This is a genomic window from Frigoribacterium sp. Leaf44 (assembly GCF_001421865.1).
In the GTDB taxonomy this organism is placed as follows: domain Bacteria; phylum Actinomycetota; class Actinomycetes; order Actinomycetales; family Microbacteriaceae; genus Frigoribacterium.
On the sequence record NZ_LMLG01000001.1, the window covers coordinates 1 to 53,703 of the forward strand.

Here is a 53,703-nt window from a genome sequence, read left to right on the forward strand (position 1 = left end):
GACCGACGCCGTCCAGGACGAGATGCTCGTCGGCGTCGCGAAGATCACCGCCGCCACGGAGTAACACCCGAACTACGGCGTGATCCGGTACGTACTGGATCAGCCTCGAACCCCGTTCCGAACCATGCACCCCGTTTCTTCTGGGTTCATGGTTCGGAACGGGGTTCTTCGTGCTCCGGCGTGCGGCGGGGAGGCGCGAGGCGCGGAGGCGCGGGCCGGCAGGACCGCGCCGTCGGTGCTCAGCGGCTGGCCGCTACTCGGCTTTCTCGGTCTGCCACTTCTCGGGCGCCCGGTCACCGTTCGGCCGGACCGGCCGGACGTCGCCCACGATGGGGATGGCCCGCTTGCGGAGTGCCCAGAGGTAGCGCACGAAGAAGTGCGTCAGGGTCGAGAGTCGGTTGCCGTTCCCGAGCAGGCTCGTGATGTGGACGAACACCCACAGCAGCCAGGCGACCGGGCCGGTCAGCGTGAAGCCGTTGGGCAACTGCACCACGGCGGCGTTCGTGCCCACCGTGGCCATGGTGCCCTTGTCGTGGTACTTGAACGGCACGAGCTTCTTGCCGGCGAGCAGGCGGACGATCTGTTCGCCGATGTGCTCGCCGCCCTGGATCGCCGGCTGGGCGAGCTGAGCGAGGGCGTCGTCGGTGGCGGCGATGTCACCCGCGGCGAAGATGCAGTCGAAGCCCTTGACCGTGAGGTCGTCGTCGACCTGGATGCGTCCGCCGTGGGTCTGCGGCACGCCCCATGAGGCGACCTCGGCGTGGGCCGCGACGCCGGTGGCCCAGATGACGAGCTCGGCCGGGATGAACTCGCCGTCGGCGGCGACGACGCCGTCGGGACGGACCTCTTCGACACCCGTGTCGAGCCGCAGGTCGACGCCGCGCTTGCGCAGCACCTTGGCGGCGTACTTGCGCAGACGGGGGGAGAAGGGCTTGAGCAGTTCGCCGCTGCGGTGCACGAGGGTGATCGTGATGCTCGACGCGTCGATCTCGGGGTAGGCGTCCTTCAAGGCCTGGTCGCGCAGTTCGGCCAGCGCGCCGGCCATCTCGACGCCCGTGGCGCCGCCACCGACGATGACGACGCGCACCTCGCCGCTGCCCACCGAGGCCGCGGCGTTCTCGAGCTGCGTGAAGAGCTCGTCGCGGATGCGCAGCGCCTGTGACCGGGAGTACATCGAGTAGGCGTATTCGTAGGCGCCCTTGGTGCCGAAGTAGCTGGTGTTGACGCCGTTGGCGAGGACCAGGGCGTCGTAGGCGATCTCCTCGCCGTCGCGCAGGGTGATGATGCGCTCGTCGGCGCGGATCGTGGTGAGCAGCCCGTGGCGGAACTCGGCGTTCGACTGCTTGGACCTCAGGCTGCGGAGGAAGTAGGTGACGTCGCCCGCGTTGAGGCCACCGGTGGCGACCTGGTACATGAGCGGCTGGAACATGTTGTAGACGTGGCGGTCGATCAGGGTGATGCGGACGTCGGCGTCTCGCAGGGACCTCATCGCCGCGATGCCGGCGAAGCCGCCGCCGACGATGACGACGTGGGGGCGGGGGTCTGCGGTCATGGGGTTGCTCCTGCGGTGTCGATCGTGTCGTCGGATCGTCGTCGACCCCGGTTGGCCGGACCCTGGCGCCGAGTCCGCCGCGAGTTTACTCGCCTCACGAGACGGATCGTGCACCGGATGCATCGACGAACGACCCGCGAGCGGGGGCCTTCCGGGGCCCGTACACGGATGGTACGATCATCTAACTACTTGGTGATCGAGTTGCTTGCCCGATAAGCGACATGTGTCGTGCAGTCGTCGGACGAGACCCGAACCCCGGGCCGAGAGACGAGCGCCGCGCCCGATCCGATCCCTCCCGGAGACCCGATGACCCCCGCCCCCGATGCGCAGACGACCGTCGCGCCCCGTGCCGACACCCGTGCCGACACCCGTCCCGAGCCACGGACCGACGACGTGACGGCCGTGCTCGTCGCGCTGCAACACCTGCAGTCCCGGATCGCCTCCGTCAACGACCGGATGGCCAAGGGCATGGGCGTGGGGGCGACGGACTACCTCGCCCTGGTGCACCTCTCGGTGCACGGCGACACCCCGCCCAAGAAGGTCGGTGAAGCCCTGGGGCTCTCGTCGGGTGCCATGACGGCCCTCGCCGACCGTCTCGAGGCCGCCGGTCTCGTCGTCCGACTCCAGCACCCGACCGACCGCCGCAGCTTCGTCCTGGCGCTCACCGCCCAGGGGTCGAGCGGCGTGGACGAGGCCGGCATCCTCTACGGGCGAGTCGTGCGGGAGGCGCTGTCCGCGTCCCGCCGGCCCGTCGCCGAGGCGGTCTTCCGCGACCTGGGGGACGCCCTCGGGGTCGCGACGCCGTGAGGACGACCGACGTCGCGCCTCCTGGGGGGACGCTGGTGGACGACGCTCCGGCCCTCGCGGCCCGGCGACCCGCTAGGGTCGGCTCGTGAGACTCTCGGTGACCTGGACGGCAGGCGGTGCGCAGCACGGCATGCAGGTGCACGACGACCGTCTCGTCTACTTCCTCCGCGACACCGCCGGCCGCCCCACCACGCACGAGATCCCCGCCGGTTCCCTCGAGACCGTCGACTACTCGACGGTCGCGGATCGGCCGGTCATCACGCTCAACGAGCGAGACGGCACGCAGACGTCGTTCCCGTGCCCCCGCAAGATCGCCCGGGTGCTCTACCCGGCGATCAAGTGGCTGACCGTCTGACGGCGACCGCTACGAGGTGCGCTCGAGGTCGGTGACGTGGGAGCGCCGACGCGTCGCGACCTCGCGCCTCCGCGCCTTGACCGCTCCGCGGAAGCCGACCTCGGCGACGATCGCACCCGCGACCATCAGCGAGAAGCCGGCGAGTCCGGCGGGCAGGCCGAACATCGTGGGGGCGTCCCAGTCGAAGGTGAACGCCAAGACGGCCAGGCCGATCGCCACGAGGGCGAAACCGGCGACCGACAGGCAGACGCGGCGGGCTCTCGGTGCACTCATCTGCTCAGCGTAGGCAACACCTGACGTCCGACGGCGGCGTTCTCAGGGGACGCGGATGCTTCTGCCGCGTAGCCCCCAGCCGGCTCGCCGGGCAGGGGGGTTCACAGGATGCGCGATTGCACTCCCGGCGTGAAAGTGCAATCATCGTCTTCGGCCGCGAGGCCCCGGCGACGTCGCCGATCACGAGAGCGACGAGACCAGGAGGCGCGCGATGGCCACGACCGCCGGCAAGACGGCCCAGCGTCGACTGCGCACCCGCTTCGAGTTGACCGCCGCCGCCCGGCGGTTGACGGCCGAGCACGGACTGGCCGGCTTCACCATCGAGGAGCTCTGCGCCTCGGTCGGCATCTCGCGTCGCACGTTCTTCAACCACTTCGCGTCGAAGGACGACGTCGTCGTCGGCGTCGCGCTCGACGACGACGACGAGGCCCTCGACGGGTACTCGTCCTCGCGACGCGACCCGCGCCTCCCGCCCTTGTCCACCGTCTTCGACGACCTGGGCGCGCTCGTCGTCGAGCGTGTCGAGAACGTCGGCCTCACCCGCGGGCAGGCCGCGCACTTCAAGGCCGCACTCGACCGCGAGCCCCGCCTGTTCGGCGCCATGATGCGGCAGGGCGACGAGCAGCGGCGACGCGTCGTCTCGGCCGTCGCCGCACACGAGGGGCTCGACGTGGGCGATCCCCGCATCGACGTCGCGGTGACCCTGCTCACCGGGCTCGTCCAGCGGGCCTTCGAACGGTTCTTCTCCGCCGAGGGGCGGGACGACGAGCGCTTCGACGCCGTCCTCGCCGACCAGCTCGTGATCGCCCGCGAGCTCCTCGGCGCCGCCGCGCCTCGTGGCCCCGTCTCTCCGCCCGCCCCGACCCACCCTGCCGACCACGACCGAAAGGCGCTGTGACCCAGCCATGACGACCACCACCGCAGCGAAGGCCGACGCGCCCTTCCTCTTGACGAAGAGACGCATCTGGATCATCTTCGGCGCCCTCATCTCGGGCATGCTGCTGTCGAGCCTCGACCAGACGATCGTGTCGACGGCCATGCCGACGATCGTCGGCGAGCTCGGCGGCGTCGAGCACCAGGCCTGGATCACCACGGCGTACCTGCTCGCCACGACCATCGTCATGCCGATCTACGGCAAGTTCGGCGACGTCCTGGGTCGTCGCAACCTCTTCCTCGTCGCGATCGCGATCTTCACCCTCGCGAGCATCGGCTGCGCCTTCGCCACCGACTTCTGGATGTTCGTGGTGTTCCGCGCGATCCAGGGCCTCGGCGGCGGCGGTCTGATGATCCTGTCGCAGGCGATCATCGCCGACATCGTGCCGGCCTCCGAGCGCGGCAAGTACCTCGGCCCGCTCGGCGCGGTCTTTGGCCTGTCGGCCATCGGCGGGCCGCTGCTCGGCGGCTTCTTCGTCGACCACCTCACCTGGCAGTGGGCGTTCTACATCAACATCCCCGTCGGCATCGCGGCGTTCGCCATCACCTGGGCCGCCCTGACGCTGCCGAGCAAGAAGGCCACCAAGCGCATCGACGTGCTCGGCGTGGTGCTGCTGTCGGCGGCGACCACCTGCCTGATCTTCTTCACCGAGTTCGGCGGTCAGGACGACCACGGCTGGGGTGCGCCCGAGACCTGGCTCTGGGGCGCCGGCGTCGTGATCGCGGCGTCGCTGTTCGTGCTCGTCGAGTCGCGCGCGGACGACCCGATCATCCCTCTGTCGTTCTTCCGCAACAAGGTGTTCGTGCTCGCCACCGCCGTCGGCTTCGTGCTCGGCATCGGCATGTTCTCGGCCATCGCGTTCGTGCCGACCTTCCTGCAGATGTCGTCGGGCGCCTCGGCCGCGGTCTCGGGCCTGTTGCTGCTGCCCATGATGGTCGGCCTGATCGGCACCTCGATCCTGTCGGGCAACCTGATCACGAAGACCGGCAAGTACAAGGTCTTCCCGGTCGTCGGCACGATCCTGACCGGCATCGCCATGGCCCTGTTCACGACCCTGACCGCCGACACCCCGCTCTGGCTGATCTGCGTGTTCCTCTTCCTCTTCGGCGCGGGCCTCGGTCTGATCATGCAGGTCGTCGTGCTCGTGGTGCAGAACTCGGTCGACGCCCAGAACGTGGGTACGGCGACGAGCACGAACAACTACTTCCGCGAGGTGGGCGCCGCGCTCGGCGTCGCGATCTTCGGCGCGTTGTTCACGAGCCGGCTCACCTCGAACCTGACGGACGTGTTCACGGGTGCCGGGGCCTCGGCGGGCGACGCCTCACAGGCCACGGCCACGCTCGACCCCGCGACGCTGAACCAGCTGCCCGAACAGATCCGCCGCCTGGTCGTCGAGGCCTACGCCGACTCGCTGGCACCGGTCTTCGCCTACCTCATCCCGTTCATCGCGGTGGCGTTCGTGCTGTCGCTCTTCCTGCCGCAGATCAAGCTCTCCGACGTGGCCGGCATGGTGTCCCGCGGCGAAGCGCTGTCGGGCGACGAGGCCGAGCAGCTCGAGGCGGCCGAGCGGGCCGCGCAGGGGCGTGGCACGGGGCGTGCCGCGAAGCGCGGTGCCGGGACGGCGTCGGAGGCCGCGACCGCCGGTGCGGTGGCGACCGGGGCTCCGGTCGCGCCGCTCGACGGGGTCGACGAGCGGGACGACGCCGACCGCCCGTAGTCGGTCGGATCGCGCGGGCGCCGGGTCAGAGGGCGGCGGGGCCCTGGGCGGGCAGGGTCGCGGCCGCGGTCGAGGTGCGGGCGGGGGCGGACGCGAGTCGCGCCTCCTGGGCGGTGTCCCAGACGACGCCGTCGACGTCGTCCTCGTGCAGGCGGGTGGGGGTGCTGTGGGTGCTCATGGGTGTCTCCTCGGGCGGGCCCGTCGGGTCGGACGCGTCAGACGATGGTGCGGCACGGTGGGGTCGTGCCGCGGCCCCCAGTTCGTGGGCTGTGATCGATCACCGTAGCGGATGCGCGCGGGGCGTCGGGACCGGTGTCGGGGGACCGGCGCCGCGCCTCCTCGTCCACGGTCCCTAGGATCGTGCGCATGAGCACGCGAGGTGAGGGCCGATGATCCACGACGTCGCGCTGGTGGGGCACGGCGTGCGGCTCGAACCGCTCGGGGTCGAGGACGCGGCCGCTCTCTGGCCGCTGACCGACGACGGGCTGTGGGCGGGCATGGTGACGTCGCGTCCGGCGAGCGTCGCGGCCTACGCGGAGCACGTGGAGGCGCAGGTCGCGAACCCGACGACCCTCGCGTTCACGGTGCGCGGCGAGGCCGACGGCGAGGTGCGGGGCACGACGACGTTGTACGACCTCGCGGTGGCGCAGGGGCGGGTCGAGATCGGCAGCACCTGGTACGGCCGCGCCTTCTGGGGAGGACGGACGAACCCCGCCACCAAGCTGCTGCTGCTCACGCACGCGTTCGACACCCTCGGGCTCAACCGGGTCGCGCTGCGATGCGACGCCCGCAACCTGCGGAGCGCTGCGGCGATCCGCCGGCTGGGGGCCGTGCCCGAGGGCGTGCTCCGGTCGCACCGCATCGCCGCCGACGGCACCGTGGGCGACACGGCCTACTTCTCGATCGTGCGCGGCGAGTGGCCCGACGTGCGCGCCGGTCTGGAGGCGCGGCTCGCCTAGTCGCGCGACCGGTACGGTGACGACATGTCCGACGAGACCTGGGTCGTGTTCGACGACGAGCCGAAGCAGCGGGTGCTGGTGCGGGCGATGCGGGTCTTCCTGCCGGCGATCGTGATCTTCGGGACGGCCGGAGCCTTCTTCTCTCGAGGCGGCGAGTCGCTGGTCGATCTGTTCGGCCCGATCGCCGTGCCGATCTCGTTCGTGTTCTGGGCGACCGCCGCCGCGATCGGGTGGAACGTCGTGCTGTGGCTGAATGCCCCCTTCGCCATCGACCTCGAGGGGCGTCGACTGCGCATCCGCCATCGCGTCGTGCCGTTCGACCAGGTCGAACGGGCCGAGCTCGTGGGGCTGAGCGACGGCGACAGGGCCGGCCTGTTGCTCAAGATCGGCCGACGTCGGGGGCCGACGGCGTCCGTGCTGCTCAGGGAGCGGTCGACGCCCGCGCTCGACGACGCCCGACGTGACCTGCTGATCGAGGTGATCCGCGCCTCCTCGATCGCCCGCCCGGTGAGCCCGCACGACCCCACCGGGACGTTCGGGCGGTTCAACTTCCCGGGGACGCTGGACAAGGCCGGAGCCGAGCAGGTCGTCCGCGACCCGCCCGCAGCGGGCGAGCCCGCGCCCTGAGGCTCCGGCGCCCTGGCGCACGTGCGCACGACCTGGCCGCCACGACCTGGCCGCCACGACCTGGCCGCCACGACCCACCCGCCACGAAGTGAACAGCCCGCCACGAGATGTCGTGGCGGGCTGTGTACTTCGTGGCGGCGTGACGGCCGCGGATCAGTCGGGCCCGGCTCAGCGGCGGCGCAGGCGCAAGCGCCCGGCGACGAGGGCACCCGCACCGGCGAGGACCGCACCGAGGGCCCAGGTCAGCGCGCCCGCGGGCTCCGACCCGGTGTAGGCGAGCGACGTCGCGCGGGCGGGCGTCGCGGCGGCGACGGGACGCACCGGCAGTGCGGCCGGGGCGACCGTGCCCGGGTTCGTCGCGGCGGGGACGGTCACGGCCGGGGCGACCGAGAACACGACCGTGTTCGAGAAGTCGCTGAACGTCGTCTGGTCGGCGTCGAAGGTCAGGGCGTCGGCCGCGAAGTCGCCCGCGGGCAGGACGAACCGCGCTGAGAACCGGCCCGTCGCGTCGACGGGGACGACGGTCACGGCTCCGCCGGTCGTCTCGTAGGGCACGGGGTCGACGTCGACGAGGACGGGCTCGACCTCGTCGCCCGGCTCGTCGGCCGCGGCGGCGAACTGCGTCGGTTCGTCGTCGATCGGAGCGTCCTCGGCGTCGTAGAGCTCGACGAGGGCGTAGCCACCGGGGACGGCGTTCTCGCCGCTCACCGTCACGACGCCCGCGGTCGCGTCGACCGGGGGCTCGAGGTGGGGGGCCGCGGCGAACGGCGTCACGTCGAAGTCGGCCGAGGCCGTCAGCTCATGGGCGTCCGAGAAGGTGACCGTGACGACACCCCCGACGGGGAAGTCCGCGGGGATGCTCACGAAGGTGCTCGCGCTGCCGTCGTCGAGGCCGTAGACCAGGAACCGGGGGACGGAGGCCCAGTCGGCGTCGCTCGGCACGCCGTCACCGGTGACGGTCACGGTGACGGGGTCCGCCGGCGTGAAGCCCACGGCACGGACCGTGAGGACGGTACCGGGGTGTGCCTCGAAGTCGTCGCCGAAGACGACCGGCTCCGAAGCGATCGGGGCCTCGTCCGCAGGAGCCACCTCGGCCGGAGCGGCGGTCTCCACCGGCGCGGCGTCGGCCGGCGCCGGGTCGTCGACGGGTGCGTCGGTGTCGACGGGGGCCGTCTCGGACCCGGAGGCGCTGGTCGCGTCCTGGTCGGAGGGGACGCTCGCGTCGGTGCCGGTCGACGGGACGGAGGCATCCGTCGTGGCCGGCGTCACCGCGGCCTCCGTGGGCGCGACGGTCGGGGTCGCGCCCGAGCCGGTCGTGGCGCCGACCTCCACGGGGTCGCCCTCGGCGGCGAAGGCCGTGGCGGGCGCGAGGACGAGGACCGCGGCCAAGGCGACGGCGGGCAGGGCGGTGGCGGCGCCGAGGCGGCGTGATCTGGACATGGTTCCCCCGGGACGAGTGGTGCCGCGCGTCGGGTGAGCGCGGTCGGTCGACTGTAGACAGCACGGTCGGGCCGGGTGGGGGATCGGATCGTCCGCGGGGTCCGCCGTGATGAGACCGTGATGCACTTGTCCCCCGTCCTGCGGTAATCGGGTACGAACGATGCGCGATCGAGGCGGCCCTCGCCTGGCTCACGGTCGACCGCGCCACGGTGCCCGACACAGAGGCCGCCAGCGAGCGGCTCGTCGAGGGCTACGTCGCGCGGGCGGGGGCCTCCGTCTGACGGTGAGTGCCCTCCGTCGAAACGCGTGATCGTCGGAGGGCACTCACTGCCGATGGTCTTCGGGAACCGATCGGCCACCCCTCGCGAGCCGGGTTCAGGCCGGCCCGCGAAGGGTTCGGTGAACAGAATCGCAGTCGCGTGGCACCCTGAAAAGGGGCTGGACACAGTTGGTCGTCCTCGTTTACGCAGGTCCGGCGGCCATGGCCGGTTCGCGCTCGAGTTCAGAGTTCGAGGCGGCGCTCGACGACGTCCCGAGCGACGTCGGCCAGGCGGGCGTTGTGGTCACGAGCATGGCGCCGGAGGACGTCGAAGGCGGCGTCGGTGCTGACGCGCCGGGTCTCGGACACGACGCCCTTGGCCTGCTCGATGACAACGCGCGTGCCGAGGGCGGTCTGCAACTGTTTCTGCACGACGTCGCCCTCGCGCACCGTGCGCTCGTGCAGGATGCCGATCGTAGCGACGTCCGCCAGCGCCTGCGCGGCGCGGATGTCACGGGGGTTCAGATCGCCGGTCTCTCGACGCAGGAGGTTGAGCGTGCCGATCGTCTCGGCCCTGAGTCGGAGGGGGATGGCGAACACCGAGGCGAAGCCGTGCTCGGAGGCGGCCCGGGCGAACGGCAGCCACCGGTCGGGCACGGTGCCGAGGTCGGGCACGCTGACGGAGGCGCCGGTGACGTAGCAGTCGAGGCAGGGGCCCTCTTCCGAGTCCAGCTGCATGACCTCGATCAGGTACGACGCCTCGCTGGTCGAGGCCACGACGTCGAGCGCCCCGTCTTCCTGGGCCAGCAGGATGCCCGCGGCGCTCACGTCCAACAGGTCGACCGTGGTGTCGACCAGGGTCTGCAGCAGTTCGACGACGTCGTAGTCGGCGACGAGGGTGTCGGCCAGGGTGGTGAAGACGTCGACGAGATGGGTCTCCCGGTCGGGGTTGCTCACCGAGGTGTTCGAGGTCGGCGAGTCGGGAAGGAGGCTGCGCAAGCGCGTCGACCGGTCTCGATCAACTCTGGGTGAGGTCGGGTTCGGAGTACGTGCTGTCGACGTTCGTCTCCGGGTCCAGAGGGTTGGCCGACGGTGCGTGGCGCAACGCGTCGAGGCGTCGCTTCATGTAGGCGAGGGCGTCGGCGTTGTCGGGCTCGGGCAACTCGGTGTGGGCGCTCTCGGCCATCAGCGGTGCACCCCCGCCGAGCAACAGGATGGCTCGCACCTCGTCGCCGTCCGAGCTGATGGCCTCGAGCTCGATGTCGTCCGCGTCGTGGTGGTGGGCCAACGCCGCGGCGTACTCGAGCACCGTGACGGCGGTCTCGTCGCCGAGCAGGAACGACTTGTCGGCGAAGGTCATGTGCTTCACCAGGTGCCTCCTCTCGACGACATGCCGTCGTGGGAGGGGCGGGGCAGGAAGAAGTCCTCGTAGGCGGGCAGCCGGTACGCACTGCTGCTCCGGTCGATGCCGGTCGGGCCGACGCTCACTCGATGCGCTCGAGCGTTGCCGGGCTTGGGGTACGTGTGGATCACCGCGGGACGAGCGAACGGATTGGTTTCGTAGGTGCTCATGACCGACCTTCCTCCCGGGGTGACCGATCTCCGCTGGCCCGGGGATCGGTCTCCAATCTATGAAGACCCCCCGTTCTGGTGAAGAGGGTTGACCTGACGTCAGTTGTGTGAGAAAGGATTGTCGGGGCAGAAGGGTCCGTGTCGGGGGACAGCTGTCGTGTAGCGTCTGGTCGCATCGGTCGTCCATCGACCAGTGCGTCGAGCGGCCGTCTGGGCCCTGGTCGCTCCGCTCTCGCAGAAGGCCAGACATGGGAAAACTCGCTTACGACCGCTCGTTGACCATCGATTTCGACGACCGGACCCTCGCCCATCTCCAGATCGTCATCGGCATGAAGATGCGTCGCGGTGAGTCGTTCTACTTCTCGTGGAAGGACGACCAGCAGGTCGGAGACGGCCGCACGAGCATCTGGCTGCACCCGACCATCCCGCTGGTGTACAAGTACTATGGCTCGCGCAGCCCGGCCATCAACCCTGCGTGGCTCCACGCTCTCGAGGTCAGTGCCAACACGAACGCGGGTCTGCAGATCGTGCCCGAGCCCTCCGTGCCCACCAATAAGGCCACCTGATGAACCGCATCGACATCGTCTACGACGGCCATGCGTACACCCTGTCGAACACGTCGTTCGAGGACCTCAAGGCCCGCGTCCTGGCGACCGCGACCGGCGGTGAGCCGTTCTGGCTGACCGTCAACGAGGGGGCCGGCACCTTGAAGGCCGTCGAGGTGTTGATCACTGCGTCGTCGCAGCTCAGCCTGGCCGAGATCCGACGAGAGCCGGACGACTACGCCGACTCGGCGGCGTAGTAGTCGAAGTCGGGGAGCTCCGCGACGGACGCTGCCGACGGCTCGTCGACACGGTCGACCGTCTCGAACCAGATCTCGGTCCGACCGGTGACCAGGACGGACACGTGGCTGCCCGACGCGGTCTCGACGTCGACGAATTCCGGCGCTCCGCCGCATGCGGCGACGATCCGACCCTTCAGGGCGTCGACGTCGCTCTCGGGCGACAGGCGGATGGCTTGTTGACGTGTGTACAGCGTCGTCACGGGCATGGGATGGACCTCTGATCTCTCGGTAGCGGTTGTCCGCCCGGTCTCGTCGTGTCCGAGGTCTGGAGACACGATGGTCGGACGGGGCGCGCACTGGTCGTCACACTAGGCCGCAGGCCTGTGAGGGGCCGCGACCCCTAGGGCGGGTCGCGGCCCCGCGACGCGACGTTCGTCGCACCGTTCTCCGCCGACACGCCCGTGTGACGAGACCGTGCCGCCCGTGAAGCACTGGCAGGAGATGCTCCATCCTCTCCGGCCCGGGGAGGATGCGCACCGGGCTTGACACGGGACGCGACGTGCCCCAAGTCGTGCTCGCGTCGTCGGCTCAACCGCCGATCAACTCGAGGGTGATGCGCCCGGCCCGCAGGTCGCGGTCGCGCATCACGGTGAGCTCGGTCCGGATCTGCGCCGTGAAGGCTGTCGTCATGGGGTTCGGTCGACCGGAGAGCCAGAGCATCGACAGGGCCGTCCGCGCCCAGTCTTCGGCGATCGTGACGAAACGGACGCCGGGGATCGGGATGTACGACGAGAGGTAGGGCATGAGCGAGACGCCGAGGCCGCAGGCGACCGTGCTCAGCATCGAGAGGTCGTTGACCGCGTGGATGGGGATGCGGGGGTTGAACCCGGCGCGGACGCACGACATGACGATGCGGTCGTAGGCCTGGGGTGCGTCCTCGCGGTTGAACATGATGAAGTCGTCCTCGGACAGTTCGCCGAGGGGCACCGAGGTCTCGCCGGCCAGACGGTGGGTGTCGGGCAGGGCCACGACCAGCGGCTCGAGAGCCAGCTGCTCGACCTCGAACCGGTCGTCGATCGACCGGACGCGCGTGAAGCCCAGGTCGACCGACCCGCGGACGAGGTCGGACAGGATCGCCTGTTCCTCGCTCTCCTCGACCAGCACCCGGGCCCCCGGGTGCGACGCCGAGAACGCCCGGACCACGGTCGGCAGCAGGCCGGCGAGCACCGAGCTGATGCTGCCCACCCGCAGCGGTTGGACGTCGGCCACGACCGAGTCGAGCAGCGACTCGGTCTGCTCGATCTGGTGCAGGATGCGCTTGCCCTCACGCTTCAGGAGCTCGCCCGCCGGGGTCAGTCGGGGGGCCGTCCGCGCCTGCCGCTCGAACAACCGCGTGCCGAGCTTCGCCTCGAGTCGCGAGATGGCCTGGCTGAGCGGCGGCTGGCTCATCTGCAACCGCGCGGCGGCCTTCGTGAACGAGAGGTCGTCGGCGACCGCCATGAAGTAGGTGAGCTCTCGGATCTCCATGACGGGCCTCTCGTCGGTCGCGCCTCATACGCAGCGGGTATCAGATCATCCCTTTTTGGTATTTGAGGGCGCAAGTGCCGACGCAATAGACAGGGGCCATGAACGACGCCACCACCGCCTCCTCGGTACCAGGACCCACCGACCCGTCCCTCGACGCCGACGTCATCGTCGTCGGGCTCGGCGCCTGGGGGGCACAGGCGCTCTGGCGCCTCGCCGAGCGGGGACGGCGCGTGATCGGCGTCGAGCGCTTCGGCATCGGCCACCCGATGGGCTCGACCCACGGCGCGACCCGGCTGTTCCGCATCGCCTGCATGGAGCACCCGGGGCTCGCCCCGATCGCGACCCGCGCCCGCGACCTCTGGTACGACCTCGGCGAGCGCACCGGTCAGACCCTCCTGCGTCAGACCGGCGGCGTCATGGTCGGCCCCCGAGACGGCCACGTCGTCGCCGGCACCCTGCGTGCCGTCCACGAGGCCGGGCTCGAGTCGACGGTCTTCGAGCACGACGAACTCGTCGCGCGGTTCCCGCAGTACGCCGGCTTCGGCCCCGACGACATCGGCGTGTGGGACCCCGCCGCCGGCATCAGCTACCCCGAGAAGGGCGTGCGGGCCGCCGTCGAGGTGGCCCGGTCGCTCGGCGCGACCGTGCTGACCGACACCCGGGTGACGGCGATCGACCCGGTCGACGGGGGAGTCGAGGTCACGGCCGGGGGACGCGTGCTGCGGGCCGCCCGCGTGGTCGTGACGCTCGGTGCCTGGACCCCGCAGTTCGTCGACCATCCCCTCGTCGCCCGCCGCACCCCGCTCTTCTGGTTCGAGGGCACGACCCCCGAGGCGACGGCACCGGGCGGCGACTTCGACCTCGCGGCCTTCCCGGTGTTCATCCGCCAGCTGCCCGACGGCACCACCCTCTGGGGGCACGGCGCCGACCGGGCCGACGGGGACGGCTACGCCGTCAAGATCGGCCTGGAGGACTCGGGCGGCGCCTTCGAGGACGCCGAGGCCGACACCGTGGACCGGTACATCCATCCGGCGGCGGACTACGGCTTGCTCTCGGCAGCCGTGGCCCGGGCCTTCCCGGGGCTCGACCCGACCCCTGCCAAGGCGATCGCCTGCATGGTGACGAACTCGCCCGACCGGCAGTTCGTCATCGGCCACCCCGGTGGCGACACCCGCGTCGTGGTCGCCGGCGGCGACAGCGGCCACGGCTTCAAGCACGCCCCGGCGATCGGGGAGCTGCTCGCGCAGCTGGCCGTCGACGAGGAACCGTTCACCGACATCGACTTCATGAGCCCCGACCGCGGCTACGACGGCACGTCCTGGCTCGACGAGGACGACCACCCGACCGCGGCCACGACCGACGCGACCGACACGGTCGACCGCCTGGCCGTGCCGTCCTGATCCACCCGGCCCGCGCCTCCCGAACCCACCCCGCACTCCCCTCGCACCGCCCTGACAGGAGAGAACCATGACCAGACGAACGACCACCCGCCTCACGGCCGCCCTCGCCGCGGTCGCCGCCCTCGGCCTCGCCCTGACCGCCTGCTCGTCGGGCGGCTCCGAGGCCGGCGCCTCGAACGAGCTGGGCACCGTCTCGGCCGGCACGTTGCGGATCGGCACGACCGGCGACACCAAGCCGTACGCCTACACCGAGGACGGCGAGCTGCAGGGCTTCGACGTCGAGATGGCGAAGGAGGTCGCGAAGCGCCTCGGGCTCGAGACCGAGTTCGTCACGCAGGAGTTCTCGGCCCTGCTGCCCGCCGTCGCCAACGGGCAGCTCGACATGGCGGCCGCGTCCATCAGCGACACCGAGGAACGCGAGAAGACCGTCGACTTCAGCGACCACTACTTCATCGGGTACATCTCGGTGCTGGCCGCCGACGGCTCGGGCATCACCGACGACGAGTCCTCGCTCGACGGCAAGCGCCTCGGCATAGTCCAGGGCACGATCCAGGACAGCTACGCGCAGGAGAACTTCACCGGTGCCGAGCTCGTGCGCTTCCCCGACAACAACAGCGCCGTCGCCGCGCTGGGCTCGGGCACGATCGACGCGCACTTCCTCGACTTCCCCGTGGCCGAGGAGTACGCGGCGGCGTCGAACGGCTCGCAGACCATCGCGATCAACGTCGCCGTGCCCGAGTTCCCGGTGGGCTTCCCGATCGCGAAGGGCAACGACGCGCTGAAGACGGCCGTGGACGGGGCCGTCGCCGACATCGTCGCCGACGGCACCTGGCTCGAGATCGACCAGAAATTCTTCCCGGACCAGCCCGTGCCCGACGAGTTCCAGCCGAGCGAGTGAGCAGGGGGCGACCGTGAACTTCTCCGACGCGCTGGCCAACATCGGCCGCAGCTTCTTCGACGGCGAGGCGATGCTCCGCACGCTGCCCGACATGCTCGCCTACGGGGTGTGGAACACGCTGCTGCTGGCCCTCTGCGCCACGGCGATCGGCATCGTCGTCGGGCTGCTGCTCGCGGTGATGGGCACGAGCCGCCATCGCCTGCCGCGCGTGCTCAGTCGCATCTACACCGACGTGTTCCGCGGGCTCCCCGCCATCCTCACCATCCTGCTGATCGGGACGGGCCTGTCGCCGCTGTTCAACCTGTTCACGCGGGGGAACCCGTACCCGCTGGGCATCCTGGCCCTCAGCCTGATCGCCAGCGCCTACATCGGCGAGATCTTCCGGGCCGGCATCCTCGCGGTCGACCGCGGCCAGCTCGAGGCGTCCCGGGCGCTCGGCATGAGCCACGGCGACTCCATGCGGCTCGTCGTGATCCCGCAGGGCATCCGCCAGGTGCTCCCGTCGCTGGTGAACCAGTTCATCGCGATCGTCAAGGACTCGTCGCTCGTGTACTTCCTCGGCCTGATCACGTCGCAGCGCGAGCTGTTCCGCATCGGGCAGGACGCGGCCATCACCAACGGCAACCTCTCGCCGCTCGTGCTGGCGGGCGTGTTCTACCTGATCATCACGGTGCCGTTGACGCACCTGGTCAACGTCATCGACCGCCGGCTGCGCGAGGGCCGCTCGTTCGGGCGGCGCCCGTCGGGCACGGTGCCACCGGCCTCCCCGCCGACCTCGGCGGGAGCGGTCGCCACGGCCGCCCCCACCGGCTCGGCCACCGCCACCGAACCCCTCGCCCCCGCCACGTCAGGAGCCCCCCGATGACCACCCTCACCGCGCCTCCTGCCGTGCCCTCGGTCCCGACCGCCGGCGACCTCGAGATCCGGGGCCTGACCAAGGACTTCGGCGCCATCCGGGTGCTGCACGGCATCGACCTCGTGGTGCCCGCCGGCACGACGACCTGCATCATCGGCCCCTCGGGGTCGGGCAAGTCGACGGTGTTGCGCTGCATCAACCGCCTCGAGGAGCCCTCGGGCGGCGAGGTGCTGCTCGACGGGACGGACGTGCTGCACGGCTCCGAGGACGCCCTGCGCCGTCGGGTCGGCATGGTGTTCCAGCACTTCAACCTGTTCCCGCACCGGACGGTGCTCGACAACATCGTGCTGCCGGTGCGCCGGGTCCGTCGGGTGTCGGCGGCCGAGGCCCGACGGGTCGCGCTCGAGCGACTCACCGAGGTCGGGCTAGCCGAGAAGGCCGACGTCCGGCCCGCGTCCCTCTCGGGCGGCCAGAAGCAGCGCGTCGCCATCGCGAGGGCCCTGGCGCTCGGACCCGAGGTGATGCTCTTCGACGAGGCCACGTCGGCGCTCGACCCCGAGCTCGTCAAGGGCGTGCTCGCCCTGATGAAGGGTTTGGCCGGCGCGGGCATGACCATGGTCGTGGTCACCCACGAGATGGGCTTCGCCCGCGAGGCCGCCGACCAGGTCGTGTTCATGGACCGCGGCGTCGTCGTCGAGGCCGGGCCGCCGGCCCAGCTCTTCGACCACCCGCGCACCGACCGGCTGAAGACCTTCCTCGACCAGGTGCTCTGAACCGAGGGACCCGAGGACCCGAGGAGGCGCGGTGTCGGCACGACCGGCACCGCGCCTCCTGCAGTCTCCGCACTTTTCCCGTGCCCCCCGTTCGCGTACTGGACAGGAGGGTCTTGTTTCGTCGTCGAGGCGGGCGTACGGTCCGAACGGGTGGCAAAGACGCCACCGGAGACGAGAAGATCATGCACAGACGGATGAGGACTCTGATCGCGGCGGGGGTCGCCGCGAGCGTCGTGGGGGCGGTGGTGCCCGCGCTCGCCGCGCAGTCGGCACCGGCCGTGACCACCAGCGACCGGCCGGACTTCGGCCCGAACGTGACCGTGTACGACCCGAGCGTGCCGGCCTCGACGATCCAGGCCGACATCGACGCGGCCTTCGGCGCGCAGCTGCGCAACCCCACGGCGCAGTTCGGCGACCAGCGCCACGCCTTCCTGTTCGAGCCCGGCACCTACGGCCGGGTCTTCGCGAACCTGGGCTTCTACACGGCGCTGCAGGGCCTCGGCAAGGACCCCGACGACGTCACGATCCAGGGAGCCGTCAACGTCGACTCGGGCTGGAACTACGGCGACGAGAAGAACGCGACCCAGAACTTCTGGCGGTCGGTCGAGAACCTGGCCGTCGAGCCCGAGTCGGGCGTCGACCGCTGGGCCGTGTCGCAGGCGGCCCCCATGCGTCGCGTCCACATCAAGGGCGACCTGACCATGGGGCCGTCGAACCAGGACGGCGGCCAGGGCTACTCGTCCGGCGGCTACATCGCCGACAGCAAGGTCGACGGCACCGTCAGCTCGGGTTCGCAGCAGCAGTGGTACACGCGCGACTCGACCCTCGGCTCGTGGCAGGGCGGCAACTGGAACATGACCTTCTCGGGTGTGCAGGGCGCGCCCGCGAACGACTTCTCGAAGAGCTACACGACCCTCGCCACGACCCCGGTCACGCGCGAGAAGCCGTACCTCTACGTCGACGACGCGGGGGACTACCACGTGTTCGTCCCCGCGCTGCAGCGGGACTCGGCCGGGGTCACCTGGCCGGGCACCCCCGGCACCGACCTGCCGATGCGGGACTTCTTCGTCGCGCACCCGGGCGACTCGGCCGCGACGATCAACGGTGCCCTGGCGCAGGGCCTGAACCTGTTCTTCACGCCGGGCACCTACCCGCTCGACCAGGCGATCGAGGTCACGCGGGCCGACACCGTCGTCACGGGCATCGGCTTCCCGACGCTCGTCCCGACCAGCGGCGACGCGGTGCTGACCACGGCCGACGTCGCCGGGGTGAACGTCTCGGGGCTCGTCGTCGACGCCGGCACGCAGAACAGCGACCAGCTGATGCGACTCGGCACCACGGGCTCGCACGTCGACCACGCGGCGAACCCGCAGAGCGTGCAGGACGTGTACTTCCGCGTCGGCTCGAGCATCCAGGGCAACGCGACCACCACGCTGCAGGTGAACTCGGACGACACGATCGTCGACCACATCTGGGCCTGGCGTGCCGACCACGGCGGCGCTCCCACGGGCTGGACGGTCAACCGCGGTGCGACCGGCGTCGAGGTGAACGGCGACGACGTCCTGGCCACCGGCCTGTTCGTCGAGCACTACCAGCAGTACCAGGTGGTGTGGAACGGCGAGCGCGGCCGCACGGTCTTCTTCCAGAACGAGCTGCCGTACGACGTGCCCGACAACGCCTCGTGGCAGAGCCCGACCGGCGAGGGCTGGGCGGCGTACAAGGTCGCGGACGGCGTGACCAGCCACGAGATCTGGGGTGGCGGCGTGTACTCGTTCTTCAACGCCAACCCGCAGGTGCGCCTGGCGCAGGCCTTCGAGGTGCCCCGGGCGTCGGGCGTGAAGGCCCACGGGGTCTTCACGGTCTCGCTCGGCGACGTCGGCACGATCTCGAGCGTCATCAACGGCGTCGGCGACTCGGTGCCGACGCCCGCGGGCAACACCGTCCCGAGCCGGGTGGTGACCTACCCGTGACCGCACGCCCTGACGACACGAACGGACGCACGGACACGAAACGACGCACGGACACGAAACGACGCACGACGACGAGCGGAGACATGATGAGGATCCACCAGCACCTGACGCGACGCGCACCGACACGTCGCACCCTGACCGGCGTGGGCCTGGCCGCCGCCGCCGCGCTCGCCGCGACCACGGTCGCCGCCGCGCCCGCCCCGGCCTCGGCCGAGACCTCCGCCCAGCAGGCGATCGTCTGGTCCCAGGAGTTCGACGGCGGCGCCGGCAGCGCGCCCGACCCCTCGGTCTGGAACCTCGAGACCGGAGGGGGCGGCTGGGGCAACGGCGAACTGCAGAACTACACGAACTCGCGGTCGAACTCGGCTCTGGACGGCAACGGCAACCTCGTGATCACGGCGAAGCGCGAGGGTGACGGGTCGTACACCTCCGCCCGGCTGACCACGCAGAACAAGTACACGGCGCAGTACGGGCGGGTCGAGGCGCGCATCCAGATCCCGCGCGGCCAGGGCATCTGGCCGGCCTTCTGGATGCTCGGTGCCGACCTGCCCACGAACGCCTGGCCGAGCGCGGGCGAGATCGACGTCATGGAGAACGTCGGCTTCGAACCGCACCGCGTGCACGGCACCGTGCACGGCCCCGGCTACTCGGGCGGCGAGGGCCTGACCAGCACGTGGCAGCACCCTCAGGGCTGGTCGATCGCCGACGACTTCCACACCTTCGCGGTCGACTGGGCCCCCGGCTCGATCACGTGGTCGGTCGACGGGCAGGTCTACCACCAGGTCACGCCGGCCAGCACGGGCGGCGACCCGTGGGTCTTCGACAAGCCGTTCTTCCTCATCCTCAACGTGGCCGTCGGGGGTGCCTGGCCCGGCTACCCCGACGGCAGCACCCAGCTGCCGCAGCAGATGAAGGTCGACTACGTGCGCGTCTACCGGTAGGCGACGACCCGAGGAGGCGCGGTGTGAGCAGGTTTCGCACCGCGCCTCCTCGCGTGCTCGCGAGACCCCGGTAACTCGCCGAGACACCCGTGCGCGCGGAAGGGTCTCGGCGACTTTCTGGGGTCTCGGGCCTGCCTCCCTCACGCGGAGGGGATCGCGGATCAGCCGGCGAGCGCTCGCAGCTGCGCGGTCGGGCACGAGAGAGGGGCACGGCCGCGGAAGAGTCCGCAGCCGTGCCCCAGATGCCGATGTTGTCGCATGAGCTTCACGGGCAGGGATGCAAGCAACACCGGCCAATGAAGACGCAAGAAAACGCCTTCGACCCGTGTGACGCTACGCCTCCGTCGGCGATCGTGTTCCCAGCTCGGCGCGGGTCAGGCCGAGTTCTTGCCGCCGGCCGAGCGGGACATGCCGGCCGCTTCGCCGCGGGGCCCTTCGTGCCGGCGCTCGGACTCGGCCCGGGCGCGGACACCGGCCCCGGGGTCGGTGGCGTCGAGGCGGGCGGCGATCGCCCGGTCACGTCGCCCGCGCCGCACGACGCCGACGGCGGCCACGATTCCGACGGCGACGATCAGGGAGACGACGACGACGGTGCTGACGTCCACGATGCTCACGGTGTCGGCACCCCCGACGACACGACGACGATCATGGCGACGGCGAATCCGAGAACGGTCAATCCGAGGTAGAGCCAGAGAGGCGCGGCACTGCCGCCGGCACGGCGGCGGACGACGACGCTGCGCCCGATCAGGTAGACGAGGGGCCCGAGCAGGGCCCACGCCCAGGGGAACGGCCGCTCGAGTCCGCGGTCGCGCAGCGTGCGGTGGTCGAGCCAGGCGAGCAGCACGATCCCGAGCCAGAGCACGAGCGAGGCGATCTGCACGACGCCCAGGTCGCCGGCGTCGACACCCGTCCGGCCCGGGATCGCCAGTTCGAGAGCGCGTCGCATGGTCACCACCACGAGGCCCATCGTGATGATGGGCGACAGCGCGATCGCGGTGACGAACGGGGTCGCCGTGAGGGCGATCCGTGGTTCGACCGGGGCTGCCCCGGCGCCGGTGTCGCCCTGGCCGAGGCCTCGGTGGTCGGTCACGATGTCCCCCTCGTTCCCGGAGGGGAGTGCTCCCCTCCGTCGTCCGCCCGGACGTCTGCGTGCCGGGCCCGCTCTCGACCCTACGACACCGACCGGTACGACCGCGTCCCGCCGTGGACGGAGCCGCCACCACCGGGGGATAACCCCCGCGCGGGTCCGTGGGTGCACGTGATGTTCCGGTACCGGGCCCCGCGGCGAGGATCGTAGACATGAACGACTCGACCTCCGCGACCCGCGCCTCCTCGTCCACCACCACCCGCCGCCGCGGCGCCCTCGCCGCCGGTCTCGGCCTCGCGGCGCTCGCCGCCGTCACGCTCACCGGCTGCTCGGGCATGGCCGACGCCGCGAAGAGCGCGCTCGGCGCCGAACAGGTGCAGGAGCGCCACTTCGACACCGCGGCCGACGCGCCGAACTCGGCCGACTCGACCGACGTCGCCTGGTTCCTGCCCGAGTGGGTGCCCGCCGACGCCCGCGACGTCGACGTGCGCCTCGACACGCAGGAGCCCGGCTACGAGCTCTCGTTCACCTCCGCGACCGGCCCCGACCTCGCGGGGTGCACGCCCGTCGACGGCGACCTCGGCGGCCCCGCCCTCGAGCCGACGACGCTGCCCGAGCCCCTGCCGACCTCGGGGCTCGTCAGCTGCGGCGACGGCCGCGTCGTCGCCCAGGTCGACGGACGCTGGGCCAGCTGGACGACCGTCGACGCGGTGCCCGGCGACGACGTCAACTCGACGCTGCGCCACTGACCCTCGCCACACCCCCCACGACCCGCACAGGAAGACCACGATGACCCCCTCCCACCAGCCCCAGCCCGTCACATCCCGCGGTCCCGCCGACCCGAGCCGAGGAGGCGCGGGCCCCGTCGCCCGCGTCCGGAACGTCACGAAGTCCTTCGGCCAGGGCGACGGTCGCGTCGACGCGCTGCGCGACGTCTCGCTCGACCTGCCGGCCGGGCAGTTCACCGCCGTCATGGGCCCGAGTGGATCGGGCAAGTCGACCTTGATGCACATCACCGCCGGCCTCGACTCGGCCACCTCGGGGCAGGTGCTGCTCGGCGACACCGACATCACCGGGCTCGACGACACCCAGCTGACCCTGCTGCGCCGCCGTCGCATCGGCTTCGTCTTCCAGGCGTTCAACCTCGTGCCGACCCTCGATGTGTCGGCCAACATCGAGCTGCCGTTCCGACTCGACGGGCGCCGCGCCACCGCCGACGAGCGGGCCTGGATCGACTGGCTCGTCGCCACGCTCGGCCTCGGCGCCCGGCTGACCCACCGCCCCCACCAGCTCTCGGGCGGGCAACAGCAGCGCGTCGCGATCGCCCGCGCCCTCGCCACCCGGCCCGACCTGATCTTCGCCGACGAGCCCACCGGCAACCTCGACTCGAAGGCCGGCCGCGACGTGCTCGACGTGCTGCGCACCGCGTCGACCGACCACGGTCAGAGCATCGCGATGGTGACCCACGACCCGGTCGCGGCGAGCTACGCCGACCGCGTGGTGTTCCTCGCGGACGGCCGCATCGTGCACGAGATCGACCGCAGCACCGCCGCCGAGATCTCGGGCGTCATGCTCGACCTGGAGCGTGTCGCGTGAGCGCCCGGGACCAGCTGCGCGAGCACCGTCCGAGCATCCTCGTGGCCGGTCTCGGCACGACGTTCGGCGTCGGGCTGCTCGGCGTCACCCACGTGCTCGAGCAGATCGTCGCCTCCGACCCCGCGGTCGCCGCGAGCGGCACGGTCTCGACCATGCTCGGCTTCGTCGCCGCGGTCTTCGTGGGCCTCGCGCTCTACGTCGGCGCGATCGTCACGGCCAACACCTTCACCACCGTGGTCGCCGGCCGCACGCCCACCATCGCCCTGATGCGCCTGCTCGGCTCGTCGGCGCGCGACCAGCGTCGCGCCGTCGCCCGTGAGGGGCTCGTGGTCGGCGTCGCCGGCGCCGTGCTGGGGACGCTCGCCGGCCTCGCGCTCGTCGTCGTCGCCGTGCGGGTGCTCGTGGGGCGTGGCGACCTGCCCGACCTCGCGTACTCGTACGTCTCGGTGGGCGGCCTCGTCCCGGCCGTCGCGGTTGTGCTGACCACGGTCGCCGCGGCCTGGGTCGGTTCGCGCCGCGTGCTGCAGGTGACGCCGCTGCAGGCGACCGACGCCGCGCAGGACGCGCCCGTCTCGGCCCGGTCCCGCCGCGTCGTGCGGACCGTGTTCGCCGCCCTGCTCGTCGTCGGCGGTGGTCTGCTGCTCGTCGCCGGGGTCGTGGTCGGACTGGTCGACGCGATGGGCGTGCTGATCGCGTTCTCCGGGGGCGTGCTGTCGTTCACCGGTGTCGTCGTCGGCGCCCACGCGCTCATGCCCGCCGTGCTGAGCGCCGTCGGCCGGACGTTCGGCACGAGTCAGGTGGCCCGCCTCGCCGCCGAGAACGCCCTCCGTCAGCCCGAGCGCAGCACCCGGGCCACGATCGGCATCGTGATCGGCGTGACCCTCGTCACGACCCTGTCGGTCGCGCTCGAGACGCTGCGCTCCTTCATCTACTCGATCGAGCAGGACCCGTCGTACGCCGCCGAGCTCGACCAGGTGTTCACCACGACGTTGCTGATCGTCGCCGCCCTCGTCGGCTTCTCGGCCGTGATCGCCGCCGTCGGCATGGTGAACGACATGTCGCTGAGCGTCCTGCAACGGAGGCGCGAGCTGGGCCTCCTGCGCGCGATCGGCTCGACCGCGGGTCAGGTGCGCCGCATGATCCTGCTCGAGGCGACGCAGATGGCGCTGACGGCGATCGTCGTCGGGGTCGTGCTCGGCGTCGTCTACGGCTGGGCCGGTGCCCAGGCGCTGCTCGGTTCCGCGAACCAGGGTCTGCTCATCGCGCCGACGCTGCCCGTGCCGCTGCTGCTCGGTCTCGCCGTGACGGCGGCCGTGCTGGCCGGGGTCGCCGCCCTCGTCCCGGCCCGCCGGGCCACGTCGGTCACCCCGGTCGAGGCGCTCGCCGCCCGCTGACGCGCGCGCGGCCCGACCGCCTACGGATTCATCCGCGGGTCCTCGGTCGGGTCGCGGAACATGGGCGGGCACCCCTGGTCGGCGGCCTCGGGGCGCAGCTCGTAGTGCCACGACTCGTTCTCGTAGATCTGGCAGAGGCCGTACGCGGCCCCGTTCCCCGAGAGCCACGACGTCGCGTCCCACGAGCCGACGTCGACCGCGTCGCCGTGCACGTGGGCCGACGTCTCGGGGGTCGCCACCCAGCGGGCCGCCTCGGTGCGCGAGCCGTACTGGACCACCGCCTCGTCCAGCAACTGCTCCTGGTAGGCCGCCGACCGCCAGCCGCCGTTCACGACGACCACGACGCCGGCGGCGGTCGCGTCCGTCGTGGCGTGCTGCAGGGCGTCGAGGAGGCGCGGGTCGAGTCCCGAGACGGCCGGCACGTCCTCGTCGAACGGCGAGGTCCCGGGCGGGACGACGCCGCCCGCCTCGCCCGTCGCCTCGTCGCGACCGAGGGCGGCACCGACCGCGGCGGTCCCGAGGAGCCGGCCCGCGCCTCCTGGTCCGTCCACCGTCGCGGCGCGGGAGACCGCGACGGCCACGGCCAGCAGGACGACGAGCGAGAACGCGATCGCGCCGGCGACGACGGCCAGGACGACGGCGGGGCGTCGTCGGTGCCGGGCGGGGACGGGACGTGTGGAGGGCGACGTGTCGAGGTTTCGCATGCCCCCAGTCGACGAGATCCGCCGTTGCCGGCCCGTATGAGTTTCTCGATACGTGGACGATACGGCCCGGCTCGTAGCATCGGGACGTGCGTGTGCTGATCGTCGAGGACGAGCCCCTGTTGGCCGAGGCCATCCGCGACGGACTCCGTCTCGCGGCCATCGCGTCCGACGTCGCGGGCGACGGCGACACCGCACTCGAACTGCTGAGCGTCAACGAGTACGACGTCGCCGTGCTCGACCGGGACGTGCCCGGGCCCTCGGGCGACGAGATCGCCGAGCACCTCGTCGCGACCGGCAGCGGCACGCCGATCCTCATGCTGACGGCCGCCGACCGTCTCGACGACAAGGCCTCGGGCTTCGAGGCGGGCGCGGACGACTACCTCACCAAGCCGTTCGAGCTGCGCGAACTGGTGCTCCGGCTGCGCGCCCTTGACCGACGTCGGGCGCACCACCGGCCGCCGGTCACCGAACTCGCGGGCCTGCGCGTCGACCCGTTCCGCCGCGAGGTGCACCGTGACGGTCGCTACGTGGCGCTCACCCGCAAGCAGTTCGCCGTGCTCGAGGTGCTCGTCGGCGCGGGTGGCGGTGTGGTCAGCGCCGAACAGCTGCTCGAGCGGGCCTGGGACGAGAACGCCGACCCGTTCACGAACGCAGTCCGCATCACGGTCTCGGCGCTGCGCAAACGACTCGGCGAGCCCTGGGTGATCGCGACCGTGCCCGGCGTCGGCTACCGCATCGAGGCCGGCCCGGTCGACATCGCTCCCGTCGGTGTCGCTTCCGTCGGCGTCGACCCCGTCGAGGAGGCGCGGGGTCGTGGGTAGGACGCGTGGCCCCAGCGTCCGCCTGCGTCTGACCCTCAGCTATGCCGCGGTCGTCGTCGTGACCGGCGTGCTGCTGCTCGGCGTGGTGTGGCTGTTCCTGTTGCGCTACGTCCCACAGGAGTCGCTGTCAGGCGTCGCGGCGGGGTTCGTACCGAACCGGGGCGACCTGATGCGGGCGTTCCTGCCGCGGGCCGTGGGTGTACTGGTCGTGCTGCTCGGGGTGGGGCTGCTGGGCGGCTGGCTGCTCGCGGGGCGCCTGCTCGCACCGCTCGACCGGATGACCGGGGCGGCGCGGCGGGCGGCCGAGGGGTCGCTGTCGCACCGCATCGCGCTGCCCGGACGGGACGACGAGTTCCGCGAGCTCGCCGACGCGTTCGACACGATGCTCGAGCGACTCGAGGCCCATGTCTCGGCGCAACGCCGGTTCGCGGCGAACGCCTCGCACGAGTTGCGCACGCCCCTCGCCATCTCGCGGACCCTGCTCGAGGTCGCGCACGACGACCCGGGCGGGGACGCTCGGGTGCTCACGGGTCGACTGCGCGAGGTCAACGACCGGGCGATCGACCTGACCGAGGCGCTGCTGGTGTTGAGCCGGGCCGACCAGCGGTCGTTCGACCGGTCGCCCGTCGACCTGTCGCTGCTCGCGGACGAGGCGGTGGAGCTGCTCGCGCCTCTCGCCGACGACCGGGGAGTGGCCCTCGAGGTCGAGGGCGAGGTGGCGCCGACGGCCGGGTCGCCCGCCCTGCTGCGTCAGGTGGTCACGAACCTCGTGCACAACGGCATCGTCCACAACGTCGCGGTGCCGGGGTCGCGCTCGGGGGAGGCGGAGTCGCCAGGGGTTCCGGAGCCGGCGTCCGAGGTCGGCCCCGGGGTCCGTCGACGGGCGGCGTGGGTCTCGGTCGCCGCGGCCCCGCACGGTGCCGGGGTCGTCCTCATCGTGGAGAACTCGGGGCCGGTCGTGCCCCCGGAGCTCGTGGCGACGCTCATCGAGCCGTTCCAGCGAGGCGATGCCCGCGTGCGGGGCGACCACCAGGGCTCCGGGCTCGGCCTGGCGATCGTCGACGCCATCGTGCGCGCCCATGACGGGACGCTCGACGTGCGGCCCCGGGTCAGCGGCGGCCTCCGGGTCACCGTCGAGCTGCCCACCCTCTCGGGCTGACCCGCGTTCTGGGGTGCCCCGTTCTCCCCAGGCGGGGGGCGGCCGTTCTAACCTTCTTCGATGAGCGTCAATCAGGTGAGCGACGACACGCTGCGCCCCAGCGTCTGGGGGGACTCGGGTCTTCTCGGGCGAGTCATGTCCGCCGGCTCACGACGGCACGTCCCGGTGCTCAAGCAGGGCTTCGTCTTCTTCTTCGTCCTGATGGCCGCTCTCGTGAGCACGGTCATCCCGTGGCTGCCGGTCACCGACGCACCGACGATGTGGGCCGGGGTCTCGGCTGCTCTGTTCGGTGTCGCCTTCGCCGCAGCCGCCTCGTGGCGTCCTCGACTGCTCGCGTGGGAGATCGTCATCCCGGCAGCCGACTTCGTGGCGGTGGGGTTGCTGCGATACGGGACGGGTGACAGCCGGTCCGTCTTCGTGCCGATCATCCTGCTGCCCATCGTCTGGATAGCCGTCTGGGCAGGCCGGTCGAACATCGTGTGGCTGCTCGTCGGATCGGCCGTGACCTTCCTGCTGCCGTTCGTCATCGACCCCGGTGGTCGCGCGCCCAGCGAGTTCATCCGCATCGTGTTCTCGTTGGCCATCTACGCCACCGTCGGACTCGCCATCAACGAGCTCGCACGCCAGGCCAGTCGCAGGGTCGAACTCTCTCGTGCGCAGCAGCACGCCGTCGAACGCGAGATCGACAAGGCCGCCACCATCCAACAGTCACTCCTGCCTCCGAAGACGAGCCTTCTCCCGGACATGTTCGCCGTTCGAGGGACGTGCATCCCGGCGCGGACCGTCGGGGGAGATTTCTACGACTGGTATCCGACTCCGGACGGCATCGCCCTGACCGTGGGGGATGTCATGGGCAAGGGAGTGGGGGCCGGGATGATCGCGGCGGCCGTGCGTTCCGTCATCCGGAGTTCGTCGGACGACCTCGACCCCGCCGTGGCGCTGCGTCGTGCCACGACCGGTCTCGCGAGCGGTGACAGCGATGTGGACATCCAGTTCACGACCTGTTTCCACGCGCGCATCACCCCGTCGGGCGAGGTCCGGTGGGCCGACGGTGGGCACGGCCTGGCGCTCATCCGGCGGGCCACCGGTCTCGTGGAGCGGCTGCGATCGTCGGATCTGCCCGTCGGCCTCGGGGATCACTGGGTCTCCCACACCGACCAGTTGCAGCCAGGAGACACGATCGTCTGCATCAGCGACGGGGTCCTCGACCTCTTCCCGGACGAACTGCTGGCTTTCAGTGCCTTCCAACTCCTGCTCATCTCGACCGGTGACTCGAGTGAGATCGTGCAGAGGGTCGCCGAACTCGTCGGCGACGACGAACAGGCCGACGACGTCACCGTCGTCGTGGCGACCTTCGCCCCCGCCCTCGCACGGGCCTGACGTGCGTCTTTCCCTGACGGCCCTGGCCTGGTGAGGCTCAGGGGTTCTGTGCGCGTTGCGTCCCGCAGCTGAGTGCGGCGGGTGGCACGTCGTCCATGTCCGTCGGCCCCACGTAGGCCGGCTCGAGAGGCGGAAGGTTCGTCACCCCGGTTGCGGCACCCAGTGCGAAGACCGCCCCGTCGAACGCAGGTGAGGTGGGATCGTCAGCTGTGGCGAAGACGACGAAGTAACCGCCCTCGGTGCCTTGGGCGGTCTCGACCAGGCCGGTGAGGGTCCATTTCCCGAGGTCCGGGTCGGGGTGGGCGCTCAGCCAGGGCAGCGCGGACACGACGGTGCCGTTCGCGGAGGCGGTGTCGAGGATCGATTCGTTGACGGTCGTCAGGACGGCCGACGAGGCGTCTCGGCACGACGGGGTGTCGCCGTCGGCGCCTGTCGGCCACTTCTCGGTACCGTCGCTCGCCGGAGCGGCGGACGTCGCGCCCGCTGCTCCAGGTGGCGTCTCGGTCACCGGTGCGGTCGACGCGCAACCGGTCAGCAGAGCCCCGACGGCCGCCAGTGCGACGAGAGTGGTCGACGCTTTCTTCTGAATCCCCATGCCGTCAGGTTAGGGGCCGCGCGGTGTCCGGGGTGCCCGCCTCGTCCGCGGGTGTCTCGTCGACGTCGGGGATGACGAGCAGCTCGGAGATGCGGCGACGGTCCATCTCGGTCACCTGCAGGCGGGCGCCGTCGATCTCGACGACGTCGCCCACGACCGCCAGGCGCCCGAGGGTCTCGATGACGTAGCCGGCGACGGTGTCGGAGGCGCTCTCGGGCAGGTGGATGCCCGTCGCCTCCTCGAAGTCCTGGAAGTTCAGACGGCCGTCCACGATCCCGCCGCCGGCCTCGAGGTCGGCGGCGGCGAACTCCGTGTCGTACTCGTCGAAGATCTCGCCCACCACCTCCTCGACGAGGTCCTCGAGGGTGACGATGCCGTCTGTTCCGCCGTACTCGTCGACGATGACGGCGATGTGGTGGCCGTCCGCCCGCATCGAGGTCAGCGTCGGGAGGACGCGCGCCGTGGCCGGCAGGTACGAGATCGTCCGCACGATGTCGCGGACCGGCGTCGCCGGGTCCCTCGTGATCGCCTCGAACAGGTCGCGCACGTGCACGAAGCCGATGATGTCGTCGATGGACCGGTCGATGACCGGGTAGCGCGAATACGGCTGGTCGTGGACTTCGCGGGCGGCGTCGCTGACGCTCCCGGTGCCGTCGACGGCCGTGACCTCGGGGCGAGGGCGCATGACCTGGCTGAGCTGGCGGTGCCGGAGGGAGAGCACGTCGTCGAGGATCCGGCGTTCGTCCTCGGGGAGGCCCTCGTGGCTGGAGACGATGTCGCGCAGCTCCTCTTCGGTCATCTCCTCGCCCGTCTTGTGCGGATCGCCGCCGAGCAGACGGACCACGAGGTTCGTGCTGATCGACAGGAGCCAGATGACAGGCCGCATGAGGACGGCGAAGACCGCGAGGACGGGGGCGACGGCGTAGGCGAAGGAGGCGTTCCGCTGGATCGCGAGCCGCTTGGGAGCCAGCTCGCCCAGCACGAGCGAGAGGTAGGCGATGAGAAGGGTCAGGACGATGGTCGCGACCGTGGAGGCGGCCTGTTCGCCGAGCCCGAACCCGACGAGCACGGGCGTCACGGACGGCGCGATGGAGGAGGCGCCGTAGGCGGCGGAGGCGAAGCCGGCGACGGTGACGCCGATCTGCACGGCGGCGAGGAACATGTTCGGGTCGCGGGCGAGGCCCGCGACCTTCTCGCCGCGCTTGCCGCGGGCTGCGATCGCGTTGACCTGGCTCTCGCGGAGGGTGACGAGCGCCATCTCGGTGGCGGCGAAGACACCGCCGACCAGGACGAAGACGACGACGAGGACGATGTTGAGGAGCAGGTCGCCGTTCATCGGGCGGGGAGGGCGATCGGCCGGGAGGTGCCCGGGGTCTTCCGGGCGCCCGGACTGTGGCAGTCGGACGAAGGATCTGGGAGGCGCTTCATGGACCGAGATTACCGACCGTGCTCTCCGTTCGCCTGTGACGAGTCCGCCGGCCCTGACGCGGCGTCGTGATGGTGGTTCGTCGAGGGGACCGCTGCTAGCTTCCCTGCATGACCTGGCCCGTCCTCCACATCTCGCGTGCGTTCGACCACGACGTCGCCGCCGTCTCGAGCGTCGCCGGCGACCCGGCGAACCTCCCCTCGTGGGCGGCGGGTCTGAGCGCCGGCATCCGTCAGGAAGAGGGGCGGTGGCTCACGGACTCACCCATGGGGGTCGTCGAGGTCACGTTCACCGGGCCGGTGGAACTGGGCATCCTCGATCACGACGTGATCCTGCCGGACGGAACGGTCGTGAACAACCCTTTCCGCGTCGTGGCCAACGACCAGGGAAGCGAGGCCGTGTTCACCCTCTTCCGCCGGGACGGCATGTCGGAGGCGGACGTCGAAGCCGATGCCCGCCTCGTGCGCGGTGACCTCGAACGGCTGGCGACGCTGCTCGACGAGCGTCTTCCCCGCGGCCGGTAGGGACCGGCCGAGGGGCGCGACGGGCGGAGGTCGTTCCGTGAGGTGCGGGGCTGGGCCTCAGGCGCGCCAGCCCCGGCGCCGCGCTCGGACGGCCAGGACGATGCCGACCACGGGGAACACGAGGTAGCCGACCAGGACGACGAGGTGGGTGCCGCCGAGTCCCGCCGAGGCCATCACCGTCGCGGCCGCGACGGCGAGGAGGGCGACGCCCGCGGAGGCGAGCCAGGCGGCTGCCTTCTCCCGTCGTGTCCAGGCCTGGGCCTGGCTGACGAAGACGAGGCCGGCGAGTGCGCCGACGACCGGCACCAGGAGTGAGCCGGCGATCAGGACGACCGCCGCGACGATCGAGAAGGTGCGGCCGGGAGGAGGCGCGTCCTGGCTGACGAGGGGAACCCCGGTGGCGGTCTCGGCGCGTGCTTCGGCCGCGATGAAGGCCGGGTCGCCGAGTTGCCGGATGCGAGCGGCCGCGGCTTCCGCGTCGAGACCCCGGAGTTCCTCCGTCACGCCGGTGACGATGTCCCGGTGGAGGTCCGCCGGGAGCTGTGCGAGCTCGGCGTCGAGCTGAGCGAGGTAGGCGGTGGTGATCCCGGGCGTGGTGTCAGTCACGGGTGTCTTCTCCGATGAGTCGGTGGACCGAGGCGGTGAACGGGGCCCACTGGAGCCGGAAAGCGCTGAGCTGGGCGCGTCCGAGGGGAGTGAGTCGGTAGTACTTGCGGACGGGGCCCGTCGCGGACGGCTGGTCGAAGGCGGTGGCGAGGCCTTGGGCCCGGAGGCGGCCGAGGACGGGGTACAGCGTGCCGATGCTGGCGGCGAGACCGGCCTCGACGAGCTGTTCGGAGAGCTGCCAGCCGTACATGGGCTCACGGTCGAGCAATCCGAGGATGCAGTACTCGACGACGCCCTTGCGCAGTTGCGCCCCTCCGTCCGCTGTCATGCGTCACAAGCTACCTTGCGGTGCAAGACAGGTCAAGGGTCCGCGAACCGCTCGAGGCTGCCCGGAAACCGGACGACGGAGGCGCGGGATCAGTCCCCGGCGCGACGGTCGTCACGACGGAGGCCGACGATGCCGACGACGATCGCCGCGATGCCGACGGGGATGCCCAGGTAGGCCAACGTCCCCGCGCGACCGCCGTCCGGGATCGGACCGAATCCGCCGGACAGCGCGATCACCGAGAACAGGAACGCGAGGACTCCGAACCCGATGAGGGCCCACCCCTCGGTCGACTTCCCCCGCCTCGTGAACATGCCCGTCTCCGTTCCGTCGCCGTGGACTCCTCGGCACGAGTCTGCCCGTCGGCGGCCCGCCAGGACCGACGCGTCACGCGGGCAGCTCGTCGGCGAGCATCGCGAAGACGAGGGTGTCGGTCCATTCGCCCTTGCTCCAGAAGTCCTGCCGGTGGTGCGCCTCCTGCCGCATGCCGACCCGGGCCGCGAGTCGGGCGGAGGCCGTGTTGCGGCCGTCCATCTGCGCGGTGACGCGATGGACGTCGTCCCGTGCGAACGCGAGCCGCAGCGCGGCCGCCACCGCCTCGCCCGCGAAGCCCTGACCTCCGTGGTCGGGATCGAGCGTCCACCCGACCTCGAGCGTGCGGGGTTCGGGCTCGGTGCGCCACAGCGCCACCGTGCCGATCAACGCCCCCGCCCGCTCGATGACGAGGGCGAGTGCGCCGGCGGGCTCGGCCAGGTCCGTCCGACCCAGACGTCGTTCGAGCTGCGCCCGCCCGGTCTCGATCGTCCAGGGCTCCTCCAGGAGGTACCGGGCGACGTCCGGCCGTGAGTGGATCGCGACGAGTCGCTCCAGATCACCCTCGCGATGCAGGCGGAGGGTCAGCCGGGGGGTCGACGCCAGGGTGTCCGTGTCCATGACGTCGATCCTCGTGCATCGCCCGGCCCCCGGCGAACGGCTGCCGTCCGCACGATCACGGTTGACATCACGTCGATGTGAGTGTTCACTCAGTCACATGACATCAGGCACCGCGACACGTTCGACGGCCGAGGCGCAGCGGGCGCTCATCACCTCCGCCGCCGTGCACGTCTTCGCCCGCAAGGGCCTCCACGCGACCCCGGTCGCCGACGTCGCCGCCGCGGCCGGGGTCTCGCCCGCCTACGTCTTCCGACTCTTCGACGGCAAGGAGGGGTTGTTCGTCGCGGCCGTCCGGCACACCTACGCGCTCGTCGAGGCGACCATGCGCGACGCCGGGGCGGCCTCCGCGTCGACGACGCCGGAGGGTGTCCTCGAGGCGATGACCGAGGCCTACGTCCGGTTGATCGCCGACCGCGACCTGATCCTGATGCAGTCCCACGCGCAGGCGGCGACGGACGTGGCCGCGGTCCGTGCGGCCGTCCACGAAGGACTCGGGGCCGTCGTCGAGGCCGTCGCCGAGGGGTCCGGAGCGGCACCCGACGCCGTGCAGCGGTTCATCGCCTACGGGCAGCTCTGCCACCTCGTCGTCCAGGCGGACCTGGCCCACCTGCCGCACTCCTGGGCCTCGACGCTCACCGCCGGCATCCGCCACCGCGACTGACCCGGGCGGCACGCACGCTCGTCCTTCTGCATGTCCGCAGTTGTGACTGACTGAACACTAACAAGAAGGAACGTCATGAACACGAACACCTCGCTCCCCACCACGACGACACGGATCGTCCTGCCCGGCCTCGTCGAACCCGACGGACTCGTGGTCGACCTCGCCGCCCCCGTCGGGACGCCCGCCGCCGGAGAACTGCTCGTGGCCGTCGAGGCCACGGGGATCTCGTACGCGGAACAGGCGATGCGTCGCGGCCGGTACTTCGCCCAGCCGCCGTTCCCCTTCACCCCCGGATACGACCTGGTCGGCACCGTGCTCGCCGCGGGCACCGGCGCGGACGGCGGACTCGTGGGCCGCCGGGTGGCGACTCTGACGAAGACCGGCGCCTGGACCGGACACGCGATCGTCGCCGCCCGGGACAGCGTCGTGGTCCCCGACGGGCTCGCCGCCGACCTCGCCGAGGCGGTAACCGTCAACGGAGTGACCGCCTGGCAGATGCTGCACCGGGCCGCACGCGTGGAGGCCGGGGACACGATCCTCGTGTTCGGGGCGAACGGAGGCGTGGGCGGGTTGCTCATCCAGATGGCCCAGCACTCCGGCGTCCACGTCATCGCGGCGGCGTCCCCGCGCCACCACGAGTCCCTGCGGGCGCGAGGGGTCGTCCCCGTCGACTACGCCGACCCGGACCTCGCGTCGACCGTGCGCCGGTCGGCTCCCGCCGGGGGCCTGGCAGCGGTCTTCGACAACGTCGGAGGGGAGACGGCGCGGACCTCGTGGTCGCTGCTCGGCCGCGGCGGCACCCTGGTGTCGTACGCGATCATCGCCGCCGTCAGCGGCACCGGCAGCCTCTGGACGCCGTTCGTGCGCCACCTGGGCCGCATCCTGACCTGGAACGCCCTCCCGAACGGCAAGCGCGCCACCTTCTACGACCTCTGGGCAGGCCACGGCACCCGCGGGAAGTCGTACCAGCGACGCCTCGACGAGGACCTCACCCACGTCCTGGAACTCGTCCGAGACGGTGTCCTCACCGCGAACGTCGCCGCGCGCTTACCGCTCACGGACGTCTCGAAGGCGCTCGAACTCGCCGAGTCCCGCACCCTCGACGGCAAGGTCGTCCTCGTTCCCTGACGACGGCCCGACACGGCTGCTGCGAGCCCGGGGTGACCCGCCGTCTACATTGGGCCAGGCCCCCACGGAAGGAACCCCCATGAGCATGGAAGGCGCGGCCTGGAGCTCGCTCTACAAGATCTCGTCCGCACGGGACGGTGGGCACGGCATCTCGCGCGCGTCCGTCCGGCGGATCATGACGTTCGCGGTGCCCTACCGGTCGAAGCTGGTCGTCTTCATCGCCCTGTCCGTGGTGGGTGCCGTCCTCGCGGTCGCGACGCCGGTGCTGGCCGGCCGGGTGGTCGACGTCATCGTCGCGCGGGGCGAACTCGCGGCCGTCGTGCGGCTCGCCGTCCTCATCGCCGTCGTGGCGCTGGCCGACGCCGGCGTCTCGCTGGTGACGCGCTGGTTCTCGGCCCGGATCGGCGAGGGCGTGATCCTGGACCTCCGCACCGCCGTCTTCGACCACGTGCAGAAGATGCCGATCGCGTTCTTCACCCGCACCCGGACGGGCGCCCTCGTGAGCCGCCTCAACAACGACGTCATCGGCGCCCAGCAGGCCTTCAGCGGCACCCTGTCGGGCGTCGTGACGAACGTCGTGGCCCTGGTCCTCACGCTGATCGTCATGCTCAGCACGTCCTGGCTCGTGACCGTCCTCGCCGTCGTCATGCTGCCGATCTTCCTGGTGCCCGCGCGGCGCATGGGCAGCCGTCTCGCGGCCCTCCGCCGCGAGGCCGCCGACCACAACTCCGCGATGAGCACGCAGATGACCGAGCGCTTCTCCGCGCCCGGGGCCACCCTCGTCAAGCTGTTCGGCCGTCCCGACGAGGAGGCGGAGGAGTTCCGCGTCCGCGCCGCCCGCGTCCGCGACATCGGCGTCCGCACCGCCCTGCTGCAGTTCGTCTTCGTCACCGCACTGACCCTCGTCTCCGCCCTCGCCCTCGCGCTCGTCTACGGGCTCGGCGGCGCCCTCGCGCTCGCCGGCCAGCTCGACACCGGCGAGGTCGTCACCCTGGCCCTCCTCCTCACCCGCCTCTACGTGCCGCTGACCGGGCTCGCGAACGCGCGGGTCGAGATCATGAGCGCGGTGGTGAGCTTCGAGCGCGTCTTCGAGGTGTTGGACCTCGAACCGCTGATCCAGGAGAAGCCCACCGCCGCCTCCGTCCCCGAGGGCCCGGTGAGCGTCGAGTTCGACGACGTCCGCTTCGCGTACCCGTCCGCCGACAAGGTGTCCCTGGCCTCCCTCGAAGAGGTCTCCACCCTGGACACCCGCGGCGGCGAGGAGGTGCTGCACGGCGTCTCCTTCCGGATCGAGCCGGGGCAGACCGTCGCGCTCGTGGGCACGTCGGGTGCCGGGAAATCCACGATCGCGCAGCTGATGTCGCGTCTGTACGACGTCGACGGCGGTGCCGTGCGCCTCGCGGGAACGGACGTCCGCGACGTGACCTTCGCCTCGATGCGCCACACCCTGGGCATGGTGACCCAGGACGGCCACCTGTTCCACGAGACGATCCTCAGCAACCTGCGTCTCGCGAGGCCGGAGGCGACCGACGACGAGGTCTGGGACGCCGTCCGCCGTGCGCGGCTCGAGCCCCTCGTCCGGTCCCTGCCGGACCAGCTCGACACGATGGTGGGAGAGCGCGGCTACCGGCTCTCGGGAGGCGAGCGTCAGCGGATGACCATCGCGCGCCTCCTGCTGGCACAGCCCCGCGTCGTCATCCTCGACGAGGCGACCGCGGCCCTCGACTCGACGTCCGAGGCCGCCGTGCAGGCCGCCCTCAGCGAGGCGCTCGAGGGGCGGACCGCCCTGGTCATCGCCCACCGCCTGTCCACCATCCGCAGCGCGGACCAGATCCTCGTGGTCGAGGACGGCTCGATCGTGGAGCGCGGCACGCACGAGGAGTTGCTGGCCGCGGAGGGACGCTACGAAGAACTGCACCGCACGCAGTTCGCCGTGCAGAAGGACGTCGCCGCGGACGAGCAGGCGCCGAGCGCGCGCTAGCCCTGCCCCGCGGGCGGCCCGTCGACGGGCGCGGTCCGACGCCGCCGCAGGACGAGGGCGGTGCCTGCCGCGAGCAGGCCGGCGGCGAGTGCGCCGACCCCGGCGACCTGTCCGCCGGTGAAGGCGAGGGCTCCGTCGGCGGAGGGCCGGGCCGTGGCCGAGGGGCGCGGCGTCGAGCCCGTTCCCGCCCCGGCACCGTCCGTGGGCGCGGGGGAGGGCGCCGTGCCGGGATCGGTCGGCACCGCGGTCGGATCGTCCGTCGGCGGCGCCGGGTCGACCTCGGCGCCGGGCACCGACCAGGTCCCCGCGGCGAAGGTCACCGGCAGCGTCGCGGCCACGACGACCGTCGACGGGATGCCCGACTCGACGACGAGGCATTCCAGCGAGAGCGTCGCTCCGCCCGCCTCGACGCCGGCGGCGACGACCTCCTCGAACGAGATCGCCATCGGCACCTCGACCGGCTGCCCCGCGGCCACCGCGACGCTCGGCGACGTGACGACGGTCGCGCCTCCTGACGTCACCGAGAGTCGGGCGGCGTCGTCCGCGTCGGCCGGGCAGCCGGCGGCGAACAGCGCCGAGGCGAACGACGGGTCGGCACGGGCGTCGCCCGACACGATCGCGGTGCCGACGGCGTCGCGCAGCACGAGCGGCGCGGGGTCGGCGGGTGCCTGGGCGGCGACGGCGGCACCGGGCCCGGCCAGGCCCGCGACCGTGCCGGCGGCGAGGACCGCCCCGACGAGCAGGGCCCGTCCGGAGGCGCGCGAGGCGAGGCGGCGGGCGGCCGGGACGGAGGCGCGCGAGGGGAGGCGGCGGGCGGTGGGGACGGAGGAGGGCATCGGGACCTTCGGTGGGTGCGGTGGGCCTCCGCGGCGGGGAGCGCGCGGCGACGCCAGGACTGTCGCGCACCCGGGGGAACGGATCGTGAACGCCCGGTGTCGCAAGCGTCCCCGACCGTTGGCCTGCGGTTCAGGCCCGCTCCCTACGGTCGGGACGCCCGCCCGACGAAAGTGATGCCATGTCCCTCGACCCCCGCCCCGTGCAGCCCGCCCCGACCGGATCGGGCTTCTCCCGCCGGGCCTTCCTGGGGGCCTCCGTCGCCGCGACGGTCGCCGTGGGGGCGACCGCCCAGGGACTGCGGGGAGCGGACCCCGCCGAGGCCGCGCCGCTGCCGTCGGTGCCCGCCGTGGTCGACCCGGCGACGCTCTCGTGGCTGGTGTTCGACCACCACGTGCACTCCGTCTACTCGCACGACGCGAAGTACCCCATGACGACGATCCTCGACCGGGCGCAGCGCTTCGGCGTCGACGCGATCGCCTTCACCGAGCACAGCAACAAGGGCCACGCCAACGTCGGCGGGGTGTTCAACGCCGCCAGGGAGATCGAGACCGCGCGGGTTGCCCGGCCCGACCTGCTCGTGCTGCAGGGGCTCGAGTGGTACATCCCCGGCGCCGAGCACGCCACCGTGCTCGTCGCACCCGGTCCCGCGACGACCCGCGTGCTGCGCCGCTTCGAGCTCGACCACGACGGCAAGCTCAACGGCTGGGAGAAACCGCGCCCCGGCACCGACGACGCCGCCGAGTGGCTCGTGCACGCCACCGACGCGATCGCCTGGCTCGGCGCCCAGAAGAGCGCGGGCGTCGTCGACGACGTGATCGTCCTGGCGAACCACCCGAGCCGCCTCGGCATCGACTCGCCCGGCGAGCTGCGGGCCTGGCAGGACGCCGACCCCGACGTGTTCGTCGGCATGGAGGGCGCCCCCGGTGCCCAGGCCGGTGCCGTCGCCGCGAACGCCTCGGCGCGCTCGCGGCGGGGCGAGTACGAGAACGCCCCCAGCGAGTTCTCGTTCGCCGGCTACCCCGCCGAGGCCTACCTGACCCACGGCGGCTTCGACTGGACGACGGCCGTCGTCGGCGGCGTGTGGGACTCGCTGCTCAGCGAGGGGCGGCGCTGGTGGATCACCTCGAACAGCGACCTGCACCTCAAGGAGTCCGACGCCACGCGCGTCGGCGACTTCCCGACCGGGGCCGGCTGGGAGGCCGGCGCGACGCTCGCCAACTTCGACCGTGCCGGCCGTCGACCCGACCCCATCGCCACGGCCACGCCCCAGAACGGCGCCGACTTCTGGCCGGGCGAGTTCAGCCGGAACCACGTCGGGGCCGTCGACCGCTCGTCCGCCGCGCTGCTCGACGCGATCCGCGCCGGTCGGCTCTGGGTCGACCACGGGCACCTCGTCGCCGGGCTCTCCGTCGTGCTCCGGGCCACCGGCGGGCAGGAGGCGCAGGCCACCCTGGGCGGGACCCTCACCGTCCCGCGCGGCACCGCCCTCGAGCTCGTGGTCGACGTCGTGCCCACGACGACGCCCACCTCACGGGGCACCGTCCCGCGGCTCGCCCACCTCGACGTGATCCGCGGCCGCGTCACCGGACCCGCGGCCGACCGTGACGAGCAGCGCGCGCCCGGCACCCGGGTCGTCGAACTGCTCGACGTCGCCGACCGCTCCGCCGCCCCGTTCCGCGTCGTGGTGCCGCTCGAGCCCGTCACCGAGGACGGCTACGTACGCCTGCGCGGCAGCGACGGTCGGGTGCACGGCGTCGGTCCGCTCGGCGCCGAGGTCGACCCCCGGGCGCCCCAGCCGTACCCCGTCGCCCCGGCCGACCCGTGGGCCGACACCTGGCTCTACGCGAACCCGATCTTCGTCAGCGTGCGCTGAGCCGGGCGCGGCCCGCTCCTCGGCGCACGTCGTCGCGACCGTCCGCCGTCACGCCGCGGGCTGGCACCGCGGGCACCACCAGGCCCGTCGCGTGCGCCCGTCCGGCGTCGACGGGTCGTCGCGTGCCTCGACGCGGGTGCCGCAGCGCAGGCACGGGCGCCCGGCCCGGCCGACGACCCAGTGCGTCTCGCCGCGGCGGGTCCGGCCCGTCGTGACCTGGTAGGCGCCGGGCGTCGAGACCGAGAATCGCAGGGCGCGCGCGGCCACGTCGACGAGCTTGACCACGTCGACCCGACCGATCGGGGTGGCCGGGTGCACCCCCCGCAGGTACCCCACCTCGTTGACCCAGAGGTTGCCGAGACCGGCCATCGGACGTTGGTCGAGCAGGGCGGCACGGACCGTGACGTCGGGGAGTGCGGCCAGGCGACGTCGCGCCTCCTCGGGGTCCCAGTCGGGGCGCAGCGGGTCGGGGCCCAGGTGGCCGATCAGCGTGTGCTCGTCCCGGGTCGGCACCAGGTCGACGACCGGAAGGTCGACGCCCCAGAGGGTGTGGCCGTCGTCGAGCCGGGCCCGCACGCGGACCTGCCGCTGCAGCCGCGACGGCAGGACGCGACCGGGTCGGGTCAGCGTCCACGACCCCTGCATGCGCAGGTGCGTGTGCAGGGTGGTGGCGTCGTCGAAGCGGGTCAGCAGGTGCTTGCCGTGGGTGTCGACCTCGACGACGCGCCGGCCGGCGAGCGACTCGCCCGCCCGGCCGCCCGACCGCAGCTCGCCGTCGACGACGACGCGGTCGACGAGCGACGGACGGAGGCGCGCCGCCAGCAGGTGGACGCTGTCACCCTCCGGCATGCCGTGATGCTACCCGGCGTGCCCCGGGGCGACCGCCGCCACGAACTCGATCTCGACCCGGGCGCCCTTGGGCAGGGCGGCGACCTGGTAGGCCGCTCGGGCCGGCAGCACCCCGCCGTGGAACACCTCGGCGTAGGCCTCGTTCACGACGGCGAAGTCGGCGATGTCGGCCAGCAGCACCGTCGTCTTGACGACGAGGTCGATGCGCGAGCCCGCGGCCTCGAGCACGGCGGCGCCGTTGCGCAACGACTGGGCCGCCTCGTCGCGGACGTCCGGCCCGGCGAACTCGCCCGTGGCCGGGTCGATCGGCAGCTGGCCCGACACGAAGACGAGGTCGCCCACCCGGACGGCCTGCGAGTACGGACCGATCGCGGCCGGGGCCCGGTCGGTGTGCACGGCGCGGAGGGGGTTCGGGTCGAGGGTCATCGTCGTCCTCCCAGGACGGTCAGGGCCGCGTCGAGCGCGGCCGGGGTGGTGGTGGCGTGCACGCTGAGGCGCACGCGGTCGTCGCCGTGGACGGTCGCCGTGACGCCGGCGGCCTCGAGTCGGGCGCCGACGGCGGCGGCCTCACCCGTGGGCACGCCGGCGACGACGAGTCCCGCCCGCCGTGACCGGTCGACGGGGGAGAGCACGGGCACCTCGGCGGCCTCGAGTCGGCCGATCAGGTCGCCCGCCGTGTCCGCCACGCGGGACGCCACGACGTCGACGCCCACCGACTCGAGCTGCTCGAGCGCCGTGGCGAGGGCGCCCGACGCGAACGGCGACCCGTTGGTCACCGACAGGCGCTGCGCCCCGGGCAGCGGGGCGTGCGGCACGCCGTCGTAGCGCGACGCGCCCTCGACGCCCGTCCACCCCCCGAGGACCGGACGGAGGCGCGCCAGGGCCCGCGAGGACAGCGCCACGAACCCGGTTCCCCAGCCCGCGCGCAGCCACTTCTGCCCACCGACGACGAGGGCGTCGGCGAGCGTCCAGTCGGCGTCGAGGACGCCGAACCCCTGGATGCCGTCGACGACGAGCAATCGGTCGCCCACGGCCTCCCTCAGCCCGGCGAGGTCGGCGACGGTGCCCGTGCGGAAGTCGACCGCGCTCACCGCGACGGCCACGGTGTCGGGCCCGACCGCGTCGGCCACGCGCTCGGGCGTGACGGGCGCCAGCGGCTGCCCCGGGACGGCGGGCAGTGGTTGCACCGTCGTGAGCCCGGCCTCCTCCGAGCGCCACCACGCGTACAGGTTCGACGGGAACTCGGCGCTGCTGACCACGACCTCGCCCCGGGGCAGGCCGAACGCGATCTGCATCAGCCCCAGCGACGTGCTGCCGGTGAGGGCGACCCCGCCGCGGTCGAACCCGGTGAGGCGCGAGACCGCCGCGAGGGCCCGCTCGTCCTCGGCGTGCAGGCCGGACGAGGGGACCCCGGCGCTCGCCGCGGAGGCGAGGCGGCCGATCGTCTCGACGACGTCCCGCGACGGCGGCCCGTAGCTGCCGAAGTTCAGGTAGCCGACCGGCTCGGCGAACGACGCGAGGTAGGCGTCGAGCGCCGAGCCCGGGGCCGTCGGCTTACCCGTCGTCACGTCAGCACCCGCTGCAGGAACTGCTGGGTGCGCGCCTCACGCGGGGCACCGAGCACCTGCTCGACCGGCCCCTGCTCGACGATGCCGCCGTCGGCCATGAACACCACGCGGTCGGCGACCTCGCGGGCGAACTGGATCTCGTGCGTCACGACGAGCATCGTCATGCCGTCGCGCGCCAGGTCGCCCATCACCTTGAGCACCTCGCCGACCAGCTCGGGGTCGAGGGCCGAGGTCGGCTCGTCGAAGAGCAGGAAGAGCGGCTTCATCGCGACGGCCCGGGCGATCGCCACGCGCTGCCGCTGCCCGCCCGAGAGCTGGCCGGGGTAGGCGTCGACCTTGTCGCCGAGGCCCACCCGCTCGAGGATCTCGACGGCCTCGCGCCGCGCCTCCTTCGCCGACCGGCGCTGCACGCGGACGGGGCCCTCGAGCACGTTGCCCAGCACGGTCAGGTGCGGGAACAGGTTGAAGTGCTGGAACACCATGGCCGTGCGGGCGCGTTGGGCCGACAGGCGGCGCTCGCTCAGCTCGTGCAGCACACCGTCGCGGAGCTCGAAGCCCATCGGCTCGCCGCCCACCCAGACCTCGCCCGCGTCGGGTTCCTCGAGCCGGTTCAGGGTGCGGAGGAACGTCGACTTGCCGGCTCCGGACGGGCCGATGATGCAGACCACCTCGCCGCTGCGCACCGTCATCGAGACGTCGCGCAGCACCTCGTGGCTGCCGTACGACTTGCCGATGCCGATGGCCTCGAGGACGGGGGCCGCCTCGGCGGCGGGCACCGCGCCTCCTGCGGTCGTCGTGTCGGTCGTGGTCACGGGGTGCTCCTCACGAGGGGTGCGCGGCCGAGGTCGGCGGCGACTTTGCGGCGGAGGGCGCGGGCGTTCGGCGGCCCGCCGGGGCGGCGGTCCTGGCGGTCGAAGCTGCGCTCCAGGTAGAACTGGCCGACGCTCGCCACGCTGACGATGACCATGTACCAGATCGCCGCGGCGATCAGGGTCTCCATCACCTGCAGGTTGAACGAGGCGATGTTGTTCGCCGCCTTGATCAACTCGAGGTAGCCGATGACCGACGCCATCGCCGTGCCCTTGAGCATGTTGATGAAGTCGTTGCCGGTCGGCGGGATGATGATGCGCATCGCCTGGGGCAGCACGATGCGGGCCATGCGCTGCATCGGGGTCTGCCCGATCGACTGGGCGGCCTCGATCTGACCGCGGTCGACGCTCTTGAGGCCGGCGCGCACGATCTCGGCCATGTAGGCGCTCTCGTTGAGGGCCAGACCGAGGAACGCCGCGACGAACGTGGTCATGACGTCGTTCGTGCTGACGTCGAGGAACACCACGTCGGTGAACGGCACCCCGACGGTCAGGCGCGGGAAGATCAGCGCCAGGTTGTACCAGAGCAGGATCTGCAGCAGCACGGGCAGGCCGCGGAACAGCCAGGTGTAGCCGGCCGCGAAGGCCTGCGCCACCGGGTTCTTCGAGATGCGCATCAGGGCGATGACGACGCCGATGACCACGGCGCTCACCTGGGCCACCACGGCGAGCACGATCGTGCCGACGAGGCCCTGCAGGATGATCGGCGACACCAGGTAGTACGGGATGTCGCGGTACGAGATGTCGCCCTGCGACGCCCCGTAGACGAGCGCGACGAGCAGCACCACGATGACGACGGCGCTGACCCAGCGGCCCCAGTGCTTCAGGCGCACCTGGGGCAGCAGCTCACGGCTGCCGACGGGCCCGCCGCCGCGTCCGGCCGAGGAGGCGCGGGTCGCGTCGCCCGGGTCGGTGCCCGTCGGTCGTGCGGTCGCCACCTACTTGCCGCCGTTGACGGTGGCCTCGGTGACGCTGCCCGAGGTGATGCCCCAGGCGTCGAGGACCTCGCCGTAGGTGCCGTCGTCGATGAGCGAGTCGAGGGCCGCGGCGATGGCGTCGCGCAGCTCGGCGTCGTCCTTGTTGACGCCGATGCCGTACGGGGCGCCGTCGATGACGTCGCCGGGGACGACCTCGAAGGCCTGGCCGTCCTGGGCGGTCTTCGAGATGTAGACCGCGCTGGGCAGGTCGTTGACGATGGCGTCGATGCGGCCGGTGCGCAGCTGCGTCTGGTTCTGGCTGTCGCTGTCGGTCACCGTGATGTCGAGGGCCTCCTCGCCGTCGGACTCGCACTGCGTGCTGGTGGCCTCGGCGAACTCCTGCTGGCTGGTGCCGGTGACGACGGCGATCGACTTGCCGCAGAGCGCGTCGGGGCCGGTGATGTCGTCGGGGTTGCCCTTCTGCACCATCAGCGTGATGCCCGAGGTCAGGTAGTCGACGAAGTCGATCGCCTGCTGGCGCTCGGCCGTGTCGTTCATCGCGGCGATCGTCACGTCGACGCGGCCGGACTGCAGGCTGGTGATGAGCGAGCCGAAGTCCTGGTTCTGGTACTCGACGTCGAGGCCGAGCTTCTTGCCGACCGCGGTGATGAGGTCGTGGTCCGAGCCGATGACGGTCGAGCCGTCGGCCGCGTAGAAGTTGTTGGGCGCGGACTGGACGTTCGAGCCGACGACGAGCGTGCCCGCGTCCTTGATGTCCGCGGGCACCTGGGCGGCGAGGGCGTCGTCGACCTGGACCGCGTCGAGCAGCGCGCTCGTGTCGGGGATGGTCGAGGACGACGAGGCGCCGCCGGACGCGTCGCCGGAGGCGTCGCCGGGCTGCGGGGCGCTCGGGCCGCCGCACGCGGTGAGGCCGAGGGCCAGGACGGCGCCCGTGGCGACGGTGCCCCAGAGGGCGGAGCGGGAGCGGGTTCGGGTCATGGTCGAGCCTTTCGTGAGCGTCGTCGGTCATCGCAAGCCAGCCGAGTGATCGGCGAGATGAGAAGAAATTATCACAGTGCGACGATTTCGTCACGTGCCGGTAACCTGGGGGCATGACGAGAGCCAGCAGCGCCACCGTGGTCGACGCCAGCCGGGTCCTGCGGGCCGAGTTCGAGCCCTACCTGCCGCTCATGGACTTCTTCGCCGAGCTGCTCGGGCCGCGGACCGAGGTCGTGCTGCACGACACGAGCGACCTGAGCCGGTCGATCGTCGCCCTGACGAACGGCCACGTGAGCGGGCGCAGCGTCGGCGGGCCGGCGACCGACCTGGTGCTCAAGGTCCTGCAGAACCACGAGCACGACGACCGCGACTACCTGGCCAACTACCTGGCCGAGTCCCGCACCGGCGGCACGTTCCGCTCGTCGACCTTCTTCATCCGCGACGCGGGCGGCGACGTCGTGGGCATGCTCTGCCTCAACATCGACGACGAGCCGCTGACCCGGGCTCGTGACCTGCTCGCGGCCATCACGGCGACGACGGGGCTGGTCAAGGGGGCGCCCCTGGGGCCCGGGTCCGAGGCCGGCACTGCCTCGACCTCGACCTCGTCGTCGGGGCCGGTCGCCGAGCGACTGAGCATGAACGTCGACGAGCTCGCCCTCGACGGCGTCGCCCGCATCGTGGCGGCCCAGGGCGTCGAGCCGCACCGCATGACGCCCGACGAGAAGGTCGCGGCCGTGCGCGAGATCGAACGGGCGGGGGTCTTCCTGCTCAAGGGCGCGGTGGCCCAGGTGGCCGAGGCGCTGCACGTGTCCGAGCCGACGGTGTACCGGTACGTGCGGCAGGTGCGCCAGGGCGGCTGACCGCCGCGGCGCGTGCCCCGGCGCCGGTCGCGCGGGTGTCGCACCGCCGACTGGACGTCGTACCGCGGAAATCGGCGGTGCGACGCTCGGTTCACGGTGCGAGTCGGGCGATGATCGCACCGTGGGGCCTCGGCCCGGACGGTGGTCCCGTGCGGGTGTGGGTCTCGAGCACGTCGAACCCGGAGGCGCGCAGCTCGTCCGCGAGGAGGTCGGGTGCCCAGCGCCACGCGGTCGTGATCGCGTGGTCGAACGGTTCGACGGTCGACCCGGTCGACCCGGTGAAGAACCCGACGAGCAGCCCGCCGCCCGGCCGGAGCACGCGGGCGAACTCGCGGAGGGGGCGCCGGATGCTGCCCGGGTCGTGGTGGATCAGCGAGTACCAGGCGAGGACTCCGGCGAACTCGTCGGCGTCGGAGGGCAGGGCATCGATGCTGCCGAGGTCGAACGAGACGTCCGGGTGGGTGTGGCGCGCGTGCTCGACGAAGGCCGGGACCCGGTCGAGTCCGCGCACGTGGACGCCCCGCGCGGCGAGGTGCCCCGACCAGTGGCCCGGCCCGCAGCCCGCGTCGAGCACGGGACCCTCTACCGTCGTCGCCCAGGACGTGACCAGGTGTTCGTCAGCGGGGTGCACCGCCGACATCGAGCCGAGGTGGTCGACGTACTCGCGGGCCCGCGCGGCGTAGCGAGCCCCGACGTCGGATGTCATGCCCCGCAGCCTAGGAGTCGTGGCTCGCAGTCGAACCACCGATGGGTCGTCGAACCATCGTGTTCCGTGGTTCGACGACACATCGGTGGTGCGACCCCGACCCCGACCCCGACCCGACCCCGACCCGACCCCGACCCCGACCCCGACCCCGAGGAGGCGCGGCGCGGGTCAGGACACGGATTCGCGGGCGGCGGCGTCGAGCGCCGCCGCGATGCTGTCGAGCTGGGGGAGGGCCTCGGCGATCGTCTCGTCCGTGCCCGTGGTCGAGAGGACGTACTGGTACGCCTCGCGCAGGGTGGTCGTCGTGCCCTCGCCCTGCGCGGTCAGGTGCAGGAAGAGGCTGCGGCGGTCGCCCGGGTGTCGGCTGCGCGTGACGTGCCCCGACTTCTCGAGCCGGTCGACCACGGCCGTCGTCGCCCCCGTGCTGAGCAGCAGCTCTTGGGCGAGCGCGCCCGGGGTCAGCCCCGGGGCGTCGGCGACGGCGAGCAGCGCGGCCAGCTCGGTGTGGCCCATGCCGACGACCTTCGCGGCGTGGAGCCGGTAGCGACGGTGCGCCTCGTCCAGGGTCTGCAGGGTCGCGGCGAGACGCCGGACGGACTCCGGGTGGTTCTCCGGAGTGGCGGGAAGGTCGGGGCTCACGACAGCAGGGTACCGAGCATCGCCCCCGGTGTCGGCGACGTTGCGCAGAACGGATGACCCAGTTCGGGGCGCGGCCCCCTGCTCAGGCGACCTGGTGCACGACGTAGCTCGCGACGAAGCCGAGCACCGTCACCAGTCCCGTCAGCGTCTGCGTCTTGCGGAAGGCCTCGGGGATCATCGTGTCGCAGATCATCGCGAGGATCGCCCCGGCGGCGAACGCCATGACGAACGACTGCCCGCCCTCGGGCACCCCGCCCAGCAGGGCGTACCCGCCGAGGGCGGACAGGGCGCACACGACGGCGATGCCCGACCAGAGGCCGAAGACGTACCGGGCGGACCGGCCCGACGACTTGAGGTCGGCCGTGCTCGACATGCCCTCGGGGAAGTTCGAGATCACCACGGCGACCAGCACGGCGATGCTGAGGGAGCCGCCGCCCGTGAGGCTCACGCCTTGCACCGCCGTCTCGGGGACACCGTCGAGCAGGGCGCCGAGGGCGATGCCCAGGCCGGTGCCCGAGCCGGCCGACCCGCGACGGTGGTGCTTGCGCCGGAACCCGCCGTGCTCGAGCAGCTGGTCCAGGGCGACGTAGACGACGGCGCCCGCGAGGAACCCACCGAGGGTCGGGAGCAGCCCCCCGCTGCTCGTGGCCTCGTCGACGAGGTCGAACGACAGGGCCGAGATCAGGACCCCGGCGCCGAACGCCATGACGAGGGCGACGGCCTCGCGGGGCACCCTGACGAACCACGACACCGCCGCCCCGACGACGAGGGAGAGGCCAGAGAGCAGGCCGGCGAGGGCGGCGAGGAGGAGCGGTGACGGCACGAGGACAGGTCTAGTCCTTCGCCACGCAGGAGGCGCGGTGCCGGTCTCGGGGACCGGCACCGCGCCTCCTGCGGTCGCCGCTCAGTAGTCGATGCGGCCCCGGCGGTCGTGGAACTCGCCGGTCGGGCCGTCGGGGCCGAGCAGGGCGAGGGCGACGGTGGCGTCCGTGCCCTCGGTGACGGTCTGGTGGCCGCCGTGACCGTTGAAGTCGGTGGCGGTGTAGCCGGGGTCGCTGACGTTCACGCGGAAGGTGGGCAGGTTCTTGGCGTACTGCACGGTCAGGGCGATCACGGCCGCCTTCGAGGACGCGTAGGGCACCGCGGCGACGGGGTACTCGTCGTGGCCCTCGGTGCTCAGCCAGCGTGGCCAGCCGACGCCCGAGGCGACGTTGACGATCACGGGACGGTCGGAGCGGCGCAGCAGCGGCATCGCGGCCTGGGTGACGCGGACGAGCCCGACGACGTTGACGTCGAGCACCTCCTGCATCGTCTCGGGGGTGAGGTCGTCGACGCCGAACGACGACCCGAGGACGCCCGCGTTGTTGACGAGCACGTCGAGCTCGGGCAGGGAGGCGAGCGCCGCGTCGACGCTCGCCTGGTCGGTGACGTCGAGCTGCACGGCGTGGGCGCCGAGGGCCCGGACGGCGTCGCCCGAGCCGAGGTCGCGCATGCCGGCGTACACGGTGTGGCCCGCTTCGAGCAGGCGGCGGGCGGTCTCGAGTCCGAGGCTCTTGTTGGCCCCGGTGATGAGTGTGGTGGTCATGGGTCCATGCTGCGCCCGGCCCCGCCCGGGCACCCAGGCCCCGCACGACGGGAGGACTGGCGGTACCACCCTCGGGTGCGCGGGGCGGGGGAGGATGGGCGCATGAGCGAGTTCGCCGACGTGTTGCGGTCGTGGCGTGACCGGGTCAGCCCCGCCGACGTGGGGCTGCCGGCGGGGGTGGGGCGCCGGACGACGGGCCTGCGCCGCGAAGAGCTGGCGGCGCTCGCCGGGGTGAGCGTCGACTACGTCGTCCGCCTCGAGCAGGGTCGGGCGACCAATCCGTCACCGCAGATGCTCCGTGCCCTGGCGGTGGCCCTGCGCCTGAGCGACGACGAACGCGACCACCTCTACCGCTCGGCCGGCGCCGCGCCTCCGTCGGCCGAGGTCGTCCCGCGCCACGTGGGGCCCGGCGTGCAACGCATCGTCGACCGGCTCGGCGACGTGCCGCTGGCCGTCTTCTCGGCGACCCACGACATCCTGCTCTGGAACCCCCTCTGGGCGGCGGTCAACGGCGACCCGTCGCGTCTCGTCGGGCTCGAGCGCAACCTCGTCTGGCGGCACTTCACGTCCGGCCACGCGGGCACCGACTTCGACGCGCAGCACGAGGAGGACTTCGCGAGCGACCTCGCCGCCGACCTGCGGGCGGCCGTGGGGCGCTACCCGTCGGATCGCTCGCTCGACCACCTCGTGTCGCGCCTGCTCGACACGTCGCCCGAGTTCGCACGCCGCTGGGCCGAGGCCAAGGTGGCCGAGCACCGGGCCAGTCGCAAGACGGTGACGAACACGCCGGCCGGCCCGATCACGATCGACTGCGACGTGCTGACCGCGCCGGGCGACCTACGGATCGTCGTCTACACGGTCGCACCGGGCTCCGACGACGAGGCGCGACTCGACCTGCTGCGCGTCACCGGGCTGCAGTCGATGGCGGCGACGTCGGCCGTCTGAGGCCGTGCCCGCTCCGTTCAGCGCTCGCGGGCTGCGTCCCGGGCTGCACGGGCCCGCGCCTTGATGGCCGTGACGACCTCGGTCTTGGCGTCGGCGTAGTCGTTCATGTCGTCCCAGCGGCGGTCGAGCAGGTCGCGCTTGACGCTCGCGTAGAGCTCGCGGTCGGCGGCGTCGGTGCGCAGGTGGTCGCGCAGCAGCAGGTACTCGTCGATGGCCGCGGCGCCCTGCTCGTAGACGTGGACGTGGACACTGCGATCGGGCGTCCGCACGAGTCGGTGCCCGGGTTCACGCACCCGCAGCTCGTAACCCGCGGCGAGCAACGGGTCGAGGTAGTCCTCTTCCGCGGTGATGTCGGGCACCGCGACCACGACGTCGACGATCGGCTTCGCCGCGAGGCCCGGCACCGACGTCGAGCCGATGTGCTCGACGTCGACCGCGATGCCCGACGGCGCGATGCCCGACGGCGCGAGGGCCTCGACGATGCGGCGTCGGTGCTCGGCGAACTCGGCCGGCCAGCGCTCGTCGTAGTCGTGCAGGGCGACCCGGACCGCCTCGGCTCCACCCATGATCTCGGTGGTCGTGACGTCGGGGCGGCGGGGCGATCGGTCGGCAGGCATCAGGAGATCCTGCCAGACGGCCTCACCCCTGGCGCGTGTTCCACCGCGGGTCCTTCTTGTTGATGACGTAGACCCGGCCGCGGCGGCGGACGACCTGCGAACCGGGGATCTTCTTGAGCGCCTTGAGCGAGTTGCGGACCTTCACGGGTGCCTCCTGGTGTCGATGTGGTGGTGCGGTTGTTAGTGAGAACCATTATCACCTAGCGTGGGGGCATGACCGAACCGACCCGCGCCTCCTCGTCCCCACGCCACCGGGGAGTCGTCCTCGTGACGGGCCAGAGCCCGTCCGAGGTCGATCTCGTGGCCGACCGGCTGGCCGGGTCGACGAGCCGTCGGGTCGACTCGGGCCCGGACGTGCACGACGCCGCCGACGCCGGGCACCGGCTCGCGCTCGACCTCGCCCACGACCGGCAGCCGATCGACGTCGTGGTCACGCTCGCGGCCGGCACGCCGAGCCGCGCCACCGGGCTGCTGCTCGGCTCCCTGCTCGACTCGTCCCTGGGCCGGCCCGACGGTCGCTCGCTGCTGCAGCACGTCGTCTCGGTCGTCAGCGCGGTCGACCTGGCCGACCTCGTGCTGGGCGGTGTCGACGACCGGTTCCTCGCCGCCGAGCACGTCGTCGACCTCGTCGAGTACGCGACCGTGATCGTCCTGGTCGACACGGCCGCCGTGCGCCCGCGTGACCTGCGGACGGTCCGCCGGCTGCTCGCACGACTGGCACCGGAGAGCCGCGTCGCGAGCGTCGCCGCCGTGCGACGCGAGACACTCGAGAGCCCGGGAGGCGCGGCGCAGCTCGGCGGCGCCGCCGGCTGGATGCAGGCCCTCTCGGAGCACACCCCCGACCTCGACCACGACGGGGTGGTCACGACCTACGTCTACCGGGACGAGCGCCCGTTCCACCCCGGCCGCCTCGCCCTGGCGGTCGAGCACACCTTCGCCCCGGGCGCCGTCGGCACGCTGCTGCGCTCCCGCGGGTTCACGCAGTTCGCGACGCGCTGCGACCGCGTCGGCTCGTGGTCGAGCGTCGGGCAGATGCTGAGCCTCGACCCCACCTCGAGCCCGTCGTGGCATCCCGACTCGCCCCACGGCCAGCAGATCGCCTTCTTCGGCCTCGACCTCGACGTCGCGACGATCCGTCGTGAGCTCGACGCGTGCCTCCTGACCGACGACGAGCTGCTGGGCGACCCGGCGGGCTGGCGCGACTTCGCCGACCCGTTCCCCGTGTGGAGCGGGCCGGGGGCCGGGCCGGGGCACCGGCACTAGGTTCGACGGGACGGTTCACGGCGAGAGGAGGGGCGGCGATGGAGTTCACGTTCGACGCCGACCTGTGGCGGTGGGAGAGCCGGCGGGCCTTCTACACGTTCGTCAGCCTGCCGCCCGAGGTCGAGGACCACGTCCTGATGGTGGCCGGCGACCTGCTGCGCGGCTGGGGTTCCGTCCGGGTGGAGGCGCGGGTCGGCTCGTCGACGTTCGCCACGTCGGTCTTCCCCCTCGGCGACGAGAACGCCTACGCCCTGCCCGTCAAGCGAGCCGTGCGCGACGCCGAGGGCGTCGGGGTGGGCGACACCGTGAGCGTGAGGTTGCGCCTGCTCGACTTCTGAGCGGTCATGAAGGCCTTGACGGCGCACCCGGGCGGGTCCACTGTGTGGCTCACCACCCGTGGACCGTTCGAAGGAGAACCCCGTGCCCATGATCTTCGTCAACCTGCCCGTGACCGACCTCGACCGGGCGAAGTCGTTCTACACGGCGCTCGGGTTCACCATCAATCCGCTCTTCACCGACGAAAACGCCGCCTGCGTGGTCGTGGAAGAAGACCACAGCGCGTTCATGATCCTCACGCGCGACTTCTTCCAGACCTTCACCGACCTGCCCATCGGTGACCCGACCACCGCTCCCTCGGTCGCCACCGCCGTCATGCTCGACTCGCGGGACGACGTCGACACCACGGTCAGGGCCGGCCTCGGCGCCGGAGGGACGGAGGCGCGCCCCGCGTCGGACTACGGCTTCATGTACCAGCGTCAGCTGACCGACCCGGACGGCAACATCCTCGAGTTCGGCTGGATGGACCCGTCGGCGGCCGAACAGGGCCCCGAGGCCTACGCCCAGCAGCAGGGGTCCGACCAGCAGGGCGCCTGACGATCGAGTGGGCAGAAGATGTCCCTCGCGGCACCGGGAAGGACGCTTCCTGCCCACTCGACCACCGCCTCCTCGGGGCGGAGCCGGGCAGCGCGGCGCGGGCCGCGGCGTCGCTAGCGGGCGAGCGTGTCGCGGGGGTACTCGTCGAAGCGCGCGGCGTACGACCCCGCGAACCGGCCGAAGTTGCCGAAGCCCCAGCGCCGGGCGACGTCCGAGACGCGGGTCTCGTCCGGCGCCGCCGCGAGCAGTTCGTCGTGGACGCGGTCGAGGCGCACCTGGCGCAGGTACGCCGCCGGTGACGTGCCGAGGTGTTCCTTCATCGACGTCTGCAGGGTGCGGGTGTGCATGCCCGACGCCTCGGCGATGTCGGCCGGGGTGAGCGGTTCGGCGGCGTGGGCGTGGATGTACTCGACCGCGTGCCGGACGCGGGCGGCCTCCTGCGTGCGCAGGCCGACGGGCACGTCGACGGCGCGCCACGGGAAGAGGTCGAGCATGGCCCGGGCGAGGGTGAGCTGGGCCTCGAGTCGCACGAGCGGGGACGTCTGCTGGGCCACGACGGCCGCGGCGCTCGAGCCGACGGCGGCGCGCCAGGCCGCGACCGCCTCGGGGCGAGGGGTGACCGCGTAGTCGAAGACGACGCGCTGCGAGGGTCCGCCGTGGCGTTCGGCGGCGGTCCGTTCGAGGAAGTCGCTGCCGACCTGCACCATGCTGTTCGTCCGTGGGGTCGACTCGAACGAGAAGGCCTCCTCGGCCGGCATGAGGAACGGCGTGGAGCCCTCGCTCGTGAAGGTGTGGCCGCGCTGGTGCAGCGTGGTGCGACCACTGCGGTTCCACGCGACGATGTACTGCCCGGGGAAGGGGATCTCGCCCTGCATCGGGGCGGTGAACGACGACGTCTGCAGCACCAGACGGTGGTCGCCGGCGAGTACGTACGAGTACTCGAAGGGTCGCCCGCCCGACTGGGCCCGGAAACGTCGACCCCGGTAGTGCGTCTCGAGTCGGCGGGTCGCCTCGCGCAGATCGGTGCCGCCGTCCTGCACGCGCCGGTAGGTCGACGAGGCGTCCTCGCCGCCGCCCGTGAGGTCGACGGGGTGCGAGGTGACGCCGCCCGTCGGGTCCGGTTCTCCGTCGGGCTCGCTGACGTAGAAGCTCGGCATGGTGGTCCTCTCGATCCGTCGTCCTGCTGCACCGCCGCGGTGAAGGGCGGCACACGATGGAGACGATCCCCGAGGGCGAAACGTCACGAAATCGTCGGACTCTTCGGATCTTCGGTGCGGCGGGACGCCGCGACGGGGTTCGAGGTGACCCCAGAGGACGGGCCAGCGACCGGCGGGGCGGGGTGGCCGGGTCGGCCGAGCGCGCCGGGCCGGCCGGACGAGCCGTGCGCAGCCCTCGACGACGAAGGAGGCGCGGTGCCGTCGCACCGCGCCTCCTCGTCCCCCGGGGTGGTCGCGTCAGTCGGCCGTGGCCACCGCGACCTCGTTCGGCGTGACGTCGAGTCCGCGCGAGGACAGCACCTCGCCCGTGGTCAGGTCGACCGCGTGCACGCTGTTCGTCGCCGGCTCGGTGACGTAGCCGACGTCACCCGCGACGACGATCGCGGGGTGGGCGTCCTGCCACTCGGCCGGGCCCTCCCAGGGGGCGACGACGGGCCACGAGTCGGTGAGCTCGCCGGTCGCGGGGTCGAGCACGTGCACCGCGCCGTCGGTGCCGATCAGGTACGCGAGGTCGCCAGGGCCACGGGCCACGCCCCGGAATGTGTACTCGACGCCCTCGGGCAGGTCGACCACGTCGAGGGTGTCGGCGGCGGTGTCGATCAGGGTGACGGCGTGCAGGAGGTAGCCCTCGGCGTCGGGGTCGTCCTTGTGGTCGCCGACGACGATCGGGCTGGTCTCGCTGACCCACGCGTTGCCCATGCGGCCGTAGGGCTGCGAGGGCGAGGCGAGCTTGGTGATCGTGCCGTCGTGGTAGACCAGCGCGCCGTCCTCGCAGCCGAACACGACGGCCTCGTCGGCCGCGGTGCCCTCGCCGTGGACGCCCGGGCACTCGTCGCTCTGCGCGACCACGGCACCGTCGGCGTCGCGCACCTCGATGCCCGTGCGGCCGTCGGAGTCGCCGACCGTCGTCAGGAAGGTGCCGTCCTCGAGCACGACCGAGACGCCGTGGTGCGCCTCGACGCCCTCGACGGTCTCGATCGCGGGCAGCTCGCCGTCGGTGACGGCGTCGGTCAGGTCGGCGGACTCGAACACGGTGGTGTCGCTCGTGCCGTCGGCGTAGAGGATCGTCTTGCCGCCGTGTCGGACGACGTGGCCAGCGGTGTCGGCGTCGAAGACGAGGTC

63 protein-coding genes (1 of these 63 only partly in view) are annotated in these 53,703 nt (G+C 72.1%); 30 read left to right on the forward strand and 33 right to left on the reverse strand.

The window, feature by feature from the left end; genetic code table 11:
• Window positions 1-253: 253 nt before the first annotated feature.
• Complete coding sequence (locus ASE87_RS00005) at window positions 254-1,552, reverse strand: NAD(P)/FAD-dependent oxidoreductase (RefSeq protein WP_043596286.1); 1,299 nt, start codon at window positions 1,550-1,552, stop codon at window positions 254-256.
• 306 nt (window positions 1,553-1,858) lie between these two features.
• Between ASE87_RS00005 and ASE87_RS00010 the strand changes: the two genes are divergently transcribed.
• Window positions 1,859-2,359, forward strand: coding sequence for a MarR family winged helix-turn-helix transcriptional regulator (locus ASE87_RS00010; RefSeq protein WP_157489609.1), 501 nt, complete (start codon window positions 1,859-1,861; stop codon window positions 2,357-2,359).
• Window positions 2,360-2,444: 85 nt separating this feature from the next.
• A complete protein-coding gene (locus ASE87_RS00015) occupies window positions 2,445-2,714 on the forward strand; it encodes a hypothetical protein (RefSeq protein WP_157489610.1) in 270 nt (89 codons plus the stop codon).
• Window positions 2,715-2,723: 9 nt separating this feature from the next.
• On the opposite strand, the gene ASE87_RS00020 is transcribed toward ASE87_RS00015, so the two are convergent.
• Window positions 2,724-2,987, reverse strand: a complete 264-nt coding sequence (locus ASE87_RS00020; RefSeq protein WP_043596283.1) for a hypothetical protein — start codon at window positions 2,985-2,987, stop codon at window positions 2,724-2,726.
• A gap of 211 nt (window positions 2,988-3,198) precedes the next feature.
• Here ASE87_RS00020 and ASE87_RS00025 point away from each other — a divergent pair, with 211 nt between their 5' ends.
• Entirely contained in the window at window positions 3,199-3,885 is a 687-nt protein-coding gene (locus tag ASE87_RS00025; RefSeq protein WP_052505369.1) for a TetR/AcrR family transcriptional regulator, read from the forward strand.
• Window positions 3,886-3,892: 7 nt separating this feature from the next.
• Complete coding sequence (locus ASE87_RS00030; protein WP_056224857.1) at window positions 3,893-5,638, forward strand: MDR family MFS transporter; 1,746 nt, start codon at window positions 3,893-3,895, stop codon at window positions 5,636-5,638.
• 25 nt (window positions 5,639-5,663) lie between these two features.
• Here ASE87_RS00030 and ASE87_RS15935 read toward each other — a convergent pair whose 3' ends face one another.
• Window positions 5,664-5,816: a hypothetical protein gene (locus ASE87_RS15935; RefSeq protein ID WP_157489611.1), complete on the reverse strand. Its 153-nt coding sequence runs from the start codon at window positions 5,814-5,816 to the stop codon at window positions 5,664-5,666.
• Window positions 5,817-6,027: 211 nt separating this feature from the next.
• On the opposite strand from ASE87_RS15935, the gene ASE87_RS00035 reads away from it, so the two are divergent.
• Both ASE87_RS00035 and ASE87_RS00040 read left to right on the forward strand, forming a co-directional pair.
• Window positions 6,028-6,597: a GNAT family N-acetyltransferase gene (locus ASE87_RS00035; RefSeq protein ID WP_056224859.1), complete on the forward strand. Its 570-nt coding sequence runs from the start codon at window positions 6,028-6,030 to the stop codon at window positions 6,595-6,597.
• Between the two features lie 24 nt (window positions 6,598-6,621).
• Entirely contained in the window at window positions 6,622-7,224 is a 603-nt protein-coding gene (locus ASE87_RS00040) for a hypothetical protein (RefSeq protein ID WP_056224862.1), read from the forward strand.
• Window positions 7,225-7,392: 168 nt separating this feature from the next.
• On the opposite strand, the gene ASE87_RS00045 is transcribed toward ASE87_RS00040, so the two are convergent.
• The 4 genes from ASE87_RS00045 to ASE87_RS15940 all read right to left on the reverse strand — a co-directional run bounded on the left by ASE87_RS00045 (window position 7,393) and on the right by ASE87_RS15940 (window position 10,495).
• Window positions 7,393-8,664 (reverse strand): hypothetical protein, encoded by a 1,272-nt coding sequence (locus ASE87_RS00045; RefSeq protein ID WP_056224864.1) that lies wholly within the window; start codon window positions 8,662-8,664, stop codon window positions 7,393-7,395.
• Between the two features lie 502 nt (window positions 8,665-9,166).
• Complete coding sequence (locus ASE87_RS00050) at window positions 9,167-9,880, reverse strand: GAF and ANTAR domain-containing protein (protein WP_056226670.1); 714 nt, start codon at window positions 9,878-9,880, stop codon at window positions 9,167-9,169.
• Window positions 9,881-9,941: 61 nt separating this feature from the next.
• Complete coding sequence (locus tag ASE87_RS00055; RefSeq protein WP_056224866.1) at window positions 9,942-10,292, reverse strand: hypothetical protein; 351 nt, start codon at window positions 10,290-10,292, stop codon at window positions 9,942-9,944.
• Entirely contained in the window at window positions 10,289-10,495 is a 207-nt protein-coding gene (locus ASE87_RS15940) for a hypothetical protein (protein WP_157489612.1), read from the reverse strand. Before ASE87_RS15940 ends, ASE87_RS00055 begins: the two co-directional genes overlap by 4 nt.
• 248 nt (window positions 10,496-10,743) lie before the next feature.
• On the opposite strand from ASE87_RS15940, the gene ASE87_RS00060 reads away from it, so the two are divergent.
• On the forward strand, window positions 10,744-11,061 hold the full coding sequence (locus ASE87_RS00060; RefSeq protein WP_056224869.1) for a hypothetical protein: 318 nt from the start codon (window positions 10,744-10,746) through the stop codon (window positions 11,059-11,061).
• Window positions 11,061-11,297 carry a hypothetical protein gene (locus ASE87_RS00065; RefSeq protein WP_056224872.1) on the forward strand — a complete coding sequence of 79 codons (237 nt, stop codon included), beginning with the start codon at window positions 11,061-11,063 and terminating at the stop codon, window positions 11,295-11,297. The genes ASE87_RS00060 and ASE87_RS00065 overlap by 1 nt, the downstream gene beginning before the upstream one ends.
• On the opposite strand, the gene ASE87_RS00070 is transcribed toward ASE87_RS00065, so the two are convergent.
• Window positions 11,276-11,545 carry a hypothetical protein gene (locus tag ASE87_RS00070; RefSeq protein WP_056224875.1) on the reverse strand — a complete coding sequence of 90 codons (270 nt, stop codon included), beginning with the start codon at window positions 11,543-11,545 and terminating at the stop codon, window positions 11,276-11,278. The genes ASE87_RS00065 and ASE87_RS00070 overlap by 22 nt on opposite strands.
• A 322-nt stretch (window positions 11,546-11,867) precedes the next feature.
• Window positions 11,868-12,806, reverse strand: a complete 939-nt coding sequence (locus ASE87_RS00075) for a LysR family transcriptional regulator (protein ID WP_056224878.1) — start codon at window positions 12,804-12,806, stop codon at window positions 11,868-11,870.
• 98 nt (window positions 12,807-12,904) lie between these two features.
• Here ASE87_RS00075 and solA point away from each other — a divergent pair, with 98 nt between their 5' ends.
• The 6 genes from solA (at window position 12,905) to ASE87_RS00105 (ending at window position 19,644) form a co-directional block, all read left to right on the forward strand.
• Complete coding sequence (gene solA, locus ASE87_RS00080) at window positions 12,905-14,206, forward strand: N-methyl-L-tryptophan oxidase (protein WP_082452198.1); 1,302 nt, start codon at window positions 12,905-12,907, stop codon at window positions 14,204-14,206.
• A 67-nt stretch (window positions 14,207-14,273) separates the two neighbouring features.
• The gene (locus tag ASE87_RS00085) at window positions 14,274-15,104 is read left to right on the forward strand and encodes an ABC transporter substrate-binding protein (RefSeq protein ID WP_043593789.1); all 831 of its coding nucleotides are present in this window, start codon (window positions 14,274-14,276) and stop codon (window positions 15,102-15,104) included.
• Between the two features lie 70 nt (window positions 15,105-15,174).
• Window positions 15,175-15,969: an amino acid ABC transporter permease gene (locus tag ASE87_RS00090; protein ID WP_082452313.1), complete on the forward strand. Its 795-nt coding sequence runs from the start codon at window positions 15,175-15,177 to the stop codon at window positions 15,967-15,969.
• Window positions 15,966-16,733 (forward strand): amino acid ABC transporter ATP-binding protein, encoded by a 768-nt coding sequence (locus ASE87_RS00095; RefSeq protein ID WP_056224884.1) that lies wholly within the window; start codon window positions 15,966-15,968, stop codon window positions 16,731-16,733. The genes ASE87_RS00090 and ASE87_RS00095 overlap by 4 nt, the downstream gene beginning before the upstream one ends.
• A 194-nt stretch (window positions 16,734-16,927) precedes the next feature.
• On the forward strand, window positions 16,928-18,703 hold the full coding sequence (locus ASE87_RS00100; RefSeq protein WP_056224892.1) for a hypothetical protein: 1,776 nt from the start codon (window positions 16,928-16,930) through the stop codon (window positions 18,701-18,703).
• An 83-nt stretch (window positions 18,704-18,786) separates the two neighbouring features.
• Entirely contained in the window at window positions 18,787-19,644 is an 858-nt protein-coding gene (locus ASE87_RS00105; protein ID WP_235472152.1) for a family 16 glycosylhydrolase, read from the forward strand.
• Window positions 19,645-20,018: 374 nt separating this feature from the next.
• Here ASE87_RS00105 and ASE87_RS00110 read toward each other — a convergent pair whose 3' ends face one another.
• Window positions 20,019-20,249 carry a hypothetical protein gene (locus tag ASE87_RS00110; RefSeq protein WP_157489613.1) on the reverse strand — a complete coding sequence of 77 codons (231 nt, stop codon included), beginning with the start codon at window positions 20,247-20,249 and terminating at the stop codon, window positions 20,019-20,021.
• Between the two features lie 5 nt (window positions 20,250-20,254).
• On the reverse strand, window positions 20,255-20,734 hold the full coding sequence (locus ASE87_RS00115; RefSeq protein ID WP_052505135.1) for a hypothetical protein: 480 nt from the start codon (window positions 20,732-20,734) through the stop codon (window positions 20,255-20,257).
• A gap of 209 nt (window positions 20,735-20,943) precedes the next feature.
• On the opposite strand from ASE87_RS00115, the gene ASE87_RS00120 reads away from it, so the two are divergent.
• Genes ASE87_RS00120 through ASE87_RS00130 form a run of 3 tightly spaced genes read left to right on the forward strand, consistent with a single transcriptional unit; the run spans window position 20,944 to window position 23,721 of the window.
• On the forward strand, window positions 20,944-21,480 hold the full coding sequence (locus tag ASE87_RS00120; protein ID WP_056224897.1) for a hypothetical protein: 537 nt from the start codon (window positions 20,944-20,946) through the stop codon (window positions 21,478-21,480).
• Window positions 21,481-21,520: 40 nt separating this feature from the next.
• Window positions 21,521-22,327 carry an ABC transporter ATP-binding protein gene (locus tag ASE87_RS00125; RefSeq protein ID WP_082452199.1) on the forward strand — a complete coding sequence of 269 codons (807 nt, stop codon included), beginning with the start codon at window positions 21,521-21,523 and terminating at the stop codon, window positions 22,325-22,327.
• Window positions 22,324-23,721, forward strand: coding sequence for an ABC transporter permease (locus tag ASE87_RS00130; protein WP_056224901.1), 1,398 nt, complete (start codon window positions 22,324-22,326; stop codon window positions 23,719-23,721). The genes ASE87_RS00125 and ASE87_RS00130 overlap by 4 nt, the downstream gene beginning before the upstream one ends.
• 20 nt (window positions 23,722-23,741) lie before the next feature.
• On the opposite strand, the gene ASE87_RS00135 is transcribed toward ASE87_RS00130, so the two are convergent.
• Entirely contained in the window at window positions 23,742-24,425 is a 684-nt protein-coding gene (locus ASE87_RS00135) for a M15 family metallopeptidase (protein ID WP_043593801.1), read from the reverse strand.
• 86 nt (window positions 24,426-24,511) lie between these two features.
• Between ASE87_RS00135 and ASE87_RS00140 the strand changes: the two genes are divergently transcribed.
• From ASE87_RS00140 to ASE87_RS00150, 3 genes are read left to right on the forward strand one after another with little or no spacing between them, the layout of a single operon-like run.
• Window positions 24,512-25,246: a response regulator transcription factor gene (locus ASE87_RS00140; RefSeq protein WP_043593802.1), complete on the forward strand. Its 735-nt coding sequence runs from the start codon at window positions 24,512-24,514 to the stop codon at window positions 25,244-25,246.
• The gene (locus ASE87_RS00145) at window positions 25,239-26,405 is read left to right on the forward strand and encodes a HAMP domain-containing sensor histidine kinase (RefSeq protein ID WP_056224904.1); all 1,167 of its coding nucleotides are present in this window, start codon (window positions 25,239-25,241) and stop codon (window positions 26,403-26,405) included. The genes ASE87_RS00140 and ASE87_RS00145 overlap by 8 nt, the downstream gene beginning before the upstream one ends.
• 60 nt (window positions 26,406-26,465) lie before the next feature.
• Window positions 26,466-27,785, forward strand: a complete 1,320-nt coding sequence (locus ASE87_RS00150) for a PP2C family protein-serine/threonine phosphatase (RefSeq protein ID WP_082452200.1) — start codon at window positions 26,466-26,468, stop codon at window positions 27,783-27,785.
• 37 nt (window positions 27,786-27,822) lie between these two features.
• On the opposite strand, the gene ASE87_RS00155 is transcribed toward ASE87_RS00150, so the two are convergent.
• Complete coding sequence (locus tag ASE87_RS00155) at window positions 27,823-28,380, reverse strand: hypothetical protein (protein ID WP_056224912.1); 558 nt, start codon at window positions 28,378-28,380, stop codon at window positions 27,823-27,825.
• A gap of 4 nt (window positions 28,381-28,384) precedes the next feature.
• Complete coding sequence (locus ASE87_RS00160; RefSeq protein ID WP_056224918.1) at window positions 28,385-29,716, reverse strand: hemolysin family protein; 1,332 nt, start codon at window positions 29,714-29,716, stop codon at window positions 28,385-28,387.
• A gap of 200 nt (window positions 29,717-29,916) precedes the next feature.
• Here ASE87_RS00160 and ASE87_RS00165 point away from each other — a divergent pair, with 200 nt between their 5' ends.
• Window positions 29,917-30,330, forward strand: coding sequence for a hypothetical protein (locus ASE87_RS00165; RefSeq protein WP_056224922.1), 414 nt, complete (start codon window positions 29,917-29,919; stop codon window positions 30,328-30,330).
• A 57-nt stretch (window positions 30,331-30,387) separates the two neighbouring features.
• Here ASE87_RS00165 and ASE87_RS00170 read toward each other — a convergent pair whose 3' ends face one another.
• The 4 genes from ASE87_RS00170 to ASE87_RS00185 form a co-directional block, all read right to left on the reverse strand.
• Window positions 30,388-30,936: a hypothetical protein gene (locus ASE87_RS00170; RefSeq protein WP_056224925.1), complete on the reverse strand. Its 549-nt coding sequence runs from the start codon at window positions 30,934-30,936 to the stop codon at window positions 30,388-30,390.
• Window positions 30,929-31,264 carry a PadR family transcriptional regulator gene (locus ASE87_RS00175; protein WP_043593809.1) on the reverse strand — a complete coding sequence of 112 codons (336 nt, stop codon included), beginning with the start codon at window positions 31,262-31,264 and terminating at the stop codon, window positions 30,929-30,931. Before ASE87_RS00175 ends, ASE87_RS00170 begins: the two co-directional genes overlap by 8 nt.
• A gap of 89 nt (window positions 31,265-31,353) precedes the next feature.
• Window positions 31,354-31,575: a hypothetical protein gene (locus ASE87_RS00180; RefSeq protein WP_056224928.1), complete on the reverse strand. Its 222-nt coding sequence runs from the start codon at window positions 31,573-31,575 to the stop codon at window positions 31,354-31,356.
• 73 nt (window positions 31,576-31,648) lie between these two features.
• Entirely contained in the window at window positions 31,649-32,194 is a 546-nt protein-coding gene (locus tag ASE87_RS00185; RefSeq protein WP_056224931.1) for a GNAT family N-acetyltransferase, read from the reverse strand.
• A gap of 97 nt (window positions 32,195-32,291) precedes the next feature.
• Here ASE87_RS00185 and ASE87_RS00190 point away from each other — a divergent pair, with 97 nt between their 5' ends.
• The 3 genes from ASE87_RS00190 to ASE87_RS00200 all read left to right on the forward strand — a co-directional run bounded on the left by ASE87_RS00190 (window position 32,292) and on the right by ASE87_RS00200 (window position 35,964).
• Window positions 32,292-32,855 carry a TetR/AcrR family transcriptional regulator gene (locus tag ASE87_RS00190; protein WP_056224937.1) on the forward strand — a complete coding sequence of 188 codons (564 nt, stop codon included), beginning with the start codon at window positions 32,292-32,294 and terminating at the stop codon, window positions 32,853-32,855.
• Between the two features lie 75 nt (window positions 32,856-32,930).
• Entirely contained in the window at window positions 32,931-33,983 is a 1,053-nt protein-coding gene (locus tag ASE87_RS00195) for a zinc-binding dehydrogenase (RefSeq protein WP_056224940.1), read from the forward strand.
• A gap of 79 nt (window positions 33,984-34,062) precedes the next feature.
• A complete protein-coding gene (locus tag ASE87_RS00200) occupies window positions 34,063-35,964 on the forward strand; it encodes an ABC transporter ATP-binding protein (RefSeq protein WP_043593819.1) in 1,902 nt (633 codons plus the stop codon).
• Here ASE87_RS00200 and ASE87_RS00205 read toward each other — a convergent pair.
• The gene (locus ASE87_RS00205) at window positions 35,961-36,800 is read right to left on the reverse strand and encodes a hypothetical protein (protein WP_056224943.1); all 840 of its coding nucleotides are present in this window, start codon (window positions 36,798-36,800) and stop codon (window positions 35,961-35,963) included. The genes ASE87_RS00200 and ASE87_RS00205 overlap by 4 nt on opposite strands.
• A gap of 179 nt (window positions 36,801-36,979) precedes the next feature.
• Here ASE87_RS00205 and ASE87_RS00210 point away from each other — a divergent pair, with 179 nt between their 5' ends.
• Window positions 36,980-38,674 (forward strand): PHP domain-containing protein, encoded by a 1,695-nt coding sequence (locus tag ASE87_RS00210; RefSeq protein ID WP_056224946.1) that lies wholly within the window; start codon window positions 36,980-36,982, stop codon window positions 38,672-38,674.
• Between the two features lie 48 nt (window positions 38,675-38,722).
• On the opposite strand, the gene ASE87_RS00215 is transcribed toward ASE87_RS00210, so the two are convergent.
• The 6 genes from ASE87_RS00215 to ASE87_RS00240 are packed head-to-tail and all read right to left on the reverse strand — an operon-like array spanning window position 38,723 to window position 43,876.
• Window positions 38,723-39,523, reverse strand: coding sequence for a DNA-formamidopyrimidine glycosylase family protein (locus ASE87_RS00215; protein ID WP_056224950.1), 801 nt, complete (start codon window positions 39,521-39,523; stop codon window positions 38,723-38,725).
• 9 nt (window positions 39,524-39,532) lie between these two features.
• Complete coding sequence (locus tag ASE87_RS00220) at window positions 39,533-39,949, reverse strand: RidA family protein (protein WP_043595677.1); 417 nt, start codon at window positions 39,947-39,949, stop codon at window positions 39,533-39,535.
• The gene (locus ASE87_RS00225; protein WP_056224953.1) at window positions 39,946-41,091 is read right to left on the reverse strand and encodes an aminotransferase class V-fold PLP-dependent enzyme; all 1,146 of its coding nucleotides are present in this window, start codon (window positions 41,089-41,091) and stop codon (window positions 39,946-39,948) included. The genes ASE87_RS00220 and ASE87_RS00225 overlap by 4 nt, the downstream gene beginning before the upstream one ends.
• Window positions 41,088-41,903 (reverse strand): amino acid ABC transporter ATP-binding protein, encoded by an 816-nt coding sequence (locus ASE87_RS00230; RefSeq protein WP_304437686.1) that lies wholly within the window; start codon window positions 41,901-41,903, stop codon window positions 41,088-41,090. Before ASE87_RS00230 ends, ASE87_RS00225 begins: the two co-directional genes overlap by 4 nt.
• Window positions 41,900-42,898 (reverse strand): amino acid ABC transporter permease, encoded by a 999-nt coding sequence (locus tag ASE87_RS00235; RefSeq protein WP_082452201.1) that lies wholly within the window; start codon window positions 42,896-42,898, stop codon window positions 41,900-41,902. The genes ASE87_RS00230 and ASE87_RS00235 overlap by 4 nt, the downstream gene beginning before the upstream one ends.
• The gene (locus ASE87_RS00240) at window positions 42,899-43,876 is read right to left on the reverse strand and encodes an ABC transporter substrate-binding protein (RefSeq protein WP_056224956.1); all 978 of its coding nucleotides are present in this window, start codon (window positions 43,874-43,876) and stop codon (window positions 42,899-42,901) included. It lies immediately after the preceding gene.
• A 113-nt stretch (window positions 43,877-43,989) separates the two neighbouring features.
• On the opposite strand from ASE87_RS00240, the gene ASE87_RS00245 reads away from it, so the two are divergent.
• On the forward strand, window positions 43,990-44,736 hold the full coding sequence (locus ASE87_RS00245) for a transcriptional regulator (protein WP_056224959.1): 747 nt from the start codon (window positions 43,990-43,992) through the stop codon (window positions 44,734-44,736).
• A 91-nt stretch (window positions 44,737-44,827) separates the two neighbouring features.
• Here ASE87_RS00245 and ASE87_RS00250 read toward each other — a convergent pair whose 3' ends face one another.
• The 4 genes from ASE87_RS00250 to ASE87_RS00265 all read right to left on the reverse strand — a co-directional run bounded on the left by ASE87_RS00250 (window position 44,828) and on the right by ASE87_RS00265 (window position 47,666).
• On the reverse strand, window positions 44,828-45,442 hold the full coding sequence (locus ASE87_RS00250) for a class I SAM-dependent methyltransferase (RefSeq protein ID WP_056224962.1): 615 nt from the start codon (window positions 45,440-45,442) through the stop codon (window positions 44,828-44,830).
• Between the two features lie 168 nt (window positions 45,443-45,610).
• On the reverse strand, window positions 45,611-46,081 hold the full coding sequence (locus ASE87_RS00255; protein ID WP_052505315.1) for a MarR family transcriptional regulator: 471 nt from the start codon (window positions 46,079-46,081) through the stop codon (window positions 45,611-45,613).
• Between the two features lie 82 nt (window positions 46,082-46,163).
• Window positions 46,164-46,904, reverse strand: a complete 741-nt coding sequence (locus ASE87_RS00260; protein ID WP_043595668.1) for a ZIP family metal transporter — start codon at window positions 46,902-46,904, stop codon at window positions 46,164-46,166.
• Window positions 46,905-46,985: 81 nt separating this feature from the next.
• Window positions 46,986-47,666 (reverse strand): SDR family NAD(P)-dependent oxidoreductase, encoded by a 681-nt coding sequence (locus ASE87_RS00265; protein ID WP_056224964.1) that lies wholly within the window; start codon window positions 47,664-47,666, stop codon window positions 46,986-46,988.
• Between the two features lie 102 nt (window positions 47,667-47,768).
• On the opposite strand from ASE87_RS00265, the gene ASE87_RS00270 reads away from it, so the two are divergent.
• Window positions 47,769-48,611, forward strand: coding sequence for a helix-turn-helix transcriptional regulator (locus ASE87_RS00270; protein ID WP_056224966.1), 843 nt, complete (start codon window positions 47,769-47,771; stop codon window positions 48,609-48,611).
• A 17-nt stretch (window positions 48,612-48,628) separates the two neighbouring features.
• On the opposite strand, the gene ASE87_RS00275 is transcribed toward ASE87_RS00270, so the two are convergent.
• Entirely contained in the window at window positions 48,629-49,228 is a 600-nt protein-coding gene (locus ASE87_RS00275; RefSeq protein ID WP_056224968.1) for a GrpB family protein, read from the reverse strand.
• A 22-nt stretch (window positions 49,229-49,250) separates the two neighbouring features.
• A complete protein-coding gene (gene ykgO / locus ASE87_RS00280) occupies window positions 49,251-49,373 on the reverse strand; it encodes a type B 50S ribosomal protein L36 (protein ID WP_056224971.1) in 123 nt (40 codons plus the stop codon).
• Window positions 49,374-49,441: 68 nt separating this feature from the next.
• Here ykgO and ASE87_RS00285 point away from each other — a divergent pair, with 68 nt between their 5' ends.
• From ASE87_RS00285 to ASE87_RS00295, 3 genes are all read left to right on the forward strand, one after another.
• Window positions 49,442-50,491 (forward strand): GTP-binding protein, encoded by a 1,050-nt coding sequence (locus ASE87_RS00285; protein ID WP_082452202.1) that lies wholly within the window; start codon window positions 49,442-49,444, stop codon window positions 50,489-50,491.
• A gap of 38 nt (window positions 50,492-50,529) precedes the next feature.
• Window positions 50,530-50,829, forward strand: coding sequence for a DUF1905 domain-containing protein (locus tag ASE87_RS00290; protein ID WP_056224975.1), 300 nt, complete (start codon window positions 50,530-50,532; stop codon window positions 50,827-50,829).
• An 82-nt stretch (window positions 50,830-50,911) separates the two neighbouring features.
• Window positions 50,912-51,364: a VOC family protein gene (locus ASE87_RS00295; protein WP_157489614.1), complete on the forward strand. Its 453-nt coding sequence runs from the start codon at window positions 50,912-50,914 to the stop codon at window positions 51,362-51,364.
• A 113-nt stretch (window positions 51,365-51,477) separates the two neighbouring features.
• Here the strand turns inward: ASE87_RS00295 and ASE87_RS00300 are convergent, their stop codons facing one another.
• Complete coding sequence (locus ASE87_RS00300) at window positions 51,478-52,521, reverse strand: helix-turn-helix transcriptional regulator (RefSeq protein ID WP_056224980.1); 1,044 nt, start codon at window positions 52,519-52,521, stop codon at window positions 51,478-51,480.
• A 297-nt stretch (window positions 52,522-52,818) separates the two neighbouring features.
• Window positions 52,819-53,703: the 3' portion of a zinc metallochaperone AztD gene (aztD, locus tag ASE87_RS00305; protein ID WP_056224982.1), read on the reverse strand. Its footprint extends 336 nt past the window's final position; 885 of the gene's 1,221 nt are visible here — the last part of the coding sequence; its start codon lies off the right edge, out of view; its stop codon occupies window positions 52,819-52,821.

Coding starts and splice junctions, on each gene's coding strand:
- ASE87_RS00005 (WP_043596286.1), bottom strand. CDS start 1,552: ATGACCGCAGACCCCCGCCCCCACGTCGTCATCGTCGGCGGCGGCTTC.
- ASE87_RS00010 (WP_157489609.1), top strand. CDS start 1,859: ATGACCCCCGCCCCCGATGCGCAGACGACCGTCGCGCCCCGTGCCGAC.
- ASE87_RS00020 (WP_043596283.1), bottom strand. CDS start 2,987: ATGAGTGCACCGAGAGCCCGCCGCGTCTGCCTGTCGGTCGCCGGTTTC.
- ASE87_RS00025 (WP_052505369.1), top strand. CDS start 3,199: ATGGCCACGACCGCCGGCAAGACGGCCCAGCGTCGACTGCGCACCCGC.
- ASE87_RS00030 (WP_056224857.1), top strand. CDS start 3,893: ATGACGACCACCACCGCAGCGAAGGCCGACGCGCCCTTCCTCTTGACG.
- ASE87_RS15935 (WP_157489611.1), bottom strand. CDS start 5,816: ATGAGCACCCACAGCACCCCCACCCGCCTGCACGAGGACGACGTCGAC.
- ASE87_RS00035 (WP_056224859.1), top strand. CDS start 6,028: ATGATCCACGACGTCGCGCTGGTGGGGCACGGCGTGCGGCTCGAACCG.
- ASE87_RS00040 (WP_056224862.1), top strand. CDS start 6,622: ATGTCCGACGAGACCTGGGTCGTGTTCGACGACGAGCCGAAGCAGCGG.
- ASE87_RS00045 (WP_056224864.1), bottom strand. CDS start 8,664: ATGTCCAGATCACGCCGCCTCGGCGCCGCCACCGCCCTGCCCGCCGTC.
- ASE87_RS15940 (WP_157489612.1), bottom strand. CDS start 10,495: ATGAGCACCTACGAAACCAATCCGTTCGCTCGTCCCGCGGTGATCCAC.
- ASE87_RS00060 (WP_056224869.1), top strand. CDS start 10,744: ATGGGAAAACTCGCTTACGACCGCTCGTTGACCATCGATTTCGACGAC.
- ASE87_RS00065 (WP_056224872.1), top strand. CDS start 11,061: ATGAACCGCATCGACATCGTCTACGACGGCCATGCGTACACCCTGTCG.
- ASE87_RS00070 (WP_056224875.1), bottom strand. CDS start 11,545: ATGCCCGTGACGACGCTGTACACACGTCAACAAGCCATCCGCCTGTCG.
- ASE87_RS00075 (WP_056224878.1), bottom strand. CDS start 12,806: ATGGAGATCCGAGAGCTCACCTACTTCATGGCGGTCGCCGACGACCTC.
- solA (WP_082452198.1), top strand. CDS start 12,905: ATGAACGACGCCACCACCGCCTCCTCGGTACCAGGACCCACCGACCCG.
- ASE87_RS00085 (WP_043593789.1), top strand. CDS start 14,274: ATGACCAGACGAACGACCACCCGCCTCACGGCCGCCCTCGCCGCGGTC.
- ASE87_RS00090 (WP_082452313.1), top strand. CDS start 15,175: ATGCTCCGCACGCTGCCCGACATGCTCGCCTACGGGGTGTGGAACACG.
- ASE87_RS00095 (WP_056224884.1), top strand. CDS start 15,966: ATGACCACCCTCACCGCGCCTCCTGCCGTGCCCTCGGTCCCGACCGCC.
- ASE87_RS00100 (WP_056224892.1), top strand. CDS start 16,928: ATGAGGACTCTGATCGCGGCGGGGGTCGCCGCGAGCGTCGTGGGGGCG.
- ASE87_RS00105 (WP_235472152.1), top strand. CDS start 18,787: ATGATGAGGATCCACCAGCACCTGACGCGACGCGCACCGACACGTCGC.
- ASE87_RS00120 (WP_056224897.1), top strand. CDS start 20,944: ATGAACGACTCGACCTCCGCGACCCGCGCCTCCTCGTCCACCACCACC.
- ASE87_RS00125 (WP_082452199.1), top strand. CDS start 21,521: ATGACCCCCTCCCACCAGCCCCAGCCCGTCACATCCCGCGGTCCCGCC.
- ASE87_RS00135 (WP_043593801.1), bottom strand. CDS start 24,425: ATGCGAAACCTCGACACGTCGCCCTCCACACGTCCCGTCCCCGCCCGG.
- ASE87_RS00150 (WP_082452200.1), top strand. CDS start 26,466: ATGAGCGTCAATCAGGTGAGCGACGACACGCTGCGCCCCAGCGTCTGG.
- ASE87_RS00155 (WP_056224912.1), bottom strand. CDS start 28,380: ATGGGGATTCAGAAGAAAGCGTCGACCACTCTCGTCGCACTGGCGGCC.
- ASE87_RS00160 (WP_056224918.1), bottom strand. CDS start 29,716: ATGAACGGCGACCTGCTCCTCAACATCGTCCTCGTCGTCGTCTTCGTC.
- ASE87_RS00165 (WP_056224922.1), top strand. CDS start 29,917: ATGACCTGGCCCGTCCTCCACATCTCGCGTGCGTTCGACCACGACGTC.
- ASE87_RS00175 (WP_043593809.1), bottom strand. CDS start 31,264: ATGACAGCGGACGGAGGGGCGCAACTGCGCAAGGGCGTCGTCGAGTAC.
- ASE87_RS00180 (WP_056224928.1), bottom strand. CDS start 31,575: ATGTTCACGAGGCGGGGGAAGTCGACCGAGGGGTGGGCCCTCATCGGG.
- ASE87_RS00185 (WP_056224931.1), bottom strand. CDS start 32,194: ATGGACACGGACACCCTGGCGTCGACCCCCCGGCTGACCCTCCGCCTG.
- ASE87_RS00190 (WP_056224937.1), top strand. CDS start 32,292: ATGACATCAGGCACCGCGACACGTTCGACGGCCGAGGCGCAGCGGGCG.
- ASE87_RS00195 (WP_056224940.1), top strand. CDS start 32,931: ATGAACACGAACACCTCGCTCCCCACCACGACGACACGGATCGTCCTG.
- ASE87_RS00200 (WP_043593819.1), top strand. CDS start 34,063: ATGAGCATGGAAGGCGCGGCCTGGAGCTCGCTCTACAAGATCTCGTCC.
- ASE87_RS00205 (WP_056224943.1), bottom strand. CDS start 36,800: ATGCCCTCCTCCGTCCCCACCGCCCGCCGCCTCCCCTCGCGCGCCTCC.
- ASE87_RS00210 (WP_056224946.1), top strand. CDS start 36,980: ATGTCCCTCGACCCCCGCCCCGTGCAGCCCGCCCCGACCGGATCGGGC.
- ASE87_RS00215 (WP_056224950.1), bottom strand. CDS start 39,523: ATGCCGGAGGGTGACAGCGTCCACCTGCTGGCGGCGCGCCTCCGTCCG.
- ASE87_RS00220 (WP_043595677.1), bottom strand. CDS start 39,949: ATGACCCTCGACCCGAACCCCCTCCGCGCCGTGCACACCGACCGGGCC.
- ASE87_RS00240 (WP_056224956.1), bottom strand. CDS start 43,876: ATGACCCGAACCCGCTCCCGCTCCGCCCTCTGGGGCACCGTCGCCACG.
- ASE87_RS00245 (WP_056224959.1), top strand. CDS start 43,990: ATGACGAGAGCCAGCAGCGCCACCGTGGTCGACGCCAGCCGGGTCCTG.
- ASE87_RS00250 (WP_056224962.1), bottom strand. CDS start 45,442: ATGACATCCGACGTCGGGGCTCGCTACGCCGCGCGGGCCCGCGAGTAC.
- ASE87_RS00265 (WP_056224964.1), bottom strand. CDS start 47,666: ATGACCACCACACTCATCACCGGGGCCAACAAGAGCCTCGGACTCGAG.
- ASE87_RS00270 (WP_056224966.1), top strand. CDS start 47,769: ATGAGCGAGTTCGCCGACGTGTTGCGGTCGTGGCGTGACCGGGTCAGC.
- ASE87_RS00275 (WP_056224968.1), bottom strand. CDS start 49,228: ATGCCTGCCGACCGATCGCCCCGCCGCCCCGACGTCACGACCACCGAG.
- ASE87_RS00285 (WP_082452202.1), top strand. CDS start 49,442: ATGACCGAACCGACCCGCGCCTCCTCGTCCCCACGCCACCGGGGAGTC.
- ASE87_RS00290 (WP_056224975.1), top strand. CDS start 50,530: ATGGAGTTCACGTTCGACGCCGACCTGTGGCGGTGGGAGAGCCGGCGG.
- ASE87_RS00300 (WP_056224980.1), bottom strand. CDS start 52,521: ATGCCGAGCTTCTACGTCAGCGAGCCCGACGGAGAACCGGACCCGACG.